This is a genomic window from Polymorphobacter multimanifer, from assembly GCF_014205635.1.
In the GTDB taxonomy this organism is placed as follows: Bacteria; Pseudomonadota; Alphaproteobacteria; order Sphingomonadales; family Sphingomonadaceae; genus Sandarakinorhabdus; species Sandarakinorhabdus multimanifer.
This window is the reverse complement of sequence record NZ_JACIIV010000019.1, coordinates 1-54,132: the sequence shown is the minus strand read 5'-3', so window position 1 is coordinate 54,132 and position 54,132 is coordinate 1. Positions and strand designations below refer to the sequence as shown.

The following is a 54,132-nucleotide window of genomic DNA, read 5'->3' as shown; positions in this document are numbered from 1 at the left end:
AGCCCCTGCCGCTTCAATTCGTCGAGCACGCGCCCCACGCCGCGATCGAGTGCACGCACCATCGCCGCATACACTCGCAGCCGATGATCCTTGATCTCCGACAGCGCATCATAATCCGCCTTCAGCGCCTGCAACGGCGTGTGCGGCGCATTATACGCCAGATACATGAAGAACGGCCGGTTGCGATTGGCGCGGATGCCCGCCAGCGCCTGCTCGGTCAGATAATCGGTCATGTAGCGGTCGGGCGCGAAGCGCGGCCCGCCATTATACTGCACCGAGAACGGCAGATTGGCCCAGAGGAACTTGTCGATCGGGTCGAAGTCCTGTCTGGAATTGACCACATTGGGGTCATTCTCGGGCAGGAACAGTTGCCCGCCGATGATGAAGCCGAGGCTTTCATCAAACCCCTGGTCCTCGGGCCGCATCCCCCTGGCTTCCCCCAGATGCCATTTGCCGAGGTGGATCGTATGGTAGCCGCGCCCCTGCAACTGCTCGGCAATGGTGATCTCGCTGGACGGCATCCCCTTGTCCCCCGGCGGTGCCGCCTTCGCGGCCTCCGCCTCGTTGAACACCGGCTTCTGGTCCCAGTCGCCATCGGCATGGGCAATGTTGCGCGCAAACATCGCATCGGGCCGGAACAAGCCGGTCGGAAACCAGTCGGGCAGCCGCGTGTCGGTCGGGGTGAACTCATAGCCGAAGCGCGTCGCATAGCGCCCGCTCAGCAAGGCCGCGCGTGATGGCGCACAGGTCGCGTTGCCGGCATAGCCATTGTCGAACTGCACCCCTTCCAGCCCCACCCGGTCGATGTTCGGCGTCGCCGTCCCCGCCACCCCCTCGCCGGTCAGGCTGATGTCGTTCCAGCCAAGGTCATCCGCCACGATCAGGATGATGTTCGCCGGCCGCGCAGCCGCAGGAGCGGCTTCCGGCCCCGCCGCCCACACCACCGGCCGGTTGGGCGCAATCGGCCCCGCCAGCAGCCCCGGCGCGTGCAGCTTGAGCCAGTCCGCCGAGGCCCAGAGCCCCACTCCGGCGACGAGCACCGCGGCGCCAAGCCCCTTCACCCACCCCTTCATTTGGCAAAGGCCCGCCGCGCCAGCAGCAACAGCCCCATCATCACCGCCTCCACCACCATCGGCTGCACCGCGGTCGGCGCCATCCCGTCCACACCCAGGCTCACGCACCGCCCGAGAAACGCAATGGCCAGCATCAGCAGCGGCACGTTCAGCGGCGCCGCCTCGGCGCGCCATGCCCCCAGCAGCGCAAACACCGCCGCCCCGATGAAGAAGCCCGGAAAATCCGCCCGGATCGTCGCCAGCCCCTGTACCCCGAACGGCTCGATGAAGAACGCCGCCGCCGGCGCCGCCGGCGCGAACATGAACGCCAACCCGATCGCCAGGTTGAACGCCCCCAGCAACCCGATGATGATCCGCATGGCCTGTCACATTCCACTCTCCCCTATTTTTAACAGGTCTGACACCATTTCGCGTGATGCGCAAGATTTGGCATTGATAATGCCATTACCTGGCCTATGGTTTCGCCGATGGGGAAAAGAGCCGCAATCGCCGTCGCCGCCGCATTCTTGCTGGCCGCCGGCACCGCATGGGCGCTGCAAGTGCCTCTCACCACCCTGCTGCTCGCCCGCATCGCGGCCGACCGTATCGGCCGTGATATCACCGCCACCCTGCCCGATGGTCTTCACGTCATCCTCTGCGGCACCGGATCGCCGCTCCCCGATCCGTCGCGCGCCGGCCCCTGCACCCTCGTCATCGCCGGCCGCCAGCAGATCCTCGTCGATGCCGGCGAAGGCAGTGCCCGCAGCCTCGCCACCCTCGGCGTCCCCGCCGGCGGAATCGACGCGCTGTTCCTCACCCATTTCCATTCGGACCATTTCGATGGCCTCGGCCCGCTCCTGCTGCAGCGCTGGGTCGGCCGTGCCGCTACCAGCCCGCTGCCGGTCCATGGCCCCGCCGGGGTCGAACGCATCGTCCAGGGCTTCAACTTCGCCTACACGGCCGACAATGGCTACCGGACCGCCCATCACGGCCCCAAAATCGCCCCTCCAGCGGGCGCCGGCGCCCTTGCGCGACCCTTCGCTGTCCCTTCAGCACCCCGAAATGTCCTTGAAAAAGATGGTCTGACCATCACCGCCTTCGCCGTCGACCACAGCCCCGTCCACCCCGCTATCGGCTATCGCTTCACCTACAAGGGCCGCAGCCTCGTTATCAGCGGCGACACCGCAAAGTCCGCCCGGGTCGCCACGGCCGCGCGCGGTGCAGACCTGCTCATCCACGAAGCCTTGCAGCCAAAGCTTGTCGCCATCCTCACCAACGCCCTCGCCGATCGCGGCCGGCCCAACACCGCGCAGATCATGCGCGATATCCTCGATTATCACAGCTCGCCCGAAGACGCCGCCGAGGTTGCCGCTGCCGCCGGCGTCCGCGCCCTCGTCCTCACCCATATCGTCCCGCCGATCCCGGCTCGCATTTTTCACAAGGCTTTTCTGGGGGATGCGGCAAGCCGCTTCAACGGCCCCATCACCGTCGGCACCGATGGACTCATGCTCAGCCTCCCGGCAGGATCGACGGCCATCGACGTGAGGGACCTTTCATGAGCAACCGCATTCTCGCCCACACCGGCGCCCGCTATCCCATCGTCCAGGCCCCCATGGGCTGGATCGCGCGCAGCCAGCTCGCCTCCGCCGTCTGCAACGCCGGCGGCCTCGGCATCATCGAAACCAGCTCGGGCGAGACCGCCAACTGCCAGGCCGAAATCCTCAGGATGAAGGATCTCACCTCCGCTCCCTTCGGCGTCAACCTGCCGATATTATTCCTGAAAGACGAAGCGATGCTGCGCTTCATCTGCGAAAGCGGCGTCAAGTTCGTCACCACCTCCGCCGGCAGCCCCGCCAAATTCCTGGCCCCCCTCAAGGCCGCCGGGATCATCGTCTATCACGCCGTTCCCACTGTCGATGCCGCACGCAAATCGGTCGAGGCCGGCGTCGACGGCCTTGTCGTCGAAGGTGCCGAAGGCGGCGGCTTCAAGAACCCCGAGGAAGTCTCCACCCTCGTCCTGCTCCAAGCCATCCGCCGCATCACCGATGTGCCGCTCATCGCCGCCGGCGGCATCGCCGATGGCAAGGGCATGGCTGCCGCCTTCGCGCTGGGGGCCGAAGCCGTGCAGATGGGTACCCGCTTCGTCTCGGCCGCCGAAAGCCCGGTCCACGCCAATTACAAGCAGGCGATCCTCGATGCGCGCGAGACCGGAACCTTCGTCCTCAACAAACGCGCAAGCCCCTGTATTCGGGCACTGAAAACCGCACGCACCACCGCCATCCACGAAGCCGGGCTGATGCCGCCCGATACCTTCGCACGCATCCTCGATCTCTATTTCGGCGGGGACATGGAAGCCGCGGTCGGCCTCGCCGGCCAGTCCGCCGGTCTCATCGACGAGGTGAAGCCTGTCGCGCAGATCATCGAGGAGACCATCGCCGAGTTCCACGCCATCACCGGCCGCCTCGGCGCACTTTCCGCCACCAAATCCTTCTGATGCGCGCGCTGCTGGCCGCCCTGCTCATCGCGACGCCAGCCGCGGCAGCCCCACCCAACATCGTCATCCTGCTCGCCGATGATTGGGGCTTCAGCGATGTCGGCGCCTATGGCAGCGAGATCGCCACCCCCAACATCGATGCGCTGGCAGCGCGCGGCGTGCGCTTCTCCAACTTCCACGTGGCCGGCTCATGCTCGCCCACCCGCGCCATGCTGCAGACCGGCGTACGCCACCACCGCGCCGGCCTCGGCAACATGCCCGAAACGATCCCGCCCCAGCACCGCGGCAAGCCGGGCTATGAAACGGTGCTGAACAGCCGCGTCACCACCATCGCCAGCCATCTCAAAGCAGCGGGTTACCGCACCTATTTCACTGGCAAATGGCATCTCGGCAAAACACCCGAAACCCTTCCCCGCGCGCACGGCTACGACCGCGCCTTCGCCCTCAGCCAATCGGGTGCCGACAATTTCGAGAACAAGCCCAACTTGCTGCTTTACGATGCAGCCGACTGGACCGAGGACGGCAAGCCCGCAAAACTCGGCGGCTATTCCTCCACCTTCCTTGTCGACAAGACCATCGCCTACATCGATTCCGGCAGCGGCAGCAGCCGTCCCTTCCTCGCCTCGGTCAACTTCCTCGCCAACCATATCCCGGTGCAGGCCCCCGCCGCCGACATTGCCCGCTACCAGCGCCGCTACACCGCCGGCTGGGGCGTGCTCCGCGAAGAACGCCGCCAGCGCACGATCGCGCAAGGCCTCGTCCCCCCCGGCATCGCCATGGTCACGATGGACACCACCGACGACTGGGCGTCCCTGACCCCCGCCCAACAGGCGCAACGCGCCGGTGCCATGGCAGCCTATGCCGGCATGGCCACCGCCATGGACCGCGAGATCGGCCGCCTCGTCACCCACCTGAAGACGAGCGGCCAGTACGAGAACACCATCTTCGTCTTCCTCTCCGACAACGGCCCCGAAGCCACCGACCCCCTCAACCTCGGGCCTCGCTTCAACCGCTGGATCGCCGACTATTACTACGACCTGGCAGCCGACCAGCAGGGCCGCCCCGGCAGCCTCACCGCCATCGGCACCAGCTTCGCCAGCGCCGCCGCAGCGCCCTTGCGCGGCTACAAGTTCAGCGCGTCGGAAGGCGGGCTCCGCGTGCCGCTCATCATCGCCTGGCCCGGCAATCCTGCCATCGCCGCCGGCCACATCGCGCACGGCTTCTCGATGGTCACCGACATCACCCCAACCCTGCTCGATCTCGCCGGTGTCGCACCCCAGCCGGTGCAGGAGGCCATCAATGGCCGCAGCCTGGCACCGCTGCTCACCGGCGCCAGCGACGCCGTGCATCCGGACGACCTGCCGATCGGCTATGAGCTTTCGGGAAATGCCGTGCTCTTCAAGGGCGCCTGGAAGCTGGTCCGCAACCTCCCCCCCTATGGCGATGGCGCCTGGCACCTCTACGACATCGTTGCCGACCCGGGCGAAACCACCGATCGCGCCGCTGACGAGCCGCAGCGCTTCACCGCCATGCAAGCCGATTACGCCCGCTACGCCGCCACCGACCGGGTGCTGCCGATGCCACCGGGCTACAGCGCCCCCGATCAGATCCAGGCCAACGCGCGTGCCGATCTCCTCATGCCCCGCCTCCGCGCTGCACTGCCCGCCATCGCCGCCGTGCTGGGCAGCCTGCTGGTCCTCGCAACCGTCGCATACCGCCGCTGGCGCCGCTGATCACCAGTTCGGTCGGCAGAAGGCCTTTGGCTTGTAGCCCGGCGCCGCTTCTGACATGCGGATTAGCAGGAGGACGGATCATGCGACATCCGGCGGGCGCCAGCCGATGACGCCGCGTGAACTCATCGACGTGGCCGATGTGCCGGGCGGCCCACCGTTGCGGCTGTTCCGGCGCGGCGGCGATTTCATGATCGTGCTCGAGCGCAACGAGCTGATGAGCACACGGATGCACGGCTCCGAGGTCGCGCTCGGCACCATGGCATGCGATCGGCTCGCGGGCCGACCGGCGGCGCATCTGCTCATCGGCGGCTATGGCATGGGCTTCACGCTGCGCGCCGTGCTCGGTCGGCTGGGGGCGGACGCGCGCGTGACCGTCGTCGAGCTGGTGCCGGGCATCATCGCCTGGGCGCGCGGGCCGATGGCGGCGGTCACCGACGGGTGTCTGGACGATCCGCGCGTGACGGTCGAAATGGGCGATGTCGCTGCCACGATCGGGCGGGCGACAGCGACGTTCGATGCGATCCTGCTCGACGTCGACAACGGGCCGGACGGTCTCACGCGCCCCGCCAACAACGGGCTCTATGGCAATCAGGGGCTGGCCGATGCGCGCAAGGCACTGCGCCCCGGCGGCGTGCTCGCTGTCTGGTCGGCGTCGTCCGACCCCGCGTTCGCGCGGCAGCTGCAACGCGCAGGCTTTGCGGTCGAGACGGTACGCGTCCGGGCGCGCGAGAATGGCAAGGGCGCCATGCACGTCATCTGGTTCGCCACGAAGCGCTGAGCCAGCGCCGGGTGGCAAGAAGCCGCCACTGCGGGAACCAGTCAGCCCGCCAGGCTTTGGCTTCAAGTGAAACACGCCGCCCCGCGCGGTCGGAAGGACCTTGACATGGACCATGAACCCGCAAAAGCCGACCGCAAGGCCGTTGAGGACGCCGCCGCGGCAGCGGCCGATCAGCGCGAGGTTGGCGCCAAAATGGGTCACAGCCTGACGCACGGGCAGAACGAAGCTCCGAGCCCGAGCATGGTGCCGCAATATGCAGGACCGTCGGCTGGTGAGGAGCCTGAAATGCCGGACGGCCCGGCGGAAGCGAACCCGGCGCGTGGCCGCACCGGCGACGCCCTCCCCGAAGCTGCGCCGGACTCCGGGCTGGAGCCCTATGAGCGCGAGCGATACGAAAGCAAGGATGGCTCCGCGACCTGAGACAATGGTGCTGCTCAGCGGCCGGATCAGGCGCGCAGGGCGCGAACCACCGGCATTGCGGCAAAGGCTTTGTAGCGATGACCGATCGAATTTCGATCACCCGGCAATGAACCTCGGGCGAAATTTCCCATAGCCGGCCAAATGGAACCCACACCCGCGTTGCGGCATGTTTGGCGGTGCAGGTGGATCGAATTGCCGGCGGCCCCGTTGTTCCCGAAGCAAGGGAGAGCCCGATGCCTCTGACGATAAACGGCCATGATCATGATTTCGCGGGAGACCCCCGCACCACTCTGCTCGATTTCCTGCGCCGCGATTGCAATCTCACGGGAACGAAGAAAGGCTGCGATCACGGCCAGTGCGGCGCCTGCACCGTGCTGGTGAATGGCCAGCGCATCAACGCATGTCTCACGCTCGCGATCATGCATGATGGCGAAAGCATTACCACAATCGAAGGGCTCGGCACCCCCGACAATCTCGATCCGATCCAGGCAGCATTCGTCAGGCACGACGGTTACCAGTGCGGCTATTGCACCCCGGGGCAGATCTGTTCGGCCAAGGCCATGCTCGCCGAAGCGGCCAGCAACTGGCCGAGCTTCGTGAGCGAGGACCTGTCCGGTGCGGTCCGGCTGACACGCGAGGAAATCCGCGAGCGGATGAGCGGTAACCTCTGCCGCTGCGGCGCCTATTCGAACATCGTGGATGCCATCGTCGACGTGATGGAGCGCGAGCAATGAGACCATTCGCATACAGCCGCGCCACCGATCTCGACCACGCCGCCCGGCTGGCCGGCGATGGCGCGCGCCCGATCGCAGGCGGGACAAATCTGCTCGACCTGATGAAGCTTGAAGTGGAAACGCCCGACGCTCTCGTCGATATCAACCGCCTGCCGCTCGGCGGCATCGAAACCCATGGCGATGGCCTGCGGATCGGAGCACTCGTCTCCAACAGCGCCTGCGCTGCCGACGAGCGGATCCGGCGCGATTACCCGGTCCTGGCGCGGGCGATCCTTGCCGGCGCCACCTTCCAGTTGCGCAACATGGCAACCACCGCCGGCAACCTGTGCCAGCGTACCCGCTGCTACTATTTCTACAATACTGACATGCCCTGCAACAAGCGCGCCCCCGGCAGCGGCTGCTCGGCCATCGGCGGCTTCAACCGCATCCACGCGATCCTCGGCGCCAGCGATGCCTGCATCGCGACCTATCCGGGTGACATGGCCGTTGCCCTTTGCGCGCTCGATGCCACCGTCGAGATCGCGGGTCGAGACGGACAGGCACGCAGCGTGCCCGTTCGCGCATTCCATCGGCTTCCGGGTGACGCCCCCGAACGCGACAACATCCTCGAACCGGGCGAAGTCATCACCGCGGTCATGCTGCCGGCGCCGCCGGGCGGAAAGCACATCTACCGCAAGGTGCGGGACCGATCGTCCTATGCCTTCGCGCTCGTCTCCATCGCGGCGGTGGTGCGGATGGACCGCGGTGCCATCGCATCGGCATCGCTGGCGTTCGGCGCGCTGGCACACAAGCCATGGCACGACACCCGCATAGATGACCTGCTCACCGGCCAGGCCCCGTCCGACGCGCTGTTCGATGCCGCGGCCGATCGCCTGTTGGAGGGTGCCACCGGCCAGGGTGCCAATGATTTCAAGATCCCGATGGCGCGGCGAATCCTGAAGGCCGTGCTGCGCGAAGCCACCGGAGACGCCACATGACCCGCACCCTCAGCATGGATCAGCCGGACGATCGCAACCGCCTCGATGCCATGGTGCAAGGCGTGATCGGCAAGCCGCTCGACCGGCTTGACGGACCGGCAAAGGTCACGGGGAGCGCGCTCTACGCGGCCGAGTACGCCATAGACAACTGTGCCGAAGGCGTGCTGGTGACCGCCACCATCGCCAAGGGGGAGGTCACCGCGATCGACGAAGCGTCGGTTTTGAACATGCCGGGCGTGATCGCGGTCATCTCGAACGACCGGATGACGGCGCGGGCGGCGCAAGGCGGTGCCGGCGAGTCGCCCGTTCGCAAGGTGCGGCAAGTCGCCTACCGGGGCCAGCCGATCGCATTGGTCGTCGCAGAAACATTCGAGCAGGCGCGGGAAGCGGCGAAGCGATTGCAGATCACATACCGGGAAGACGATGATGCCGTGATCGACCAGCATGCCCGCGCGCTGCCCACCGAGACCTCCGGCGAGCCGACGATCCAGGGCAATCTCGACCGGGCGATAAGCGAAGCCGCGCATGCAGTCGACGTGACCTACACGACCGAATGCCACAACAGCGCTCCGATGGAGCCGCACGCCAGCATCGCGCAATGGGACGGCACCACGCTGACGGTCCACGCCAGCCTGCAGATGCTCAAGTACAATGTGAAGGAGCTTGCCGATTCCATGGGGCTGGCGCCCGAGAATGTGCGCCTGCTCTCGCCCTATGTCGGCGGCGGCTTCGGCTCCAAGCTCGGCATCAGCGCCGATGTGGCCGCTGCCTCGGTCGCCGCCATCGAGCTGGGGCGGCCGGTTCGCGTCGTGCTCTCGCGCCAGCAAGTCTTCCAGTCCGTGATGCGGCGATCGGAAACCACGCAACGACTGCGCCTGGCGGCCGACTCCGAAGGCCGCCTCACCGGCTTCGGGCACGAAGGGCGCGTTTCGAACCTGCCGGGCGAGAGTTTCGCCGAGCCTGTCACCCAAGCGAGCGAATACCTCTATCCGGGCGAGAACCGCACCCTCCGGATCGACGTGGCGCGGTTGAACCTGTTGACCGCAGGATCGGTCCGGGCGCCCGGTGAAGCGGTCGGCATGCAGGCGCTCGAAGGTGCGATGGACGAACTTGCCGTCATCATCGGTATCGATCCGGTCGAATTGCGGCTGCGCAACATTCCCGATCGCCACCCCGCCAAGGACATCCCCTACAGCTCGCGCCCGCTCGCCGAGTGCCTGAAGACCGGCGCCGAGCGGTTCGGATGGGACGTCGGGCCGCGTCGGCCATGCCACACCCGCGAAGGCGAGTGGTGGATCGGCACAGGCATGGCGACAGCCACACGGGTCCACAATTTGAACGAAGCCGAAGCGCGCGTGACGCTCTACCCGGATGGCACTGCTGCCGTCGCAAGCGACATGACTGACATCGGCACCGGCACCTACACCATCCTCGGCCAGATCGCCGCCGAGATGCTCGGGCTGGACATCAAGGACGTCCTTGTGCGGCTCGGGGATTCATCCTTTCCGCCAGGGTCAGGCTCCGGCGGCAGCTGGGGTGCGCCGTCGACAGGCTCGGCCGTGTTCCTCGCCTGCGAGGGCATTCGCGAGCGCCTGGCGAAGCGGCTCGACTGCACCGACGAAGAGCTCACCCTGAAGGATGGCTTCGCCACCGTGCGCGGCCAAAGCATCGCCCTTCCCGATCTGCTCAAGGGCGACGAGATCGAGGAGGTCGGGCATTTCAAGGACGGCGCGATATCGGACTCGTTCTCGTCGGCGATGTACGGCGCCTTCTTCACCGAAGTCGCGGTCAACGCCTATAGCGGAGAGGTGCGCGTCCGGCGCTTCACCGGCGCGTTCGTTTGCGGCCGCGTTCTCAACGAGAAGACCGCCATCTCGCAGTGCATGGGCGGGATGGTATGGGGCATTGGCAGTGCGCTCACCGAAGAAAATATCTTCGACAAGCGCCACGGCCATATCGTCAATCCCGACCTGGCCGAATACCACATCCCCGTCAGCCTCGACGTGCCGCACCTCGACGTGGTGCTGGTGGACGAGCGCGATCCGGCCGCCAGTCCGCTGCAAGCCAAGGGGGTCGGCGAACTCGGCATTTGCGGCGCAGCCGGGGCGATCGGCAACGCTATCCATGATGCTTGCGGGGTTCGCCTTCGCAGCTTCCCGTTCACGCCCGACAAAATCATCGCCGAGCTGGAAGCACCATGACGTTCCGCCTGCACGATCTGCGACGCGGCACCCGTTGATCCCACGGGCAAGCGTTCGGCGGCAGCGCGCCCGTCAAGGCTACCCTGCCCTTGCCCGTGGCGATCGACAGTCTCCGGCATGGTAGTTGGCGCACCCGGCAGGACTTGAACCTGCGACCCCGAGCTTAGAAGGCACGTGCTCTATCCGGCTGAGCTACGGGTGCTGAACCCTATCTGAAATTGTCGGAATATGCCTGCAATTTCAAATGTCTGGGCCCTAGCGGCAAGATTTCTACCGTCAGGCCCTGCGCAACCGCATAGGCAAGGGCCGCCTCGCGGGACGGAAACCGAAGCTGGATCTGCGTCTCGGTGTCCCCCGATCCCGCCCAGCCCGTCAGCGGATCGGGGCGCTGCGGCTCGTCGCGCTCCCATTCCAGCAGCCATTCCCCCGTGCGCGCCCGGCCACTTTGCATGGCGCTCTTGGGGCGCTGGTAGAGGCGGGCGTCAGGCATGATCGGCTCAATACGCCCGCGCGATGGCAAATTCCACTGTTTCCGTCAGCGCCCGCCGCGCCGGCCCATTGGGGAAACCCGAAAGCGCATCCATGGCCCGCGCGCCATAATGGCGGGCGCGCGCCATCGTGTCGGAAATGGCATTGCTCGTGCCCAGCAGCCGCTGCGCCTCGATCAGATCTTCCGGCCCCACACGCTTGCCGCGCATCGCGTCGCGCCAGAACTGGCGTTCATCCTCCGAGCCGCGCGCATAGGCGAGGATGATCGGCAACGTCACCTTGCCATCGCGGAAATCATCGCCCACATCCTTGCCCATGGTGTCGGCGTCGGACACGAAATCGATCGCATCATCGACCAGCTGGAAGGCGATCCCGAGATTGCGGCCATAGGATTCGAGCGCATTTTCCACATCCGGCCCGCGCTCGGCGACCACGCCGGAAATCTGGCACGCTGCCGAGAACAACGCCGCCGTCTTGGCGGTGATGATCTCCAGATACCGATCCTCGCTGGTTTCCACCTCGCGCTGTGCGGTCAACTGCGCCACCTCGCCCTCGGCAATGATCGCCGACGCCGAACTCAGGATCTTCAGCACCCGCAGCGAGCCATCCTCCACCATCAGCTCGAACGCGCGGCTGAACAGGAAATCCCCCACCAGCACGCTCGCCGGGTTGCCCCAGAGCCGGTTGGCAGTCGCCTTGCCGCGCCGCAGCCCCGAGGCATCGACAACATCGTCGTGCAGCAGCGTCGCGGTATGGATGAACTCCACGGCCGCCGCGAGCTTGTGGTGGCGCGTGCCGCCATAATCGAGCAAGGCCGCACAACCAAGCGTCAGCATCGGCCGCAGCCGCTTGCCGCCACCGGCAATCAAATGCCCGGCAAGCTCGGGAATCAGCGCCACCGGCGATTGCATCCGGTCGATGATGACATGGTTGACCGCGGTCAGACCCGGGCCTGCCAGCACCATCAGGCCGGAAAGCGAGGGCGTGCCCCGCGGGCGAAGCGAAAGAACCTTGGCAGTCACGCGATCTTCCTTACCCCAAGGCGAGGCGCGTGCAAGTCTGCCGCTTGCGTCCGCGCGCATCCGCCGCAAAAGTGATGGCCAGCAACCAATCGGAGCACTGCGTGGCCGACGAAACCCTCAAAAGATACCGGGAAAGCATCGACAACATCGATGCTGCCCTCATTTTCATGCTCGCCGAGCGGTTCAAGATCACCCAGGCCGTCGGCCGCTACAAGGCCGAGACCGGTATGCCCCCGGCCGATCCGGGTCGCGAGGCCGAGCAGGTCGCAAGGTTGCGCGCCCTCGCCGAATCAGCGCGTCTCGACCCTGAATTCTCGGAGAAATTCCTGCGATTCGTCATCGACGAGGTGATCCGCCACCACCAAGCGAGCGCGGCAACAAGCTAGGCCAATCCGGCTGCCACCGCCGCAGGCAGCCTCAGCCGGACCAGCAGGCCACCAAGGTCCTCGCTTTCGTCGAGCATCACCTGCCCGCCATAGATCTCGGCCACATCGCGCACGATCGCCAGCCCGAGCCCGGTGCCCGGCTTGTCGGTATCCAGCCGCTCGCCACGCGCAAAAATGCGCTCGCGGTCCGCAGGCGCGATGCCGCGCCCGTCATCCTCGATCAGAATGTCCAGAAAGCCGTCACCGGCCTCCACCGTCACGAAAACCCGGCCACCACCGTGCAAGGCGGCATTGTCGATGAGGTTGCCGAGCATCTCCTCCAGGTCCTGCCGCTCACCCCGGAACACGGCCCCCTTGTCGCCGGCCATGTCGATCGTCACGCCGCGTATCGCATTGATCCGCCCCACCGTCCGCACGATTGCCTGCAAGCTCGGCCACACCGGCGTGCGCGCACTCGATTCGCCACGCCGCCCCATCGCTCGTGCCCGCGCCAGCTGGTGGTCGACATGCCGGCGCATGATGTTCACCTGCGCTTCGACCGTGTCCGCCAGCGGGTCCTGACGGCCATGCGCCGCGCCCACCAGCACGCTCATCGGCGTCTTCAACGCATGCGCCAAATTGCCGGCATGGCGCTGCGCTGCCTCCGCCTGTCGCTCGCCATGCTCCAGCAGTTCATTGATTTCGCTCACCAAAGGCGCAATCTCGACCGGAAAATTCTCCTGCACGCGGCTCGCCGTGCCGCTGCGGATCGCGACGATCGCCTGGCTCACCCGCCGCAGCGGCGAAAGCCCATAGGTCGATTGCAGCGCCGAAAGCGCCAGCAGCCCCAGGGCAAGCAACGCCAGAAACCAGAACAGGAACGCCCGCAGCTGGCCGATCTGCAGGTCGAGGTCGCGCGTCGATTGCGCCACCTGGAAGTAGAACACCGTCGAAGATCCCGGCAGCTTCAGATGCCGCCCCACCACGCGAAGCGACTCACCCGGAAAGCGCCGGCTCGCATAGCGGCACGGCTCGCGGCAATCATCGGCAGGTGCAGCCTCCAGGATCCGGTCCCACAACGACCTTGACCGGAACGGCTCGCGCACCGGCGCCGAAACCTGCCAGTAAAGCCCCGAATACGGTTCGAAGAACCTCTGGTCCCCCAGCGGTCGCAAAAACCGCACATCGCCCTGCTCATCGATGTCGGCTGCCGAGACCATGGCCGTCAGCGCAAAGTCCAGCTGCCCATCAAAATTCTGGGTGATGGCGTTCACCAGCACCCTGTCGAGCACAAAGCCGCCCAAGCCCAGAAGCGGAAGGATCCACGCCGCCGCCAGCGCAATCATCCGCAGTCGCAGTGATCCGGAAAGCCAGAAGCGTGCCGGCCTCAGCGGCGGCTCGGCTGTCACCCCCTCGGCGGCAGGCTCAGCTGTCGTTGAGGCTGTAGCCAAGGCCACGCGTCGTGCTGATCAGGTCTGCGCCCAGCTTCTTGCGAATCCTGGTGATGAACACTTCGATCGTGTTCGAATCGCGGTCGAAATCCTGGTCATAGATATGTTCGATCAGCTCGGTGCGGCTCACAACCTTGCCCTTGTGGTGCATCAGATAGGAGAGCAGCTTGAACTCCTGCGCCGTCATCTTCACGGGTTCGCCTTCCAGCGTCACCCGACCCGATCGCGCATCGAGCCGCACCGGGCCCGCGCTCAGCTCGGAGCTTGCCTGGCCAGCTGCCCGGCGGATCAGCGCCCGCAGCCGGGCGACCAGCTCTTCGGTCTGGAACGGCTTTGCCAGATAGTCATCGGCCCCGGCATCGAGCCCTGCCACCTTGTCGCTCCAGCGGTCGCGTGCCGTCAGCACCAGCACCGGCATCGCATGGCCTTCACCACGCCAGCGCTCGAGCACCGTCAGTCCGTCGATCTCCGGAAGCCCCAGGTCGAGCACCACGGCATCATAGCTTTCGGTCGCGCCCAGAAAATGCCCGTCCTCGCCATCGCTAGCCGCATCAACGGCATAGCCGGCACCCTCGAGCGCATCCCGCAGCTGCCGCTGCAAGTTCGGCTCGTCCTCGACAATCAGCACACGCATCGAAAATCCTCAATAACTGCGGGTTTGCCGCTTGCGCTGGCCGGTCCGCGCATCCACTTCGACGTTGACGACCTCGCCATCGACCAGAAACCTCAGCCGGTATGTCAAAGTCGGCTCATCGAATTCCACACCAACATAGGTCCCCCGCACCTGGCTGGCCACGCGCGCCTTCACCATGTCAAACGATACAATCTCGCCAGCCTCAACCAGATCCCGCACACGACGTTCCACACCGCCCGCCGCAGACGGCACGGCCGGAAGCAGCAGGAGCAATGAAAGTGCGAGCACCTTCAAACTGTGCTTTGCGATCATCAGACTATCAACCTCATCTCCTGACCGGGATGCCGCAAAGGCACTGAATAGTCCATGAACATTGCCGCATATCCGCTGCAATCGGTCACGACGCTTGCGAAGCGCCCGTCAAACCGCCACTTGGGCGCGCATGGCTGATCCGATCCTTACCCTAGAAAACGCCGGCTTGCGCACAGGCACCGGCTGGCTGTTCCGCGGCCTCGATCTCACCCTCGATGCCCGCGATGCCCTCGCCCTCATCGGCCGCAACGGTGCAGGCAAGACCACGCTGATGAAACTCATCGCCGGCGAGCTCGATCTCGACGAAGGCCGCCGTGCCGTATCCCCTGCCCTTTCCATCATCCGGCTGGAACAGGAACCGGCAATGACCGGCTTCACCACCCTCGGCGATTTTGCCCGCGCCGGCACGGACGCGCCCGAGGACCACAAGCTCGATGCCATTGCGTCGCGCCTCGGCGTCAACCTCGACATGGAAGCCGCCACCGCATCGGGCGGCGAACGCCGCCGCGCCGGGCTTGTGCGCGCCCTCGCCTCCGAGCCCGGCCTGCTGCTGCTCGACGAGCCGACCAACCATCTCGACATCAACGCCATCGAATGGCTCGAATCCTGGGTCGAGCGCTATCGCGGCGCCTTCGTCACCATCAGCCATGATCGCACCTTCCTCACCCGCCTCACCAGGAACTGCCTCTGGCTCGATCGCGGCGCGCTGCGGCGCGCCGAAGTCGGCTTCGGCGGCTTCGATGCCTGGTCGGACCGGGTGGCCGCCGAGGAAGCGAAAACCGCCTCGCGCCTCGATGCGCGGCTGCGCCAGGAGGAGCATTGGCTGCTCCGCGGCGTCACCGCGCGCCGCAGCCGCAACGAAGGCCGCCTCGCAAAACTCATCGAACTGCGCGCCGTCCGCCAGGCGATGACCACCGGCGATGCCGTCTCCAAGCTCGCCACCACCGCCGACGACACCAAGACCAAGGTGCTGATCGACGCCGCGCATGTGACCAAGACCTTCGGCACACGCACCATCATCAACGACCTCTCCTTGCGCGTCCGCCACAAGGACCGGATCGGCATCATCGGCCCCAATGGTGCGGGCAAATCGACTCTCATCAAGCTCCTCCTCGGCCAGCTCGAACCCGACAGTGGCCAGATCAAGCGCGCCAAGGTGCTCAACCCCACGATCATCGACCAGCGCCGTCAACGTCTCGACGCCGAGGACGGCACTCCCAAGACAGTGCGCGACGTTCTCGCCGATGGCGGCGAATGGATCGAAGTCAATGGCGTTCGCAAGCATGTGGCGGGCTATCTCAAGGACTTCCTGTTCGATCCCGGTGTTCTCGATGCACCCGTCGATGGCTTCTCGGGCGGCGAGCGCTCGCGGTTGCTGCTGGCGCGCGAATTCGCCACCCCCTCCAACCTGCTGGTGCTCGACGAGCCGACCAACGATCTCGACATGGAAACGCTCGACCTGCTCGAAGAAGTGCTCGACGATTACGCCGGCACCGTCCTCCTCGTCAGCCACGACCGCGCCTTTCTCGATCGCGTCGTCACCATGGTCGTCAGCCTCGACGGCGAAGGCAATTCCGAAACCGTCGTCGGCGGCTGGTCGGACTGGGCCGAAGCTCGCAAGGCCAAGGCCGCCGAATTGAAAGCTCTTGGCCGCGAAGCCCGCAAACCCGCCTCCAAAAACCCCAACACCGCCGTCACCGCAAAGCGCAGCCCCGCCAAGCTCAGCTACAACGATGCCCGCGCCCTGGCCGAACTCCCGAAAACGATCGAGACGCTCACGGCAGCCATCGCCCGCCACGAAGTCACCCTCGCCGACCCGGCACTCTACACCCGCGACCCCAAGCGCTTCGCCACCATCAACGCCGAGCTCGAAAAGGTTCGCGCCGATCTGGCCGCCGCCGAAGAACGCTGGCTGGAGCTCGCAGAGAAGGAAGCGGCGCTGGGCTGAACTGTCCCGGGCTGCCGGGGCACCGCGCCCCGAATTATTCCTGTTCGCTGTCTTTCCGTGCAGAACTCGATCGCGATCCCGCACTGCCGACCCGCGCCGTATACTTGCGCCTCGCCAGAACCTGCATGTCCGCAATCCGGTCGCTTTCGTCCATGATCTCTGCGCCGAGCAAGGTTTCGACAATATCCTCCATCGTCACGATACCGACGGTCGAACCATATTCGTCCAGCACATTTGCGATGTGCTCCCGCGATTTCATCAGATCATCAAACAGCGCCAGGATGCTCTTCGATTCCAGCACCGACATGATCGGTCGCAAGATGCTCGACAGCTGGCGCTGTTCTTCCCCGTCAACGATATGTTCCAGAACTTCATCTTTCAGAACATAGCCCAGCAATTCCGCCGTATCCGTGCCGCGAACCGGTATCCGCGAGAAGATCAGCTCGTCCTGCATGTCATACAACTCCCGGAACGTCGCGTGGCCGGGCGCGCTCACCACCACCGTGCGCGGCGTCATCACGTCGCGTGCCCGAACTTTCCTGAAGTTCATCAGGCTGTTGATGAACGCGGACTCGCGCTCGTCGAGCGCGCCTTCCTCGGTTCCGATCTGCGCCATCGCAAGGAAGTCGGACCGTGTGAAGATGTTGTTCTTCTTGCCCTTGTTGAACACGCGCGTCACCAGCTGGCAAAGCCATATCAGCGGGGCAAGCAGCTTCACCAGCACATCGAGACACCGTACCGTGAACGGTGCCAGGGCCCGCCAATTGTTGGCACCCATCGTCTTGGGCAGAATCTCCGACACCAGCAAAATCGCCAATGTCATCAGGATCGGCACGATCGCCCCGGTGATCACCGGGTTGGTATCGCCCCAGATCTTCGTCGCCTGTGCCCCGACGCCGATGGCACCCGCCGTGTGCGCGATGGTATTGAGCGACAATATCGCTGCCAGCGGCTTGTCGATATTGTCCTTGAACTCTGCCATGCGCTTCCCGATCCGGGTGCCTTCGTTCAGCTGCAGCTGCATGTAGGATGGCGAAATGCTCAGCAGCACCGCCTCCCACAACGAACACATGAACGATGCGACGATGGAGAGCACCAGAAAGCCGAGCAATAGCTCTATCACTGAAACAGATACCTTCATGCAAACAGGAGCGATGACCTCACAACGGCGTTATGCCGAATCGGTCGCATCGCTATTATTCGCCACGAAGCCCGCTGCATTTCGAGCATCCGGAATTGCAGATCGAAATGCCTGTTCGCATGTCCTTTTAAACCCGTGCCGATGGCCACATTTCCGGGACGCATTTTCAGTCCAGTTCATCCTGACAGCTTGCCACAAAGCCGCAACCCAGCCTCGGGCGGCCACCCCCGGCGACAGCACCGCCGCCGAAGGTGGACAGCCTTGCCCGCACAACTGGCGCGCGGTATCCTCCGCTCGCGGCGGGGGAGAATGCGCATGGCGACACTGGCCTCACACCAAAGCATCGCTGTCGCCACCGACAACCGCTTCTTCCGCTGGTCGGCCTATGTGATGACCGCGCTCATCATCCTCGGCTTCTCGACCCAGGTGGCACTGGGCCGGTCGAGCTTCGCATCGCCGCCGCTCGTCCATGCCCATGCCATTGTCTTCATGGGCTGGGTCGGCCTTTATCTCGCCCAGTCCGTGCTCGCCACCACCGGCAGCATCGCCCTCCATCGCCGACTCGGCTGGCTCGCTGCCCTGTGGATCCCCGCCATGCTCGTGCTCGGCTGCATGGTCACCGTGGCGATCGTCCAGCGCGGCCAGGTGCCCTTCTTCTTCACGCCGCTGCAGTTCCTCGTCTTCGATCCCCTTACCCTCTTCACCTTCGCTGCCCTCTCCACCGCCGCAATCGTGCTGCGGCGTCACACCGGCTGGCACCGCCGCCTGCACTTCAGCGGCATGGCAATCCTCATGGGCCCGGCGATCGGCCGGCTCATTCCCCTGCCGCTGCTCTCGCCCCTCGCCTTCGAGGCAACCTTGCTCGGTGTCCTTGCCTTTCCCGTCGCCGGCATCATCGCCGACCAGCGCCGCTCCGGCAGCATCCATCCCGCCTGGACCTGGGGCCTCGTCGCCATCCTCGGCTCGACCATCATCATCGAAGCGATCACCTACAGCCCGCTCGGCACCAGCCTCTACACTGCGATCACCGATGGCACGCCCGGCGCCGCGGTGGCCCCACACGGTTTCCCGGCGCCACCGGGCATGCCGATCACGAAGTGAGCGCCCCTGGACCGAAGGCGCGTCCGGACCGAGGCAGCACCATTGTCCGCTCGATCTGGGCAGCCTGCCTGCTCACAGGCGGAGCAAACCACGCCCGCACGCTCCTCCAGCATGGCCTCCTGTGGGATTATGGCGGCGTTGCCTGGCCAAGCGCTGCCTATTGGACAAGCCTCACCATTCTCGATCCACTCGTCGCCGCACTCCTGTTCCTTCGTCCGAAGATCGGGATACCAGCCACGATCCTCCTCATCGTCACAAACGTGATCCACAATCTCGCCAAGACGGCACATGACGCACCACCGGGCGAGTTCCTCACCCGCGCCACCAATTCCTACTTGCTCAGCCAGATCGGTTTCATGCTCTTCGTGCTGGCCACAGCCCGCATCGCCTGGAAAAGCGCGGACGAACGCCGGCCCGGCCAGCGACCAAGGCTTGGCTGATGTCCGCATTTCACGTTGAAGAGCATGCGAATGGATGACGCACCATCCTTCACTGTTGTTTCGATCGACAGGCATTTTCGATGGGGCAGCGTGTGTCGGCTGGAGATCGACGGCAACTATTCTGCCGAGGAAAACAAGCTTGGCTGGGATGAATTCCAGGCCCCGAAACTCATGCGGCGTGCCATATCGCTGAAGGCGAGAGACACCATCACAGCGACGTTGATGATCCCCGAACTCAAGCCCGGCGACAGGTTTTCAGCCATCCAGCTCATCACAGATCTCTATCTCTGGAGCGAATGGCAATGACGGGCACGATAGAACCGCCGGCGATCACCTGGCCTCAGGCCACCTCGACCCCCGGCACCACATCCAGCTCCACATGCTCGGGCACATCGACATGCGCCGGCAGCGCCGTCAACTCGGCCGGATCATGCGCGCGAATGAACCGCTCCACCACCGGCGCAATGCTGTCGCGCCAGCGCCGGCCATTGAAGATGCCGTAATGCCCCGCCCCCTCGGCCAGATGATAGGCCTTCTTCGCCTCGTCGAGCCCGGTCGCCAGCGTCAGCGCTGCCCTCGTCTGCCCGATCCCCGAGATATCGTCGCGCTCGCCTTCGATCGCCAGCAGCGCCGTGCGGTCGATAGCGGCCGGGTCCACCAGCTCGCCACGGTGCCAGAACTGCCCCGTCGCCAGCGCCTGCCGCTGGAACACATAGTCGATCGTCTGCAGGTAGAATTCGGCCGTCATGTCGCACACCGAGCGATACTCGTCGTAGAACGCCTTGGTCCCGTCCGCACTTTCCTGGTCGCCCGCCACCAGATGCTTGAACATCTCCCAGTGCGATTTCATGTGGTTGGCCAGGTTCATCGACAGGAACCCCGAAAGCTGCAGAAAGCCCGGATAGACCTTGCGCCCCGCACCCGGATAGCCTTGCGGCACGGTCGCGATCACATTCTGCTCGAACCAGGCAAACGGCCGCTCGGTCGCCAGATCATCGACCGACGTCGGCGCCTTGCGCGTGTCGATCGGCCCGCCCATCATCGTCAGCGTCAGCGGCACCGCCGGATTGGCATGGCGGCTCATATGCGCCACCGCGGCAAAGCACGGCACCGCCGGCTGGCACACCGCGAGCATGTGCGCCCCCGGCCCCAGATGCTCGAGATAACCGATCACATAATCCACATAATCATTGAGATCGAAGCGCCCGTCCGACACCGGCACCGACCGGGCATCGCGCCAATCGGTGATATAGACCTCATGGTCGGGCAGCATCCGCTCCACCGTGCCGCGCAGCAGCGTCGCATAATGGCCGCTCATCGGCGCCACGATCAGCAGCTTGGGGTCGCGCCGCCCCGCCATCGCCGGATGGCCGGAATCGCGCACGAAATGCTTCAGCTGCCCGAACGGCTTGCGCAGCACGATCTCCTCGGTCACCGGCACCGAAACGCCGCCGACCAGCGTCTCGTTCAGCCCGAAGTCCGGCTTGCCACGCGGCGCAGCCGCATGCGCAAAGACCTCAAGCCCACGCGCGATGATCGGGCTCGATGCGATGTACGACATGGGGTTGGCCGGGCTCAGCAACCATCTGGAACTCGTCTGGGCCATCTGCCCGACGCCGGCCAGCCAGGCACGCTGCATCTCATAGGCGGTATAAAGCATGATGTTCGTCCACCAGCGCCGGTCGCTTCGCCGGCTCGTCAGTTTCTTGCCACAAAGCCGATGCCGCTCAAACCACTTTTCGCAGTGCAGCATGGCCTGATACGCCACATTGAGACAAGCCCTCCCGCCTGCTATCAGCGCACATGACCAAGCCCGACCTGCCACCGCCCTCGGAGCGCAAGCTCTCCCGCCTTCGCCTCATCTGGCGCTTCGTGCAGGCCTATCCGGTGCAACTGGCGTGCGCGCTCGTCGCCCTCATCGTCGCCGCCGGCGCCACCCTCGCCATCCCCCAGGGCCTCAAGACGATCGTCGACAAGGGCTTCAGCCAGGGCTCCGATCCCGCCAGCATCACCCCCTTCTTCTTCGCCATGCTCGCCATCGTCAGCGTGCTCGGGTTCGCCACGGCCGTGCGCTTCTACTTCGTCAGCTGGATCGGCGAGCGCGTCGTCGCCGACATGCGCCGCGCCGTCCACGCCCATCTCCTGACCCTCGATCCGGTGTTCTTCGAAGAAAACCGCCCCGCCGAAATCGCCTCGCGCCTTACCTCGGACACCGCGGTCATCGAGCAGGTCGTCGGCACCTCGGCCTCGCTGGCGCTCCGCAACACCTTCATGGGCTTCGGCGGCCTCGTCTACATGGCGGTACAAAGCCCCAAGCTCACCGGGCTGATGCTCCTCGTCATCCCCATCACCATCCTCCCCATCGTCTTCGTCGGCCGCCGTGTGCGCGCCATGTCCAAGGCCAGCCAGGACCGGATTGCCGGCATCGGCACCATGATCTCGGAGATCCTCGGCGCCATCCGCATCGTCCAGGCCTTCACCCAGGAGAAGCGCGAAAGCACCCGCTTCGGCGCCTCGGTGGAAAGCGCCTTCGACACCGCCCGCCGCCGCATCATGCTCCGCTCAGGCATGACCGCACTCGTCATCTTCCTCATCTTCGGCGCCATCACGCTGGTGCTCTGGCAGGGTGCCCTTGATGTCATCTCGGGCACCCTCTCGGGCGGCACCATCACCGCCTTCGTGTTCGCCGCCATCATCGTCGCCTCGGCGTTTGGCACCCTAACCGAAGTCTATGGCGATTTCATGCGCGCTGCCGGCGCCTCGTCGCGGATGGAGGAGCTACTCGCCGCCCGCCCGAGCATCCGCGCCCCCGCCAACCCCATGGCGCTGCCCGTCCCCGCGCGGGGTGCCCTAGAATTCAACGGCGTCGGTTTCCACTACGCCTCGAGGCCGGATACCAACGCTCTCTCCAGCTTCAATCTGCACGTCGCTGCCGGCGAGAATGTCGCCATCGTCGGCCCGTCGGGCGCCGGCAAGTCGACGCTTTTCCAGCTCGTCCAGCGCTTCTACGATCCCACCAGCGGCGAAATCCGCCTCGATGGCGTGCCCCTCACCGCCGCCGACCCGGAGGCGATCCGCAGCCGCATCGCTGTGGTGCCGCAGGATACCGTCATCTTTGCCGCCAGTGCGCTCGAAAACATCCGATACGGCCGCCCCGAAGCCTCGGAGGCCGAAGTCTGGGCTGCTGCCGAAGCCGCCCATGCCGATCTGTTCCTGAAAGACCTCCCCGATGGCCTGAACACCTATCTCGGCGAGGCCGGGGTGCGCCTCTCGGGCGGCCAGCGCCAGCGCATCGCCATCGCCCGCGCCATCCTCCGCGATGCCCCGATCCTCCTCCTCGACGAAGCAACCAGCGCGCTCGACAGCGAGTCCGAGCGCCTCGTCCAGCACGCGCTCGAAAGCCTGATGCAGGGCCGCACCACGCTCGTCATCGCCCACCGTCTCGCCACCGTGCGGGGGGCAGACCGCATCATCGTCATGGACAAGGGCCTCATCGTCGCCGAGGGCACGCATGAAGCGCTCATCAATGCCGGCGGCCTCTATGCCAAGCTCGCCCGCCTCCAGTTCGACGCCGCCGCCGCGGCAGCCTGAAGGATGGCCTTCGGCGGCCGGGGCCTCAGGCCGCAGCCGCCGAAGGCCACCGCTGCACCTGCGCTCGTTGGGGCGGAAGATCAAAGCTCCAGACCGAATGTGCGCCAGCATCGTACGCTGCCGGTTCATGCCGGAGAGCCACTTCTTGCCACACCAACTCAGGACCAATGGCCTGACCACACAAAAAAGCGGCGCCCCGAAGGACGCCGCTCGATTGTCCAGCCCGGAGGCTGTTCTCAGTTCGCGTAGGCCTCGTTGCCCACAAAGCCCATCTTGGTGATACCGGCCTGCTGGGCCTCGGCCATCACGGAATCGACCACTTCATACTTGGCCAGCGCTTCCGGACGAAGCCGCAGCTCCGGCTCGGTCGGCAACGCAGCGGCCTGGCGCATGTAGGTGCGCAGCGTCGCAAGATCGACTTCCTGCTTGTTCCAGTAAATGTTCGAGAGGAAGTCGATGTCCACCTGATTGAACACCGGGTCGACATTGCTCGGCTCATTGTTCGGCGCCGGCAGATCGAGCTTCACCGCGTGCGTCTGGATCGGGATGGTGATGATGAACATGATGAGAAGCACGAGCATCACGTCGATAAGCGGCGTGGTATTCATGTCCACCATGGCGCCGTCGTGGCCGCCATCACCCACTGCCATTGACATCGAAACGTCTCCTGTAATCGTGCAATTCGGCATCGGGAGCGGCACCGGCCGCTCCCGAAACCATCAGTCTAGCGCGTCGGCACGAAACCCGCGGAGGGCTCTGAAACGAACGCGATCTTCAGGAAGCCGGCACGCTGCATGGTGAACACCACGCCGCCAACGCACCGATACTCCATGTTGCTGTCACCGCGGATATGCACCTCGGGCAGTTCGATCTTGCCGCCAAGCGCTTCCTGGCGGGCAATATCGTCCTTGAGCGCCTTCACGCCCCGGTCGAGCAGTTCCTGCTTCGATTCCACCAGGGTCTGCCCCCAATAGGTGTCGCAGTTTGCATCGACCGAGATGTTCACATTCTCCGGCTTTGTCGACGTCGGAATGTTGGACACCTTGGGGAGCGTGAGCGGGACGACCTGGATCGCCACCGGCACCGTGATGAGGAAGATGATGAGCAGAACCAGCATGACGTCGACGAGCGGCGTCGTGTTGATCTCGGTCATCGGACCGTCTTCGGCGTCCGCCGATGGATCGCCAACACTCATGGACATGGGCTGACCCTTTCTCTACCGACCGGCGCTTACTTGACCACCGGCTTGGGGGCAACCACGGGGGCAGCCGACACCGCTGGGGCCACGCGTGCACCGGAAACCAGGGCACCATGCACGTCCGACATGAAGTTGTTGAGCTTCTCGGTTACGGTCTTGTTACGCTTGATCAGCCAGTTGTAGCCGAGCACGGCCGGCACGGCGACCGCGAGGCCGAGTGCGGTCATAATCAGTGCTTCACCCACCGGGCCTGCAACCTTGTCGATCGACGCCTGGCCGGCGAGGCCGATGTTGATCAGTGCGCGATAGATGCCGACCACGGTGCCGAACAGACCGATGAACGGCGAGGTCGAACCGACCGAGGCGAGGAACGACAGGCCGCTCTGCAGCTTGCCCGAAATGCCGGCATTCGAACGGTTGAGCGCCATCGTCACCCACTCGTGCTGGTCGATCTTATCGGTCAGGCGACCTTCATGGTGATCGGCAGCGCGCAGGCCGTCATCGACGATCTGGCGAAACGGCGAACTCTTGTCGAGCTTGGAGGCGCCGGTCTTGAGGTCGGGCGCGGTCCAGAACTTCTTCTCGAGGTCGTTGGCTTCGGTCAGCACCTTCCGCTGGTCGAGATACTTGGTGATGATGATGAACCAGCTGGCCAGCGACATGAACACGAGAATGCCGAACACCGATTGGGCGATGATGCCGCCCTGCTCGAGCGCTGCTGCCAGGCCATATGGGTTTTCTACTGCGACGGTTTCCATGCTGAATTTCCCTCGAACTGGATGTTTTTGTTGTTCAACTCTGCGAGGACGGCGATTGCCGCCGCCCTCAACCCCTTAACGCCTGTCCCGGATCTGCCAACGGATTGGAACGGTTTTCGTTTCCGTCACCGGCGCCCCATTGCTGGTTGCCGGGTTGTAACGGAACCGCCGGATGATGATCTTGCACGTCGCATCATCCAGTCGCGCCGAGCCGCTCGAAGCGACCACTTCGCAACTTCCAACCTTGCCATCGGTCCCGACGACGAACCGCACACGGGTCACGCCCTCTTCACCCGCACGCAGCGAAGCATCCGGATAATCATCCTCGCCGATGGTATTGCCGCGGCCACGATCCGTAGCCCGTGTCGGCGCCACTGTCGGCGCAGGAGCCGGCGGCGCGGGCGGAGCCGGCGGTGCGAACACCGGCGGTGCCACCTGCTGGACCGTGCTCTGCGTCTGGATTGTCACAGGCGGCGGCGAATCCGACTGGATCGTCACCTCCGGAGGCGGCACGAACGGCGGAATCTCGAGCTCGACCGGTGGTGGTGGCGGCGGCTCATCCGGTGGTGGTGCCTCTTCCTTGACGTTCACTGTTTCGAGCGGCTGGACGATCGCCTTGACCGCCTTTAGCGCAAGCCCCGTGATGAACGCATATCCCAAAAACACGTGTAGCAAGGCGACAGCCCCGAAGGCCATCATGCGGTTCTTGCTCATTCCCTGGTCAGCATATGCCATGACTGATGCCGATCTCCCTGACCCATGATATGATCAATGCCGGAAGCTGTGGCTTCCCGTCCCTCCCCGGCATCCCTCAGCGCAGTCTTAACTCCATCGCTGCGCAGCCCGCAACCGCTTTATCGCGGCAATTATGTTTCAAGATCGACACAAGCGATGAAGCCTTTTGGTTCCCGGCCGTTCATCAGGCCCGCAATCACCCGAGGTTGCGGCACGCGCCGGCCACGCCTAGAACCGGGCTCATGTCCTGTGTGTCCCCCGTTTTTCGTGCAGCTTCCGTGGCTCTCGCCCTGCTCGGTGCGACAAGCGCCACCGCCCAGCCAGCGCCGGGCGCCGCGCCGCCGACCTACGTCACGCTCGCCGATCTCACGCTGGCTGCACCCGTGATCGTGCGCGCCACCATCACCCGCAGCCAGCGCATCAACCCGAGTGACGCCGCCGGCCTGGCGCCCGGCATGGCCCGGCAATTGCTCACCGCGCGCGTCGATGGCGCGCTCACTGCAACCGCCGCCGTGCCGCCCGAGCTCGTCTGGCTCCACGATGTCCCGCAGCCTGAGCGCGGCCGCGCACCCGATCAGCGCGGCCAGCAGGTGCTGGCCTGGTTGCAGCCCCCCGACGCCGAGGGCAAGACTGTCCTGATGCCCGGCCCGTCGATGCAACCCTGGAGCGCGCCGCTCGAAGCCACTGTCCGTGCCATCGCCACCCAGGCAGTGAGCGGCACCGTGCCCATCGTCACCGGAGTCTCCAACGGCTTCCGCGTCCCCGGCACCGTGCCGGGCGAAGCCGAGAGCCAGTTCTTCCTCACCACAAAGGGAGGAAAGCCGCTCACCATGGTGGTGCTCGATCGCCCCGGCCAGCGCCGCCAGATCCAGGTCGCAAGTTCGGACATCATCGATGAATCAGCAACTTCGGTCGCGCCGGAGACGCTGCTCTGGTATCGCCTCGCCTGCGCGCTGCCCGGCCGCCTGCCCGCTAGCGCCGGCGGCAGCGATCCCGCGCTTGCCGCCGCCTGGGCCAGCGCCATCGCCAGCCTCGGGCCATGCACCCGGCCCTGAAACAGCGCTTGCGCCGCGATCAGCCGCGCGTCGGCACCGTGGCAAAACTGGCGATCTCCACCCCGGCCGCTTCACAATCCGGGTACACATCGGGCTTGCGCGTGCTCACCCGCAGCGCCAGCACGCCCTGCCGCGCTGCCACCAGATCGTAGATCGCCTGCGCCAGCGTCTCCTGCAGGTTGAACCGCCGTGCATGGGCCAGCGCCGTCACCGCATCGCGCAGCACATGATAGTCCCAGGCGTCGCTCACAACGTCATGGCTGGCAAAAGCGCTCGCCGTCACCCACACCTCGATGGTGATCAAAAGCCGCTGCGGCACCCCGATCTCGGCCGCATGAAACCCGATGTCGAGCTCGAGTTCGAGCCCCTCGATCATGATCTTGCGGCTCCGCGGCCGCAGCGCCTCGGGCACCAGCCCGTCGATGGCGGCAAGCGCCACCAGCGGCATCTCGTCGATCATCATCGTCATCGGTTCACCATGAAGGACACATCGCGTTGCAGGCCGAGAAACCTCTGCCCGCCGTCGAGCACGATCGTCTGGGCATTGTAGGTCGGCGTGGCAATGATGAACCGCAGCGCCGCCACCAGTTCCTCCACCGCGACACCGCGCCGCAGCGGGTTCATGCCATGCACCGCCTCGAAATCCTCGCGGCTGTGCGGCCCCCACACCAAAGTCACCGCCGGCGCAATGGCACAAGCGCGAATCGCCGGCGCCAGGCTGCGCGCCACCATCTCGGTCATCCCCTCCAGTCCGATCTTCGCCAGCGTGTAGGTGAAATGGTCGGGGTTGAGGCTCGCCAGCTTGGCATCGAGCAGGTTCACCACCAGCGCCGCGTCCGGCCCGCCCTCCTGCCCGCGCGCCGGGTCGAGCGCCCGCGCAAAGGCCTGCACCAGAAGGGCCGGTGCCCGCAGGTTGATCGCCATGTGCGTGTCGAAATCGTCGGCCGAAAAGTCCTCCAACCGGTCATAGACAAAGCGCGACGCACAATTCACCAGCAGCCCGAGCGGCGCCAGCCCCGCCGCCGCCGCCACGATCGCTGCCGCCGCCGCCGGGTCGGCGAGATCGGCCGCCACCACCGCCACGCCGGTCCCCTGCCCGCGAAGCTCGTCCGCCAACGCATCCGCGTCGTCGCGCGAGCTGTTGCAATGGATCACCACATCCCAGCCGTCTTCGGCCAGCGCCCGTACAAAGGCCTCGCCGATCCGCTTGGCGCCGCCGGTGATGATCGCGGTCTCGCCGCGTCGTTCAGGTTCGCTCATTCAGGCGCGTTAGCGGCTCCGCCTCCCCCGCGCAACGCCGCCCCCAGCGTTTCAAGGCTGCCGTCAGTGTCGCGCTGCGGCAATCCGAGCAGGCCCAGCAGCAAAGGATGCACATCGACATTGTCGAACGCCGGCAGCCGCACCCCGCTCTCGATGCCCGGCCCCGCTGCCACGAACATCGCCGCCATCGCCGGGTCGGCCGGGTCATAACCATGCATCCCGCCCAGCCTGCGGTCGGTCCGCGGCGCCTCGGTGCCGATCATCCAGCCGCTCTCCGCCGCACACACATAGGGCGGCACGCGCGGGTTGCGGCCATAATGCAGCGCCGCCGGAATCGCCTCGCGCCGCCAGCAGCGCATATGCGGATGCGGCCGCAGCAATGCCGCCTCCAGTGCGGCCGCCCGGCCTTCCACCGCATGCAGCCCCGCCACCGCACCCCCCGTCACCAGTCGAAAACTGCCCGCCGGCAGCAGCGTATCGAGCCGGATCGTCCGCTCGGGCGTCACCGCCGCCATGCCATGGTCCGCCACCACCACGAGGTTGGCGGCGATGCCCCGCACCCGCAGCCCCTCGATCACCCGGCCGATCTGCGCATCCACCGCCGCCACTGCCTTCGCCGTCTCGGCTGCGGCCGGGCCGAATTCATGCCCGTCATGGTCCACCGAGTCGAAATACAGCGTCAGGAACGCCGGCCGCGCCGGCTGGTCGAGCCACGCCAGCAGCTGGTCCACCCGCTTCGCCTCGGGCATCGCGCCATCGAAGCGCATCCACTGCCGCGGCCGCACGCCGCGCACCGCGGTCTCCGATCCCGGCCAGAACATCGTCGCCGTCGCCAGCCCGGCCTTCTCGGCGGTCACCCAGATCGGCTCGGCCTGGTCCCACCAGCGGCTGTCCTCCACCGCATCGCGGTTGGACATGCCGAAGCGCACGCCGCGAATCGCCGGGTCCTCCATCGTGTTGTTCACAATGCCATGGCGATCGGGCCGCAACCCGGTCACGATCGTATAATGGTTGAGAAAGGTGAGCGACGGAAAGCTCGGCCGCATCGAAGCACTCGCTCCCCGCGCCGCCAGCGCATCGAGCACCGGCGTGTTGCCCCGCCCCAGATAATCGGGCCGCATGCCATCGACCGACACCAGGATCACCGGCGCCCTGCTGACAACCGCCACCGAAGCCGGCACCACTGCCACCGGCGGCGACGTGGCGCAGCCGGCCAATGCGAGCAACGCCGCAACAGCAAGGCTGCTCAAGCTCCACACGATCTTGGGCAGCATCATGTACACCTCTTTCTGGATCGACAGGACGCGCCTAAACCCCCGATATGACAGTCGATCGATTCTCGGAAGACAGCGCCACCTTCGCCGTCAAGGGCATCGACACGCCCGATCTCGATCGCGGCGTGGAGGCGATCCGCAACGTCCTGCGCACCCTGCCCGCCCGCCCCGGCGTCTATCGCATGATCGATGCCGCCGGCAGCGTGCTCTATGTCGGCAAGGCGCGCGCGCTGAAAAACCGCGTCGGCAACTACACCCAGGTCGCCCGCCTGCCGCGCCGCCTCCAGCGCATGGTCAGCCAGACCCGCGACATGGTGATCGTCACCACCAACACCGAATCCGAAGCGCTGCTGCTCGAAGCCCAGCTCATCAAGCGCTGGCGGCCGCCCTATAATGTCCTCCTCCGCGACGACAAGAGCTTCCCCTTCATCTACCTCCGCGAGGATCACACCTACCCGCGCATCTCCAAGCATCGCGGTGCGCGCGTCGGCAAGGGCGTCTTCTACGGCCCCTTTGCCAGCGCCGGCGCCGTGGGCGCCACCCTCAACGCGCTGCAGAAGGTGTTCCTGCTGCGCTCGTGCAACGACAGCTTCTTCAACAATCGCAGTCGCCCCTGCCTGCTCCACCAGATCCGCCGATGCTCGGCTCCCTGCGTCGATCGCATCAGCCCCGAAAGCTATGCCGAGCAGGTGTCCGACGCCAAGGCCTTCCTCGCCGGCAAGACCGTGGAAGCACAGGCCAAGCTCGCCGCCGCCATGCAGGCCGCCGCAGCCAGCAAGGATTTCGAAATCGCCGCCGTGCTGCGGGATCGGCTCAAGGCGCTCACCTTCATCCAGGGGTCGCAGTCGATCAACGCCGAGGGCAGCCTCACCGATGCCGACATCGTCGCCATCGCCGCCCAGGACGGCATCATGTGCATCCAGGTTTTCTTCATCCGCGGCGGCCAGAACTGGGGCCACCGCGCCTGGTTCCCCGCCCACACCCAGGAGCTGGACGAAGCCGAGGTGCTGCAAAGCTTCCTCCCGCAGCTCTACGCCGAAATCCCGCCGGCGCGCGAAATCCTGCTCGATCGCGCGCTGCCCGAGGCCGAGCTGCTGGCCGAGGCGCTGTGCGAATCCGCCGGCCACCGCGTCAGCCTCAAGGTCCCGCAGCGCGGCCCCAACCGCAAGCTCGTCGAGCAGGCCAGCCGCAACGCCCGCGAAGCCCTGCAGCGCCGCGCCGCCGAAGCCACCACCCAGGGCCGCCTCCTCGCCGAGCTTGCCGAGCTGTTCGAGCTCGACGCCCCGCCGCGCCGCATCGAGATCTACGACAACAGCCACATCATGGGCACCAACGCGCTCGGCGCCATGGTCGTCGCCGGCCCCGAAGGCTTTATGAAGAGCCAGTATCGCAAGTTCAACATGAAGGCGCCCGACATCACCCCCGGCGATGATTTCGGCATGATGCGCGCCATGCTCCACCGCCGCTTCGCCCGGCTGCAGAGCGAAAACCCCGACGATCGCGAGAACTGGCCCGATCTCCTGCTCATCGATGGCGGCAAGGGCCAGCTTTCCAGCGTCATCGAAAGCCTCGCCGATCTCGGCATCGACGATGTCGCCATCGTCGGCGTCGCCAAGGGTCCGGACCGCAACGCCGGCCGCGAGACCTTCCACCTCCCCTCGGGCCGCGAGCTCACCCTGCCACCGAACAACCCGGTGCTGTTCTTCCTCCAGCGCCTGCGCGACGAAGCCCACCGATTCGCCATCGGCGCCCACCGCGACAAGCGCAGCAAGGCGCTCACCGCCAGCCCGCTCGATGATGTTCCCGGCATCGGCCCGGCGCGAAAAAAGGCGCTTCTCATGCACTTTGGCACCGCCCGCGCCGTCCGCGGCGCCAGCCTGTCCGATCTCGAGCGCACGCCCGGCATCAACAAGGCCATGGCGCAGGCCATCCACCAGCACTTCCACCCACCGGCCTGAAAGGCTACCGTGGCCCGGTCATGAGCCTCATCCTCCACACTGCGGCGACGCCCAACTGCTACAAGGTGTCGGTGGCGCTCGAAGAGCTCGCCCTTCCCTATGAGGTGGTCAAGGTCGATCTCCTCAAGGGCGAGCAAAAGGCCCCCGAGTTCGTCGCCCTCAACCCCAATGGCCGGGTGCCGCTGCTCATCGACGACGGGTTCGCGATCTTCGAATCGGGCGCCATCCTCATCCATCTCGCCGAAAAGACCGGCAAGCTGATGCCGCTCGACACGCATGGGCGCAGCCGCGTGCTGCAATGGCTGATGTTCCAGATGAGCGGCATCGGCCCGATCATGGGCCAGGCCAATGTCTTCTACCGGCATTTCCCCGAAAAAATCCCCGCCGCCATCGCGCGCTACCAGGGCGAAGGCCGCCGGCTTTTCGAAGTCCTCGATGCCCGCCTCGGCGAATCCGAATTTCTCGCCGGCGACTACAGCATCGCCGATATCGCCAGCTGGTGCTGGGTCCGCACCGCCAAATGGTCGGGAATCCCCACCGAAGGCCTCACCAACCTGCTGCGCTGGAAGGCCAGCATCGCCGCCCGCCCCGCCGCCCAGCGCGGGATCGATGCCCTCGAAACCACCCGCCTCACCGCCGAAGACGATGCCGCCCGCGCCGATCTCGTGCTGCGCGGCCGTCCGGAAGGCGTGAAGCGCGAGGCCTGATATCCTTCTCTTTCAATTTTCCCGCGTTTGGGAAATAATTCCCGGCATGAGCAGGCCAAAATGCAGTCCTGATGCCAAAGATCTGCTTTTTCCGCGCAGACAGTGAATGGTCTTCACCCGCCTTCTGATACTGTTCCTGCTGTGGCACGGCACGGATACTGCCGGAGCAAATGCCCTGGAGCCGCCGGCACTCGAGATCATGCTCGATGAGCCATTGCAGGTCACGATCGCCGGTCAGCCTGCAAGCCTCGCATTTGTAGTCGGCACCGTCGACCACCTCATTCTGAACGACCCGCTCGTGCAGCGCCTTGGACCGCTGCTTGGCAGCAGTCGCAAGGCTGACATGTTTCTCGACAGCAAGTCCAAAGTTGACGGCAAACGCAGCGGCGCGATGCTCGAGATCGCCGGCTTGCGACGCGAACAGCAATTGTACTGGTTTCCGGGGCAATCGGTTCGGCCGCTCGACGGCAGCATCGGCATCATGGCGGTACCGCATCAGCTCGTCAGGCTTCAGACCGGAAGCCCCGGCGCGCCGCTGGCACTGCGCATGCCACTGGCCGGCGATGTCGACAGCACTGCCTATGGCCTCGTCAACGTGGCGGACGCACAGCTTGCTGTCACGTTGAACCCATCGATCAGGACATCGGTGCCCCTCATCGCATCCACTACGGGCTTCGACCTCGCGTCAGTCATGCAGGGACGCTTCGAAGGCGAACCCTGGGACGTGGTGGTCATGCCCGGCGTGCGCCACACCGTGCGTCGCCTGGTGCTGGATACGCCATTGCAACTCGGCCGCCTGTCGTTCGGCGCGCTCGCCGCGCGTTTCGACGCCGCCCAGGCTCGACGCTCCGGGCCCAAGCCCCGGGGCAAGCCGCTCGTCGTGCTGACCTTGTCGCGCACCCAGTTCGATGAGCAGGGTTGCAGCTCCCTCGTTGTCGACAAGCAGCAGATGTCCATGGCACTTCACTGCACAGGACCCGGATCGCTCTCACACGCCAAGGTCGCGGGCGCGGCGAGCGCCCCTGCGGAGGCCAGTCCGAGCAACTCGTCGCAAACGCTTGTCGCCACCCACCAACTTGAAGGGCTTGCTGCGGTCCCCCTGCCTGGGGTCCCCGGGCCGGCAATGGCGCCCGATGGCTTCATTAATCTGCAAGTCGATCAGTCAGTGCATGTCACAATCGCTGGGATACCTGTCGAGCTGGCGCTGAACACTGGCGATCTTCCGGGCATTCTGTTGAACGAGGTTGCGGCTATGCGCCTCGAGCTGGGAGGACGAGCGCAGCAGTCGGCAATCACCTATGGAGGCCGCAAGATTACCGAAACGAACGTTGCCCGCGAAACGGTCGTTGCAATGGAGCGCGCTGCAGCCACAAACATCATATGGCTCGGGGGATATAATCAGGAACAGTTCAGCGGCAGTATCGAGCTGAGCTCGCTCCCGCACGACCGGCTGCGCCTTCGCCTGTCGCCAGAGGAACCCGACGCGCGACCGGTGCGACTGAAGCTGTCCTTGCCTCGTCCCAAGTCGGCGCGAGGCACCACTGAACTGCCTGGCATTGCACGCTTCGAAGTCAACGCCGGGCTGCAGAAGCGGTGGCAGCTGCCTCTGGTGTCCAAATCGCTGGCAGCCGATCTGGCAAGGGTCCTGGGCGGGCGCCTTGAAGGGCGGCCATGGCTGGAGACACTCGGCTATCGACTGCGGAGACCCGTTCGCCGCCTCGTATTGGCAAAGCCTCTCGTCATCGGGCCGCTATCGTTCAAGGTCGTTGCAGTCCAGACCGGCGGCACCCCTGACGCATCCAATCGTTTGGGCCGCGGCCAGGACGTGCTGCCTGATGCCGATTCCGATCCCGACGAACTGGTCGTCACCGGGAAAATCGCGGGGGGCTCGACCGGCCGATGGCTGAACCTGTCGAGGATACAGCTTGCCGAACAGCGCTGCACGAGCCTCGCAATCGACAAACCCGCCATGATCTGGGAGTTGATGTGTCGCGGTCCCGCCTGACTGGTTGACTACAGCCCGGCAGGTCAGACCTTGTCCGAATAAAGCAGCCGCCCGGCCCCCAGCCGCGTCATCACCTGCGGCAGGTCTTCCGCCGTCACCGTGAAGCACCCCAGGCTCCGCCCCAATTTGCCGGTGTCGCGCACCATCGCGCGCGTCACATAGCTCGCCGAATGCACCACGATCGCGCGCGGCCGCGCCGCATCGTTGCACGGCTCGAGACCCTCCAGCCGCATCGAGCGGCCATGCGCCCCCACATAAGCCTCGGCGGTCAGAAACGCGCCGGACGACGAGGCATTCGAGCCTTCATTGTTGGAAAACCGTGCCAGCCAGCCGGTGTGCGCCGGGTCGGAGCCCTTGCCATGCGCCACCAGCAGCGTCGTCACCGCGCCCGACTCCAGGTCGAGCAGATGGAAGCGCGGCTCGCGCGATGCCCGGGCATAATCGACAATGCCCATCACATCGGCATGCGCAACATGCCGGCGGTGCTTCTGCAGCGCCGCCAGCGCCCGCGCCCGCAACGGCGGATTGACCCCATCGGGAAGTGCGGCGCGCGCCGGCACTGCCGCCAACCCGATCAACCCGCCAAGAAACAATCTTCGGTGCATCACAATCCCTGGAACCGCGCCCAATCCTGCAAGGGCGCGCGCGCCGGCTCCGCCGCATTGGCGGGGTCGGTTGCATCCTTGTAGCCGATCGCCATGCCGCAAAACAGCATCCGCTCCTCAGGTATCCCGATAAAGCCACGGATCGTCTCGGGATAAATCGCCCAACACTCCTGCGCGCACGAATCGAGCCCTTCTTCGCGCAGCAGCAGCATCAGCGTCGCCAGATACATGCCGAGGTCGCTCCACTGCGGCGGCCCCATCCGCTTGTCCACCGAGCAGAACAGCGCCACCGGCGCGCCGAAGAACTGGAAGTTGCGGGCAAACCACATCATCCGCCCCATCTTGTCCTCGCGCGGAATGCCGATCCGCCCATAAAGCTCCTCCCCCACCGCAAACCGGTAGCTCCGGTGCGGCTCGGGCAGCTCCCTGGGGTAGATGTCATACTCGGTCGGCTCGCCCTTGGGTGCCGCCATCATCCGCTCGCGCATTATCGCCTTCAGCCGCTCCAACGGCTCGCCCGCCAGCACATCGATGCTCCACGGCTGCAGATTGCCCCCCGAAGCCGCGCGCCCCGCCGCTTCCACCACCCGCCGGATCACCGCCCCATCGACCACGTCAGGCAGGAAACCCCGCACGCTTCGCCGCGACAATACCGCTTCGCTCACCTGCACCCTGCATCTCCCGCTTTCCTATCCACCCCGGATTGCCTAGGAGTAGCCGGGTGTCCAGCCTGCCAAATCTGCTCACGCTCAGCCGCATCCTCGCGGTGCCGCTGCTCGTCCTGCTCATGTGGGGCCGCAACCCATGGGAGTGGCTTGCCGCCTTCGCGCTCTACAGCGTTGCCGGCCTCACCGATTATCTCGATGGCTATCTCGCCCGCGCCCAGGGCACCGTCTCCAAGCTCGGCCAGTTTCTCGATCCGATCGCCGACAAGATCATGGTCGCCGCGGTCATCATCATGCTCATCCACTCGGGCGCCATCCACGGCATCGCCACCATCGCCGCCCTCATCATCCTGCTCCGCGAGATCATCGTCTCGGGCCTGCGCGAGTTCCTCGCCACGCTGCAAGTCTCGGTCCCCGTCAGCCAGCTCGCCAAATGGAAGACCGCCGCACAGATGGTGGCGCTCGGCGCGCTGGTGCTCGATGGCGCCGCCGATCGCCTGCTCCCCTGGCTCCCCGCCCTCGAAATCGGCCTAGTTTCCCTCTGGCTCGCCGCCGCCCTCACGCTGGTGACAGGCTATGATTATCTCCGCGCCGGCATGAAGCACATGAACTGATGATGCTTTATTTCGCCTGGGTTCGCGAGGCGATCGGCGCCGACCAGGAGACGCTCACCCCGCCGCCAACGGTCGAAACCGTTGCCGACCTGCTCGATTGGCTCGCCGCCCGCAGCCCGAACCACGCCGCCGCCCTGGCAGACCGCACCGCCATCCGCGTCGCCCTCGATCAGGATTTCGCGCAAGCCGACACCCCCATCGGCACCGCGCAGGAAGTCGCGATCTTCCCCCCCATCACCGGCGGCTGACGCCGTGCAGGTTCGCGTCCAGCCCGAGCCGTTCGACACCGCCGCCGAGCTCGCCGCCCTGTCCGCAAACCGCAGCGACGTCGGCGCCATCGCCAGCTTCACCGGCCTCGTCCGCGCCGACGATGGCCTGACAGCCCTCACCCTCGAACATTATCCGGGCATGACCGAACGCCAGCTCGCCGCCATCGCCGCAAAGGCCGAAGCCCGCTGGCCCGTCCTCGCCGGCACCGTCATCCATCGCCACGGCCGCCTCGTGCCTGGGGACGCCATCGTCCTCGTCGCCATCGCCAGCCCCCACCGCGCCGCCGCCTTCGAAGCCTGCAGCTTCCTCATGGACTGGCTCAAGACCAAAGCCCCCTTCTGGAAAGCCGAAGAGGGCCCCTGGGGCACCCGTTGGGTCCGGGCCAAAGCGACCGACGACCAAGCCGCACAACGCTGGTAAACCCCCTCTCCCGCATCGCGGGAGAGGGAGGGGCCCACGCGCTTCTTCAGCGCGTGGGAGGGTGAGGGCACCTACCCCGCCAGCACCCGCTCCACCTCGTCCATCCGGTCCTTCCCGAAATACAGTTCCCCATCGAGCAGAAACGAAGGCACCCCGAACGCCCCCGCCGCCGCCGCCCCTTCCGTATTCGCCACCAGCTCGGCCTTCACGTCAGGCTCACCCACCAGCGCCGCAATCTCCGCCGCCGGCAGCCCAGCCGCCACCATCGCCGCCTCCCACACCGCGGCATCACCCAACGCCAGCCCCTGCTCCCACATGCCCCGCATCATCGCCGCCACATAATCATCCATCACCCCCAGCCGGCCCGCCGCCACCGCCCCGCGCATCACCAGCATCGAATTCACCGGAAAATGCGGGTTCATCCGGAACGCCTCGAGCCCGTGCCGCGCCATGAACCGCTTCGTCTCCAGTTCCGCATAAGCCAGCTTCGCCGGCACCCCGGCAAAGGCCATCATCGGCGACTGGTTGCCGGTCAGCTTGAAAAGTCCGCCAAGCAGCACCGGCACCTGGGCGAAGCGCACCCCCGTCCGCGCCTCCAGCGCCGGCAGCACGGCCCAGGCGAAATAGGCATTCGGCCCACCCACATCGAACAGAAACTGCGCGTCCATCAAAAGCTCTCCCCGAAAGGCCGCAGGTCCATCTCGTGCGTCCAGGCATCGCGCGGTTGCGCATGGAGCTGCCAATAGGCCTCGGCAATCGACGCCGGGTTCATCAGCGCGCCCTCGCCCGGCACCACGCCGCGCTCGGCCATCCGCGCCCGCACCCATTCGGTGTCCACCCCGGCATCGATCACCAGATGCGCCACATGCAGCCCCTGCGGCCCCAGCTCGCGTGCCATCGATTGCGCCACCGCGCGCAAGCCGGCCTTGGCCGAAGCGAACGCCGCAAAGCCCGCCCCGCCGCGCATCGACGCCGTCGCACCCGTGAAGAAGATCGACCCTGCCCCGCGCGGCAGCATCCGCCGCGCCGCCTCGCGCCCGGTCAGGAAGCCGCCATAGCACGCCATTTCCCACACCTTGCGAAACACCCGCTCGCTCGTCTCGGTCAGCGGAAACTGCACATTGGCGCCAACATTGAAGATCACGACCGCCAGCGGCGCCTCGGCCTCGGCGGCATCCAGAAACCCCGCCACCGACTCCTCGCTGCGCGCATCGAGGCTGTGCCCGGTAAAACGCCCCCCCGCCGCCGCAATCCCGGCCGCCAGCGGCGCCAGCTTCTCGCCCCCGCGTCGCCCGCCATGCACGGCATAACCACCCGCCGCAAAGCGCCGCGCAATGGCCGCCCCGATGAAGTCCCCTGCCCCCACGATCGCCACGCTCTGCACCAGCGCAAACCTCTCAAAAGTCCGGATCAGTCTTGTATCCGAACTTGAGCGCGGCTCAAACGACTTTCACTGCCCTTCAGCCAGCGCCGCCAGTGTCATCGGCCGCCCAAGCAGCCAGCCCTGCACCTTGGCGAAGCCCAGCAGCGCGATCGCCGCCAGTTCCGCCTCGGTCTCCACGCCTTCCGCCACCAGTTCCGCCCCCATCACCCCGGCAAAGTCGGCAAGCGCCGCTGCCAGCGCCCGCCGAGACGGATCGGCATCGATCCCGGTCACGAAAAACCGGTCGAGCTTGATGATGTCGGGCCGCAGTTCGAGGATCTTCTGCAACCCGCTATACCCCACGCCGGCATCATCGATCGCCAGCCGCAACCCGGCCGCCCGCAACGGCGCCAGCATCACCAGCAACGTTGCCACATCCGCCGTCGCCTGCTGCTCGGTGATCTCCAGCACCAGCCGACGCAGGTCTGTCCCCGCCAGCAGCCCCGCCAGCGCCGGGGAACACGCCGTGGCCGGAGACACATTCACCGCCAGATAGCAGTCCGTCGGCAGCATCGGGAGCCCAGCCAGCGCCTGCGCCACCGCGGCGAGTTCGAGCGGCTCCGCCAGGCCGACGTCAAGGGCATCGGCAAACCACAGGTCCGGCCCGCGCAGCACCAATGCGATAGATCGGCTGGTACACCATGTCCGGCCCACCACCGTCGATCATCCGCGCCACCGGCGCCCGCTTCGCCGCCAGCGCCACGGCCGTTGCCTGCCGCCGCTGCAGCTCCGCCGCGGCCATCTGGGCAAAAACCCGGACAATCCCGAGGTCGCGCATCGTCAGGCTCGTGTCCGCCGCCGGCCCCAGGCAGCAGAACATCCCGAACAGCTCGCCCCCCTCCAGCCGCAACGGCACGCTCACATGCGCGCCGATCGGCACCGCACTGGTGATCGGCATCGCCACCGCCAGCGGTTCCGCCGCCGTATCGGGAATCAGCTCGGGCAGCGCCCCCGAAAGAATATGCCGGCAATACACATCATCGAGCGATCGGCGGTCCCCCGGCTTGATCAGCGCCTCCAGCCCCGGCGCATCGACATGCCGGTAGAGCGCATCATTGCCGCAGAATTCCGAAACATAGGCCACCTGCAGTCCCAGATGCGTCCGTGCCGCCCGCAGGAAGCTGTCGATGATGTCCTCGGACGGCCCCACATCGCGCTGCTCCGGCGCTGCCAGCACACCCGCCAGCACACCCGCCAGCAAACCATCGGCGAGCGGTTTTGCACCGGCAAACTGGCTCACATCAGGCTGGTCCATGCAAAACGTCCCCGAAACAGGACCATTATTGACGGCACGTCCAAGGCAAAGTTGCGCCCCCTGGAACGCAGGCATCAACAATCTTCGAACAATTCCTTCACTTTGCCGTTGATGGTTCCGTCGCGGTCAAGCGATGCAATTCGCGCCGCCCGGCAAAACCCGTGCTGGATCAGAGCTTTGCCGACAGCTCCTTGATCTCCTTGTTCAGGATTCGATCATTGTCGCAATAATCCACCGGGCAATCGATCAGATGCACCCCCGGCGTGTCGAGACAGTGCTTGAACAGCCCCGGCAGCATCTCGGCGCTCGTCACCCGGTGCCCATGCGCGCCATAGCTCTCGGCATAGGCCACGAAATCGGGGTTGCCATAGGTCAGCCCCCAATCCTTGAAGCCCATGTTCGCCTGCTTCCAGCGGATCATGCCATAGCTGTTGTCGTTGAGGATCAGCACGGTGATGTTGAGCCCGAGCCGCACTGCGGTCTCCATCTCCTGGCTGTTCATCATGAAGCCGCCATCGCCGCACACCGCCATCACCTTCCGGTCCGGGTACACCATGTTCGAGGCCATGGCGCTCGGCAGCCCGGCGCCCATCGTCGCCAGCGCATTGTCGAGCAGCACCGTGTTGGGACGATAGGCTGTATAGTTGCGCGCGAACCAGATCTTGTACACGCCATTGTCGAGCGCGATGATCCCGTCCTCGGGCATCACCTTGCGCACCTGGTCGACAAGATGCTGCGGGTAGATGGGAAAGCGCATGTCACCGATCGCGGCATCGCGGTGCAGCACCTCCTGCGCGCGCGCCGCCAGCATCCCGTCGAACGCCCAGTGCGGCTGCACCCTGATCGCTTCCTTCAGCTGCCACACGGCATTGGCAATATCGCCCACCACCTCGATCTGCGGAAAATACACAGGATCGACCTCCGCCGAGCGGAAGCTCATATGGATCACCGTCGTCCCATCATGGCCCATGAAGAACGGTGGCTTTTCAATTACATCATGGCCAATATTGACGATCACATCGGCCTTGCGCACCGCGGCATGGACAAAATCCCCCGCCGAAAGAGCCGCACAGCCGAGGAACTTCGGGTGCCGCTCATCGATCACACCCTTGCCGAGCTGCGTCGTCAAAAACGGAATTCCTGTCTTTTCAACGAGTTCGAGCAACATCTTCGATGTCATCGTGCGGTTGGCACCGGCGCCCACCACCAGGATCGGCGCCTTGGCCGCCTCGATCGCGCGCACCGCCGCCAGAATGGCCTTGCCATCTGCCAGCGGCCGCCGCGCATAGCTCGGCGGGATCGGCGTCGCATCGGTCGGGTCATGGGCAATATCCTCGGGCAGCTCGAGGTGCGTTGCACCCGGCTTCTCCTCCTGCGCCAGCCGGAACGCCTCGCGCGTACGCGCCGGAATATTGTCGGCACTTGCCAGCTGATGGGTATATTTGGTGATCGGCCGCATCATGTCGACCACGTCGAGAATCTGGAAGCGCCCCTGCTTGGATTTCTTGATCGGCTTCTGCCCAGTGATCATCAGCATCGGCATCCCGCCCAGAAACGCATAGGCCGCCGCGGTCACGAGGTTGGTGGCACCCGGCCCCAGCGTCGCCACGCAAACCCCCGCCTTGCCGGTATGCCGGCCATAGGTGGACGCCATGAACCCCGCCCCCTGCTCATGCCGCGTCAGGATCAGCCGGATCTTCGTCGAGCGCGAAAGCGAATCCAGAAAATCCAAATTCTCCTCCCCCGGCACCCCGAACACATACTCGACGCCCTCGCCCTCAAGGCATTGCACCAGCAGATCGGATGCCTTGGTCATGCGCTTTTCCCCCCGGATATACTTGAACCTGGTGCATACTGACGCGGGCCACCAGTGATGGAAAGCTATTATCGGCCGCTGCCCTCACCATGAGAAACCACGAAGTTGTCGATCTCGCCATCCACCACCGTGATCCGGTTGTAGGAGGGCATCGTTTCGCGCACCCGCTCCGAGAGCGTGCCCGCTCCGATCAGCCGCACCGCGCCATCACCATGCGGCCACATCCGGTCGAACGGATCATGCGTATGGCCGCTCACCACTGCCGTCACCCCGGCCTCAGCCAGCGCCGCCAACGCGGCTGCCCCGCCCCGCGTCGACCCCTTGGTGCGCGTGCCCATGTCCACCAGCGGATGGTGGCAGGCGGCAATGATCGGGCGCGATGCCGGCGCTGCCCGCACCTCGGCCAAGGTGCGCGCCAGCGCCGATCGCCCGACATGGCCGAGCGACCAGTTGGTGCGCCATTGCGCGCGTGCCGTCGTCTTCAGCGACACCAGGCTCACATCGTCGAGCACCGCCGGCCGTCCGACCCGCGCAACCAGCCGCGCCAGCCGCGCATAGGGTCGCGTCAACCGCAGCACGGGGTTGTACACCGGCAAATCATGGTTCCCGGGTTCGATCCGCACCGGCGCTGCCAGCCCCGCCAGCCAATCGCCCGCCGCCGCAAACTCGCTGGTCCGCGCCGCGGCGGTCAGGTCGCCCGTCACCAGCACCAGGTCGGGCGATGCTGCCTTCACTTCGGCCGCAAACCAAGCCAGCGCATCGCGGTCCTCGGTCCCGAAATGCACGTCGGACACATGGAAGATCCGCGTCATGCAGCACCTGCCGTCGCCACGAAGTGCAGCGACGTCATGCTGTGCCGCACCGTCACCGGGCTCGCCAGCATGGCCGGCTCGCCATCGAACAACGCCCGCACCCGTCGCCGTCCGGCAAGCGTCACCTCGGCGGCACGGCCGGCCTCCACCAGCTGGCTGTCCCGCCAGTCCCCGCTCAGCCAGCTCCAGCCGATCCGCATCGCATCCCCCACCCCGGCCGCGTCGATCATCGCCACTTCGAGGCCGTCTGCATCGGGGGTCACCACCACCGCACGGTGGCGGCCGGGCGTGCCGACCACCGAAATCCCGCCGCCGAAGCTCCGCGCCAGCGCCACCTGTGCTGCCCGCACCGCGCGCCAGAAGCGCCGCTTGCGCACCCCCTCGCGGGCATGAACCCAAGCAGCCGCAGGCCCCAGAATAATACCCACCAGCGCCCTGTGCCCCCCGGCGTCGGCAGCCGGCAGCCGCACCAGCCGCGCAGTGGCGATCCGTCCCAGAATAGTCTCGCGCGCCGTCTCGCCGTGCAGCGCAAGAGCAAGCTTGTTCATCGTGCCACCGGGCAGCACCAGGCATTGCCCGGCCCAGTCACCCACCGCCGCCACCACGGCGTTGATCGTGCCATCGCCACCGAAGATGATCAGCGTGTCGATCGCACCGGCCTCCAGCGCCGCGGCCAGCGGCAGGTCTTCGTCCGAAAATCGCGTCTCGCCCAGGATATCCGCCCCAGCCGCGCCAAGCTGCGCACGCACCGCCGCCACCTGCCCCGCATCGGTCGAACCCGACGCCGGATTGGCCACCAGCCAAACGCGCGCCGGGCGCCTGGCCGCCTCGACCATCCCGGACATCATCTCAGACCTTTTTCAGCGCTTCGGGCCGATGGATCGCCTCGCCGCCCGTCTCGGATTTCACCTTGAACTGCGGCTCGTCGGGGGAAGCCTTGGCAACATGACCCTTCAGCTTCGTCTCGCGGATGATCTTCTTGACGACCTTGCCAGTCGAATGGCCGCCCGAAGACTCCCATTCCACCGCATCGCCGGCCTTCAGATCCTTTGCCTTGCCCTTCGCCACATCACTCTCCCGGCCCCTTCACCGATCAACGGCGACCAGGCCCGCGCGTTCCCGCGCAGCGACATGCAGGCAAGCCTCAGACCACCCCATAGGCCAGCATGGAATCGGCCACCTTCTTGAAGCCGGCGATGTTCGCCCCCTTCACATAATCGGTATAGCCCTTCCCGTCGGATCCATATTCGAGGCACCGCGAATGGATGCCTTCCATGATGTCGAGCAGTTGCTGCTGCAGATCGGCTTCCTTCCAGCTGATCCGCGCCGAATTCTGGCTCATCTCCAGCCCCGACACCGCAACCCCGCCGGCATTCGAAGCCTTGCCCGGCGCATAGAGGATCTTCGCCGCCTTGAAGATGTGCACGCCATCGAGATCGGTCGGCATGTTCGCCCCTTCCGATACCGCGATGCAGCCGTTCTTGAGCAGCGTCTTCGCCTCTTCGCCATTCAGTTCGTTCTGCGTGGCGCAGGGCAGCGCCACGTCGCACGCCACCCCCCAGGGCCGCGCCCCGCCACCATGGAAAGACGCACCCTTGAACTCCTTGGCATAGTCCGAAATCCGGCCGCGCCGATGGGTCTTGTGCTCCTTCACCCAGTCGATCTTCTCCTGGGTGATGCCATCGGGATCATGCACAAAGCCTTCGGAATCGGAGAGCGTCAGCACCTTGCCGCCCAGCGCCACGATCTTCTCGGCCGCATGCGTCGCCACATTGCCCGATCCCGAGATCACCGCAGTCTTGCCCTCAAGCGAATCGCCCTTGGTTTTCAGCATGTTCTGCAGGAAATATACGGCACCATATCCGGTCGCCTCGGTGCGGATCAGCGAGCCGCCCCATTCCAGCCCCTTGCCGGTCAGCACGCCGGTGAAATTGTTGGTGATCCGCTTGTACTGGCCGAACATGAAACCGATCTCGCGGCCGCCCACGCCGATATCACCCGCCGGCACATCCACATCGGCGCCGATGTGGCGATAAAGCTCGGTCATGAAACTCTGGCAGAAGCGCATGATTTCGTTCACGCTCTTGCCCTTGGGGTTGAAGTTCGATCCGCCCTTGCCGCCGCCCATCGGAAGCCCGGTCAGCGCGTTCTTGAAGGTCTGCTCGAACGCCAGGAACTTCAGCACGCTCTCGGTCACGCTCGGGTGGAAGCGGATGCCACCCTTGTACGGCCCGATCGAATTGTTGTTCTGCACCCGCCAGCCGCGCTGCACGCGAATATTGCCCTTGTCGTCCTCCCAGCACACGCGAAAGCTGATCACCCGGTCGGGCTCGGCGATGCGCCGCAGGATCTGCGCCTCGTGGTATTTCACCTTGTCGGCCATGAAGCCGAAAATGTCCTCGGCCACCTCGGTGACCGCCTGCACGAATTCATCCTGTCCCGGATTGCGCTTCTTCACTCCCTCGATGAAGCGCGGCAGATCGACATGCTCGGATACGGCCATAAGTTCCCCCTGAATGTGCCCGCAGCGCCTCATGTCCCCGAGGCCGTCCGCGGCGAATCGCCACCACTCGAAAGAGTGTCGGCGCGTTCATTCGGAGTGACAAGCCCTTCTCCCAGCGCGCGGGAGAGGGAGGGTGACGGGCTCAAGCCGCCGACCAACCCCCGTCCATGACAAGGTTGGCCCCGGTAATCGGCGCCGAAGCATCCGAGCACAAATGCAGCGCCATCGCCGCCACCTGTTCCACCGTCACGAACGCCTTGGTCGGCTGTGCCTTCAGCAGCACATCGTCGATCACCTGCTCGCGCGTCAGCCCCCGCGCCTTCATCGTGTCGGGAATCTGCTTCTCCACCAGCGGCGTCCACACATAGCCCGGCGAAATCGTGTTGACGGTGATGCCATGCTCGGCCGTTTCCAGCGCCACCGTCTTGCTCAGGCCGAGCAGGCCGTGCTTGGCCGCCACATAGGCACTCTTGAACGGGCTCGCGACCAGCGAGTGCGCACTCGCCGTCGAGATGATCCGCCCCCATCCGCGCGCCTTCATCCCCGGAACCACCGCTGCCATGCCATGAAAGGCCGCCGACAGGTTGAGCGCCATGATCAGGTCCCAGCGCTCGGGCGGAAATTCCTCCACCGGCGCCACATGCTGCATGCCGGCATTGTTCACCAGCACATCCACCCGCCCGAAATCGGATTCAACCCTGGCCACCATCGCCCGCACCGCCGCCCCATCGGTCAGGTCCGAGCCATCATGCGCCACCCGCACCCCATGACGGTCGGCGAGATCCTTCACCGTCGCCGCAACCGCATCGGCCTCGCCGAAGCCGCCGATCACCAGGTCTGCACCCGCAGCCCCCAGGGCATCCGCCACCGCCAGCCCGATGCCGCTCGTGGCCCCGGTCACCAGCGCCACCTTGCCGCTCAGAAACTTGCTCATACGCCACTCCTGAAATGTGTTGCGGAAAAGCGGAACCCGGTTTTCCGACAGAGAACCCTCGACAACAAAACGAAATTCACTCGGCCGCCATCGCCATGCCGATGTTGCCGGGGGCCGTCAGGTCATGGCTCGAAACGCCCTCGGGCATGTCGTGCGCCAGCCGGACGGCACAGCCCAGCCCCGCGGTCATGTCGTGCAGCCCCGATGCCCAATGCGCGCGCATCGTCACCCGGCTGAACTCGCGGCCCCGCGCCGCCCCGCGCACCGGCTGCTCCTTGTACACCAGCTGCCCGATCGCCACCCGCCCGCCGGCCTGGGACTGGCGCGCAAGCGACCGCCCCTCGCGGCTGTCGCGCAGCTCCGCCGGCAGCATTGCCAGCAGCTTGCGCGCACTCGCTCGTACCGCTTCGAGCTTCACCCCGGCATCGGTCACCAGCCGGGTGCGGCTGGAAAAGCGGATGTCCGCCACCCGCTCCTCGGCCTCGGCAACAGAGTCGGGCAGCGGCCCCCGCGACGGGAACAGATCGACCTGGACCACCACCGCATCGCGCGCGCCGCAATGCTCGAGCACATGTTCGAGCGGGGTGTTCGACACCAGCCCGCCGTCCCACCACCAGCAATCGTCGATCTGCACCGGCGCAAACCCCGGCGGCAACGCGCCCGAGGCCATGATGTGCCGCGCATCGAGCCGCTCGGTCTCGGTGTCGAAGTAACGGAAGTTGCCGGTCTCCACATTCACCGCCCCCACACTCAGCCGCACCGCGCCCGAGTTGAGCAGGTCCCAGTCCACCAGCCGGTCGAGCGTCTCCAGCAGCGGCCGCGTGTCATACATCCCCAGCGGTCCCGCCAGCCACGGCACCACCGGCGGCCATTGCGGGCGAAAAAACCCCGGCGCGCCATTGAACATCGCCCAGCTGCTCGCCCACTGGTGCCAGGCTGCGGTCAATCCACGCCCCAGCCCCTCACCCTCGATCGGAAGCCCCCCGGTCACCGTCTCCCAGAAGCCGCGCAGCGCCGCCAGCCGGTCGTCCGGCCGGTTGCCGGCAATGATCGCACCATTGATCGCGCCGATCGATGTTCCCGCCACCCAATCGGGCAGGAAGCACGCCCCATCGAGCGCCTCGAAAACGCCTGCCTGATAACTTCCGAGCGCGCCCCCGCCCTGCAGCACGAGCACGCGCGTCGGCGCCCCCGCTTCCTTGATTTCACACCAGCTCATTAAGCCTTCGTCCTCTTCTTCGCACTTGCAGCATAATCGGCTAGCGGACGCCAAGCAACTCCACCTCGAACAGCAGTGTCGCACCCGGCGGAATATCCGGCCCTGCCCCGGCATCGCCATAAGCGGCCCCGGCAGGCACGATCAACGTCCGCTTTCCGCCCACGCGCATCCCCGCCACACCCTCGTCCCACCCCAGGATGACCTCGCCGATGCCCAGCGTGAACACGAACGGCGGCCCGCCCTTCGAGCTGTCGAACTGCTTGCCCTTCAGCCCCTGGCTCCACGTCCAGCCGGTGTAATGCACCGCCACCTGCTGCCCCGGCTCGGCCACCTGCCCGGTGCCCTCCTTGGTGTCAGTCGCCCGCGTGCCGCCAGGCAGCACCACCGGCACCCCGACCGCCGCCACCAGCATCACCGCCGCCACACCCAATCCCAACACGCGCATCACGCCAATCCCAACCTTTTCCTGAAGAAGCCGATCGTCCGCACCTCGGCATCCTTCCCAGGCCCGCTCGTCGGCAGGTGGATCGTCAGCACGCTGTGCGGCGTCATCCCCGTATCGGGCTTTGCGTCCTCGGGCTCAAGCGCCACCGCTTCGAACCTGTCCTCCAGCTCCGCCGACAATCGCGCAAACCGCGCATCGGGCACAAACGGATCACCCTTGTAGCGCAGCCCGAGCACGGTCAGATCCTCATCGACCAGCCGCCGCTTCGCACACGCCATCTCGGCCGGCGACACATCGATCGATCCAGCTTTTGCACCCCGAATGGGCATCGAAGGCTGCGCCAGCACAGGTGCCACCACCGCCGGCTCGGTCATCATCGCCAGCGCAAAGCCGCCGGTGAAGCACATCCCCACCGCCCCCACCCCCGGCCCGCCGCACGTCCCATGCGCATGCCGCGCCAGCGCCCGCAGCCAGTCGACAATCGGGCTCGACCGCCCATCCTTCCACACGCTGAACTCGCGGCGAATGCAGATATTCCCCAGCATCGAGCGGATCGCATAGCCCTTGGTCACCGCCTTGCCCGGCGTCCCGAACAGGCTCGGCATGAACACGCTCATCCCCGCATCCACTAGCCGCTCGCCGAAGTCGATCACCTGCGGATGCAGCCCCGGAATCTCATGGATCACGATCACCGCCGGCCCCTGCCCGCGCCGATAGACAGGCCGCGTGAAGCCGCCGCCGGTGAAGTCGCTCAGCGCCCAGTCCGATAATGCCATGATGTGCCCCCCTGCGCTCCCTTAACACCCTCTCCCGCAACGCGGGAGAGGGAGGGGCCCGCGCGCTTCTTCAGCGCGTGGGAGGGTGAGGGCCTTTGCGGGGCGGTCGGTGCGGCGGCGCGGCGAAGCCGCCGCCGAGGGGAGGCCGGCGAACGCTGCGAGGGGCGCAGAAAGGCAGGAAGAAAGAAAGCGCGTGGCCAAGCCACGCCGTCGGACGAGTTCGGCTGGCAGGGCCAGCCGCCTCGCCGGCCGCGCTGGCGCGAGTCGCGATTTTGCTTCGCAAAATCTTGCCGCGCTGCGCGTTGGTGGGCCCTGCGGGATTTGAACCCGCGACCTAACGCTTAAAAGGCGTCCGCTCTACCGATTGAGCTAAGGGCCCACACGCAACGGCGCGCGTTTAGGACGCAACGCCCGCACATGCAACTGCCGAGCCGTCAACCCCAGCACCGGATGCCGCCATCCCGGCGCCACCTCCACCAGCGGCGCCAACACAAATCGCCGCACCGCCAGCCCCGCATGCGGCACCACAAGACCAGCCTCGCGGACCACAACATCCCCCAGCGCCAGCACATCCAGATCGAGCACCCGGTCCCCCCAGCGCTGCGCCCCCCGCCGCCCGAAATCGCGCTCCACCGCCTTCACCAGCGCCAGCAGCCCATGCGCATCGCCGCCCCAGCGTGCCGCCAGCACCGCATTGGCAAAGCGCCGCCCCCCCGGCCCCATCGGCGCCGTCGCATGAACTTTGGAAACCCGCTCCACCCGCAGCCCCGCCGCCAACAATGCCGCCACTGCCGCCCGCAGCACGCCCTCGGGCCGGCCATACAGCCCATGCCGGCGGTTGCTCCCCAGCCCGATCAACGCCAAAGCCTCACCCATGCACGCGCCCGAACCTCCAGCCGACTGCCCGCTCTGCCCGCGGCTCGTCACCTATCGGCACGCGAACCGCCTCGGCAACCCCGAGTGGCACAATGCCCCCGTCCAGGGCTTCGGCGATCCCGCCGCCTGGCTCCTCATCCTCGGCCTCGCCCCCGGCCGCACCGGCGCCAACCGCACCGGCCGCCCCTTCACCGGAGACAGCGCCGGCAGCCTCCTCGAAGCCACCCTGATCGCCGCCGGACTCGCCACACCGCAGGAGAACGGCACGCTTCACCTCCACCGCACCTTCATCACCAATGCCGTCCGCTGCGCTCCGCCGGGCAACAAGCCGACCCCTGCCGAAGTCCACGCCTGCCGCCCCTTCCTGCTCGGCACCCTCGAAGCCCTGCCCGCAGCCCGCACCATCGTGGCGCTCGGCCAGATCGCCCACCAGTCCGCCATCAAGGCTTGCGGCGGCAAGCTCCCCAAGCACCCGTTCGCGCATGGCGCCGTCCACCGCCTCTACACCGGCTACACGGTGCTGGACAGCTTCCACCCCTCGCAACTCAACACCAACACCGGCCGGTTGACCCCCGAGATGCTGACGGCGGTGTTTGCCCAGGCGCTCAGCGCGCAGCCTTGAGCCAGCGGTCGAACCACACGAAGAATAACAGACTGCCAGTCAGATCGACGACCCCGGTCCGATGTCCACCGACCAACAGAATTCAGCAAAAATGAACAGCCACGACATTTGGCTGGAACCAATTCCGTCGAAACAAGTTTCCTTACCGCAGTGCGTCATTCAGACGCTGGGAGCCAACATGATCAACCTTCTCATCACTCTCGTCGTCGTCGGCATCATCCTCTGGCTGATCAACACCTACATTCCGATGGACGGCAAGATCAAATCCATCGTCAACATCGTGGTCGTGATTGCGGTCATCATCTATCTCCTGCGCTTCGCCGGCATCGCGTAACGCCCCCAAGGCGAATACAGCGGCCCCTATTGCGGCCAGAAGTGCGACCCTCACGCCGCTTGCTCCCCGCGCCCCCGCGCGGCTAGGGCTTGCAGCGTGATCGGCGCTCCCACCATCCTCCTCGGCATCCTCGGCATGGTGGCCATCGTCACCATCCGCTATCTCGCCGTCTCGGGCGGCTTCGCCTGGCTCACCGCGCGCCGCGGCATCACCGCCGGCCCCGCCAACCCCGCCAAGCGCAAGAAGCAGATCGCCTCCGAAATCCGCTGGTCGCTGCTTTCCGCCGTCATCTACGCCGTCCCCGCCGGCCTAAACCTCGAGCTCTGGCGAACCCGCGGCTGGACACAGCTGCAAACCAGCCTCAGCACCCCGCTCGAATGGCTCTGGTTTCCGCTCTCGGTCGCCCTCTACCTCTTCCTCCACGACAGCTGGTTCTACTGGACCCACCGCTGGATGCACGGCCCCAAGCTCTTCAAAGCCGTCCACGCCGTCCACCACGCTTCGAAACCCCCAACAGCCTGGGCCGCGATGAGCTTCCACCCCTGGGAGGCCATCTCCGGCGCTGTCCTGCTTCCCGCCCTCGCCTTCATCATCCCCATCCATGTCGGCGCCATGGCCATCGTCCTCACCATCGCCACCATCATGGGCGTCACCAACCACATGGGCTGGGAGATGTTCCCCAAATCCTGGGTCAACGGCTGGTTCGGCCGCCACTTCATCTCCGCGTCGCACCACGAGGCGCACCACCGCCATTACAACTGCAACTACGGCCTCTACTTCCGCTTCTGGGACCAGAGCTGCGGCACCGATCGCGGCATCGTCACCGATTTCCGAGGTTGACGCACAGCGCCATCAAGCGCACCAATGTCGCACCCCGGGGAGCCGCAATCGAGTGGCTGAGAGGTGGCGTTTTCGCCGCGACCCGCTGAACCTGATCCGGTTGAACCCGGCGTAGGGAGGGCGCGGCCAACACCCGCACTCCCGAACAAGGAGCGCGTACCATGGCCGACATCAACTCCCCCCTCGAGAACTTCCTGGGCGAAATGCCCGTCACCAGCGGCCCCCTCCCGGGCAGCCGCAAGGTCCATGTCGCGGGCACCCTCCACCCCCACATCCGCGTCGCCATGCGCGAAGTCGTCCTCGATCCTTCCGCCAAGGAAGAGCCCGTCCGCCTCTACGACGCCTCGGGCCCCTACACCGATGCCAAAACCCTCATCGACATTGCCGCTGGCCTGCCGCCGCTCCGCACCCCCTGGGTCGAAGCCCGCGGCGACGTCGAGCGCTACCCCGGCCGAGCCGTAAAGCCCGAGGATAACGGCGGCGCCAAATCCGAAATCACCGAATTCCCGAACGTCGTCCGCAATCCCCTCCGCGCCAAACCCGGCGGTGCAGGCAATGGGGCCGTCACCCAAATCGCCTACGCCCGCCGCGGCATCATCACGCCGGAAATGGAGTATGTCGCCATCCGCGAAAACATCGGCCGCGCCGAACGCACGGATCAGCCCCGCGACGGCGAATCCTTCGGCGCCGAAATCCCCGATTACGTCACCGCCGAATTCGTCCGCTCCGAAATCGCCCGCGGCCGCGCCATCATCCCCGCCAACATCAATCACCCCGAGGCCGAGCCGATGATCATCGGCCGCAATTTCCTGGTAAAAATCAACGCCAACATCGGCAACTCCGCCGTCGCCAGCAGCGTGGCGCAAGAAGTCGAAAAGATGGTCTGGGCCGCCCGCTGGGGTGCCGACAACGTCATGGATCTCAGCACCGGCAAGAACATTCACAACACCCGCGAATGGATTCTCCGCAACAGCCCCGTCCCCATCGGCACCGTCCCCATCTACCAGGCGCTCGAAAAGGTCGGCGGCATCGCCGAAGACCTCAATTGGGACGTCTACCGCGACACCCTCATCGAGCAGGCCGAACAGGGCGTCGACTATTTCACCATCCACGCCGGCGTGCGCCTCGCCTATGTCCCCCTCACCGCCAACCGCGTCACCGGCATCGTCAGCCGCGGCGGCTCCATCCTCGCCAAATGGTGCCTCAGCCACCACAAGGAGAATTTCCTCTACACCCACTTCGAGGAAATCTGCGAGATCATGCGCGCCTATGACGTGAGCTTCAGCCTCGGAGACGGCCTCCGACCCGGCAGCATCGCCGACGCCAACGACCGCGCCCAGTTCGCCGAACTCGAAACCTTGGGGGAACTCACCCAGATCGCCTGGAAGCATGATTGCCAGGTCATGGTCGAAGGCCCCGGCCACGTCCCCATGCACAAGATCAAGATCAACATGGAAAAGCAGCTCGCCGAATGCGGCGAAGCCCCCTTCTACACCCTCGGGCCCCTCACCACCGACATCGCGCCGGGCTACGATCACATCACCAGCGGCATAGGTGCGGCCATGATCGGCTGGTTCGGCTGCGCCATGCTCTGCTACGTCACCCCCAAGGAGCACCTCGGCCTCCCCGACCGCGACGATGTAAAAACCGGCGTCATCACCTACAAACTCGCCGCCCACGCCGCCGACCTCGCCAAAGGCCACCCCGCCGCCCAGCTCCGCGACGATGCCCTGAGCCGCGCCCGCTTCGATTTCCGCTGGCGGGACCAGTTCCACCTCAGCCTCGATCCCGAAACCGCCCTCAAATACCACGACGAAACCCTCCCCGCCGAAGGTGCGAAAGTCGCCCACTTCTGCAGCATGTGCGGCCCCAAATTCTGCAGCATGAAAATCACCCAGGACGTCCGCGACTACGCCGCCAAGCAGAACAGCCCAGACATGCTTGAGGGCAGCATGCTCGAAGCCGGCATGGCCGAAAAAAGCGCCGAGTTCCGCGCCAAGGGCAGCCAGATCTACCTCCCCACCGCAGACTGAACCCAACGCCCTCCCCCTTGCGGGGAGGGACAGCCGCGAAGCGGCAGGGTGGGGGCACCGCCCGCGCCCCCGACTCGCCTGCCCCGCCGTAGCCCCGGGCTTGTCCCGGGGCCTAAGGACCAACGTCTCAACCGCGATAAAAGCCTCCGGCGGCTTGGGTCTCGACCCCAGACCCCTTCTTTGCCATGGTGCACCGAGATCGGGGGCCAAATGATTAGTGAGGGCATCTAATGGTTAGTTTGAAAGAAGTTTTTGGCATTTCGGCATCGGTGCCAACATACACATACGTCGATCGGCAGGGATTAGACGGTAAGTTTCGATACCTACTCGAATCTGATCGCCATATAGTTATTTACGGCTCATCGAAACAGGGAAAGACAAGTCTTCGAAGGAAACAGCTTCCAGAAAGCCAGTCTATCATAGTGCCGTGCAATCCTGATTTTACCATTGAAAGTATCTATAACGAGATCCGTCGTCAGTTAGGTGCGCGCGATCCACTTGAGCACACTGCAACGCGAACAATAGAGGGATCGACTCAAGTTGAGGCAAAGGGGAAAGTAGGTATACCATTACTTTCTCAAGCTGAGGCGGGAGGTAGTTTGGACGCCAGTATTAGTCACGAATGGGAAACCAAAGTTGGCCTTAGTTCAAATTCAGACTCTTTGGTTTATTTATCAGATATTATCAAGGCGTCTGGAAAGAGAGTGGTGATAGAAGATTTCCATTATCTTTCTGAAGATGAGCGTAGACGCTTGGCTTTCGATATGAAAGCGTTTTGGGACATGTCCGTGTTCCTTATAGTAATAGGCGTTTGGGCCGAGCACAATCTTCTTACGCTTTATAATAACGACTTGGACGGAAGGGTTGAAGAGATCGATATTCAATGGAATAAAGATGACTTAGCGCTGGTTGTTAAACGCGGATAAGAAGTATTAAATATTAAATTTGGTGAGCCTTTGAAGGAAGCGCTTTTAGGTGACGCAAGTGGTAGTGTTGGCCTTCTGCAACGGATGCTTGAGGAAGCTTGTTTGATATCGGCTGTTTACAAAACGCAATTGAATACGATTCAGATTGAGGATTTAGATATCGTAGAACAGTCGAGGAACAAGATTTGTACCGGACAGGAAAATCGGTACCATGGCTTTGTTGAGATCGTGGGCAAAGGATTTAAGGATCCTGAGCGGACAAAGCTGAAAATGTATTACCATTTAGTACGTGTTTGCGTTGAGGCTTCCGATGAAGAGTTACTTAAGGGATTAGATCGGCAAGTTCTGCTTTTAAGAATTCAAGATTACGAGCAAGATGCTAACTTATCCGTGCTGTCTGCTGCCTTGAGCCGCCTAAATAGGCTTCAATCGGAACGAAAAATTTCTCCCCCTGTGCTTGTCTACAATAGCATTGCAAGAAAAGTGGCACTAGTTGATCGTGAGCTGTTATTCTTTCGCAAATATACTAGAAGTGATTGGCCTTGGCAGCGACCGGAGTATGCCGAAGACATGGCCGAGCTCCAGTTTGAGGAGCCGGCTGTAAACCTCGACGGGATATAAGTTTGATTTCCGTTATCTCAGGAGAATCTGCCCGACCAAGCCGCGATTAATTCCGGCTGTCGGCATGCTAAGCCCTTATCAATCGGTTGGCTGCGCAAGCGCGGACTTAACAACGTTATTTTTCGCGAATTCTTAGGACAGAGTTCTGCGACCTTGTGGCTGATATCGTGTCTGCCGCGTATGGGAGATCGAAGACGTAATTACCCACCCCCTGCGTTGAGCTATCCGGCGGAGACAGCGCCGAGGATGGTGTTGTAGGGATTGGCCCCGGACAGTCGCGCAGTATCGAC

General features: G+C 65.3%; 59 protein-coding genes, 2 tRNA genes and 1 riboswitch (1 of these 62 only partly in view). Of the genes, 27 read left to right on the top strand and 34 right to left on the bottom strand.

Going from position 1 to position 54,132, the window contains the following annotated elements; genetic code table 11:
- Both FHS79_RS13100 and FHS79_RS13095 read right to left on the bottom strand, forming a co-directional pair.
- Positions 1-1,073: the 5' portion of a sulfatase-like hydrolase/transferase gene (locus FHS79_RS13100; RefSeq protein WP_184200814.1), read on the bottom strand. The gene continues 610 nt to the left of window position 1, outside the view; 1,073 of the gene's 1,683 nt are visible here — the first part of the coding sequence; the start codon lies at positions 1,071-1,073; its stop codon lies off the left edge, out of view.
- Positions 1,070-1,432, bottom strand: a complete 363-nt coding sequence (locus FHS79_RS13095; protein ID WP_243452875.1) for a DUF4345 family protein — start codon at positions 1,430-1,432, stop codon at positions 1,070-1,072. The genes FHS79_RS13100 and FHS79_RS13095 overlap by 4 nt, the downstream gene beginning before the upstream one ends.
- A gap of 108 nt (positions 1,433-1,540) precedes the next feature.
- Here FHS79_RS13095 and FHS79_RS13090 point away from each other — a divergent pair, with 108 nt between their 5' ends.
- From FHS79_RS13090 to FHS79_RS13055, 8 genes are all read left to right on the top strand, one after another.
- Positions 1,541-2,611 (top strand): MBL fold metallo-hydrolase, encoded by a 1,071-nt coding sequence (locus FHS79_RS13090; protein ID WP_184200811.1) that lies wholly within the window; start codon positions 1,541-1,543, stop codon positions 2,609-2,611.
- A complete protein-coding gene (locus FHS79_RS13085; RefSeq protein ID WP_184200808.1) occupies positions 2,608-3,546 on the top strand; it encodes an NAD(P)H-dependent flavin oxidoreductase in 939 nt (312 codons plus the stop codon). Before FHS79_RS13090 ends, FHS79_RS13085 begins: the two co-directional genes overlap by 4 nt.
- Positions 3,546-5,279: an arylsulfatase gene (locus tag FHS79_RS13080; RefSeq protein ID WP_184200805.1), complete on the top strand. Its 1,734-nt coding sequence runs from the start codon at positions 3,546-3,548 to the stop codon at positions 5,277-5,279. Before FHS79_RS13085 ends, FHS79_RS13080 begins: the two co-directional genes overlap by 1 nt.
- 106 nt (positions 5,280-5,385) lie before the next feature.
- Positions 5,386-6,057 carry a spermidine synthase gene (locus FHS79_RS13075; RefSeq protein WP_184200803.1) on the top strand — a complete coding sequence of 224 codons (672 nt, stop codon included), beginning with the start codon at positions 5,386-5,388 and terminating at the stop codon, positions 6,055-6,057.
- Between the two features lie 105 nt (positions 6,058-6,162).
- Entirely contained in the window at positions 6,163-6,477 is a 315-nt protein-coding gene (locus tag FHS79_RS13070) for a hypothetical protein (RefSeq protein ID WP_184200800.1), read from the top strand.
- Positions 6,478-6,710: 233 nt separating this feature from the next.
- Positions 6,711-7,211: a 2Fe-2S iron-sulfur cluster-binding protein gene (locus FHS79_RS13065; RefSeq protein WP_184200797.1), complete on the top strand. Its 501-nt coding sequence runs from the start codon at positions 6,711-6,713 to the stop codon at positions 7,209-7,211.
- Positions 7,208-8,188 carry an FAD binding domain-containing protein gene (locus FHS79_RS13060; RefSeq protein ID WP_184200795.1) on the top strand — a complete coding sequence of 327 codons (981 nt, stop codon included), beginning with the start codon at positions 7,208-7,210 and terminating at the stop codon, positions 8,186-8,188. Before FHS79_RS13065 ends, FHS79_RS13060 begins: the two co-directional genes overlap by 4 nt.
- The gene (locus FHS79_RS13055; RefSeq protein WP_184200792.1) at positions 8,185-10,389 is read left to right on the top strand and encodes a xanthine dehydrogenase family protein molybdopterin-binding subunit; all 2,205 of its coding nucleotides are present in this window, start codon (positions 8,185-8,187) and stop codon (positions 10,387-10,389) included. The genes FHS79_RS13060 and FHS79_RS13055 overlap by 4 nt, the downstream gene beginning before the upstream one ends.
- A gap of 125 nt (positions 10,390-10,514) precedes the next feature.
- Here the strand turns inward: FHS79_RS13055 and FHS79_RS13050 are convergent.
- The 3 genes from FHS79_RS13050 to FHS79_RS13040 form a co-directional block, all read right to left on the bottom strand.
- A tRNA-Arg gene (locus tag FHS79_RS13050) sits at positions 10,515-10,591 on the bottom strand.
- A gap of 6 nt (positions 10,592-10,597) precedes the next feature.
- Positions 10,598-10,879 carry an ETC complex I subunit gene (locus FHS79_RS13045; RefSeq protein WP_184200789.1) on the bottom strand — a complete coding sequence of 94 codons (282 nt, stop codon included), beginning with the start codon at positions 10,877-10,879 and terminating at the stop codon, positions 10,598-10,600.
- Positions 10,880-10,886: 7 nt separating this feature from the next.
- The gene (locus tag FHS79_RS13040; RefSeq protein WP_184200902.1) at positions 10,887-11,843 is read right to left on the bottom strand and encodes a polyprenyl synthetase family protein; all 957 of its coding nucleotides are present in this window, start codon (positions 11,841-11,843) and stop codon (positions 10,887-10,889) included.
- 158 nt (positions 11,844-12,001) lie between these two features.
- On the opposite strand from FHS79_RS13040, the gene FHS79_RS13035 reads away from it, so the two are divergent.
- On the top strand, positions 12,002-12,286 hold the full coding sequence (locus FHS79_RS13035) for a chorismate mutase (RefSeq protein WP_184200786.1): 285 nt from the start codon (positions 12,002-12,004) through the stop codon (positions 12,284-12,286).
- Here the strand turns inward: FHS79_RS13035 and FHS79_RS13030 are convergent.
- From FHS79_RS13030 to FHS79_RS13020, 3 genes are all read right to left on the bottom strand, one after another.
- A complete protein-coding gene (locus FHS79_RS13030; RefSeq protein WP_184200899.1) occupies positions 12,283-13,611 on the bottom strand; it encodes a sensor histidine kinase in 1,329 nt (442 codons plus the stop codon). The genes FHS79_RS13035 and FHS79_RS13030 overlap by 4 nt on opposite strands.
- A 79-nt stretch (positions 13,612-13,690) precedes the next feature.
- A complete protein-coding gene (locus FHS79_RS13025) occupies positions 13,691-14,350 on the bottom strand; it encodes a response regulator transcription factor (protein WP_184200783.1) in 660 nt (219 codons plus the stop codon).
- A 9-nt stretch (positions 14,351-14,359) separates the two neighbouring features.
- The gene (locus FHS79_RS13020) at positions 14,360-14,662 is read right to left on the bottom strand and encodes a PepSY domain-containing protein (protein WP_184200780.1); all 303 of its coding nucleotides are present in this window, start codon (positions 14,660-14,662) and stop codon (positions 14,360-14,362) included.
- 130 nt (positions 14,663-14,792) lie between these two features.
- Here FHS79_RS13020 and FHS79_RS13015 point away from each other — a divergent pair, with 130 nt between their 5' ends.
- Positions 14,793-16,610 (top strand): ATP-binding cassette domain-containing protein, encoded by a 1,818-nt coding sequence (locus FHS79_RS13015; protein WP_184200777.1) that lies wholly within the window; start codon positions 14,793-14,795, stop codon positions 16,608-16,610.
- Between the two features lie 34 nt (positions 16,611-16,644).
- Here FHS79_RS13015 and FHS79_RS13010 read toward each other — a convergent pair whose 3' ends face one another.
- Entirely contained in the window at positions 16,645-17,733 is a 1,089-nt protein-coding gene (locus FHS79_RS13010; protein WP_184200774.1) for a CNNM domain-containing protein, read from the bottom strand.
- A 333-nt stretch (positions 17,734-18,066) separates the two neighbouring features.
- Between FHS79_RS13010 and FHS79_RS13005 the strand changes: the two genes are divergently transcribed.
- The 3 genes from FHS79_RS13005 to FHS79_RS12995 are packed head-to-tail and all read left to right on the top strand — an operon-like array spanning position 18,067 to position 19,598.
- Positions 18,067-18,852 (top strand): hypothetical protein, encoded by a 786-nt coding sequence (locus FHS79_RS13005; protein ID WP_243452874.1) that lies wholly within the window; start codon positions 18,067-18,069, stop codon positions 18,850-18,852.
- Positions 18,849-19,292, top strand: coding sequence for a hypothetical protein (locus FHS79_RS13000; protein WP_184200770.1), 444 nt, complete (start codon positions 18,849-18,851; stop codon positions 19,290-19,292). The genes FHS79_RS13005 and FHS79_RS13000 overlap by 4 nt, the downstream gene beginning before the upstream one ends.
- 30 nt (positions 19,293-19,322) lie before the next feature.
- Positions 19,323-19,598 (top strand): hypothetical protein, encoded by a 276-nt coding sequence (locus tag FHS79_RS12995; protein WP_184200767.1) that lies wholly within the window; start codon positions 19,323-19,325, stop codon positions 19,596-19,598.
- Between the two features lie 34 nt (positions 19,599-19,632).
- Here the strand turns inward: FHS79_RS12995 and FHS79_RS12990 are convergent, their stop codons facing one another.
- Positions 19,633-20,952: a polyhydroxyalkanoate depolymerase gene (locus FHS79_RS12990; protein ID WP_184200763.1), complete on the bottom strand. Its 1,320-nt coding sequence runs from the start codon at positions 20,950-20,952 to the stop codon at positions 19,633-19,635.
- Positions 20,953-21,095: 143 nt separating this feature from the next.
- On the opposite strand from FHS79_RS12990, the gene FHS79_RS12985 reads away from it, so the two are divergent.
- A complete protein-coding gene (locus FHS79_RS12985; RefSeq protein ID WP_184200760.1) occupies positions 21,096-22,883 on the top strand; it encodes an ABC transporter transmembrane domain-containing protein in 1,788 nt (595 codons plus the stop codon).
- Between the two features lie 236 nt (positions 22,884-23,119).
- Here FHS79_RS12985 and FHS79_RS12980 read toward each other — a convergent pair whose 3' ends face one another.
- From FHS79_RS12980 to FHS79_RS12965, 4 genes are all read right to left on the bottom strand, one after another.
- The gene (locus FHS79_RS12980; RefSeq protein WP_184200893.1) at positions 23,120-23,533 is read right to left on the bottom strand and encodes an ExbD/TolR family protein; all 414 of its coding nucleotides are present in this window, start codon (positions 23,531-23,533) and stop codon (positions 23,120-23,122) included.
- Between the two features lie 74 nt (positions 23,534-23,607).
- The gene (locus tag FHS79_RS12975) at positions 23,608-24,084 is read right to left on the bottom strand and encodes an ExbD/TolR family protein (RefSeq protein ID WP_184200757.1); all 477 of its coding nucleotides are present in this window, start codon (positions 24,082-24,084) and stop codon (positions 23,608-23,610) included.
- Between the two features lie 29 nt (positions 24,085-24,113).
- The gene (locus FHS79_RS12970; RefSeq protein ID WP_184200754.1) at positions 24,114-24,839 is read right to left on the bottom strand and encodes a MotA/TolQ/ExbB proton channel family protein; all 726 of its coding nucleotides are present in this window, start codon (positions 24,837-24,839) and stop codon (positions 24,114-24,116) included.
- Between the two features lie 75 nt (positions 24,840-24,914).
- A complete protein-coding gene (locus FHS79_RS12965) occupies positions 24,915-25,574 on the bottom strand; it encodes an energy transducer TonB (protein ID WP_184200752.1) in 660 nt (219 codons plus the stop codon).
- 278 nt (positions 25,575-25,852) lie between these two features.
- On the opposite strand from FHS79_RS12965, the gene FHS79_RS12960 reads away from it, so the two are divergent.
- A complete protein-coding gene (locus tag FHS79_RS12960) occupies positions 25,853-26,629 on the top strand; it encodes a hypothetical protein (RefSeq protein WP_184200749.1) in 777 nt (258 codons plus the stop codon).
- Between the two features lie 19 nt (positions 26,630-26,648).
- On the opposite strand, the gene FHS79_RS12955 is transcribed toward FHS79_RS12960, so the two are convergent.
- Genes FHS79_RS12955 through FHS79_RS12945 form a run of 3 tightly spaced genes read right to left on the bottom strand, consistent with a single transcriptional unit; the run spans position 26,649 to position 29,166 of the window.
- Positions 26,649-27,098 carry a dihydroneopterin aldolase gene (locus tag FHS79_RS12955; protein ID WP_243452873.1) on the bottom strand — a complete coding sequence of 150 codons (450 nt, stop codon included), beginning with the start codon at positions 27,096-27,098 and terminating at the stop codon, positions 26,649-26,651.
- A complete protein-coding gene (locus FHS79_RS12950) occupies positions 27,095-27,889 on the bottom strand; it encodes an SDR family NAD(P)-dependent oxidoreductase (RefSeq protein ID WP_184200746.1) in 795 nt (264 codons plus the stop codon). Before FHS79_RS12950 ends, FHS79_RS12955 begins: the two co-directional genes overlap by 4 nt.
- Positions 27,886-29,166 (bottom strand): alkaline phosphatase family protein, encoded by a 1,281-nt coding sequence (locus FHS79_RS12945; RefSeq protein WP_207792345.1) that lies wholly within the window; start codon positions 29,164-29,166, stop codon positions 27,886-27,888. The genes FHS79_RS12950 and FHS79_RS12945 overlap by 4 nt, the downstream gene beginning before the upstream one ends.
- A 44-nt stretch (positions 29,167-29,210) precedes the next feature.
- Here FHS79_RS12945 and uvrC point away from each other — a divergent pair, with 44 nt between their 5' ends.
- The 3 genes from uvrC (at position 29,211) to FHS79_RS12930 (ending at position 33,833) form a co-directional block, all read left to right on the top strand.
- Positions 29,211-31,121, top strand: coding sequence for an excinuclease ABC subunit UvrC (gene uvrC / locus FHS79_RS12940; protein WP_184200743.1), 1,911 nt, complete (start codon positions 29,211-29,213; stop codon positions 31,119-31,121).
- 20 nt (positions 31,122-31,141) lie between these two features.
- Positions 31,142-31,828 (top strand): glutathione S-transferase family protein, encoded by a 687-nt coding sequence (locus tag FHS79_RS12935; protein WP_184200740.1) that lies wholly within the window; start codon positions 31,142-31,144, stop codon positions 31,826-31,828.
- A 106-nt stretch (positions 31,829-31,934) separates the two neighbouring features.
- A complete protein-coding gene (locus tag FHS79_RS12930; RefSeq protein ID WP_184200737.1) occupies positions 31,935-33,833 on the top strand; it encodes a hypothetical protein in 1,899 nt (632 codons plus the stop codon).
- A 23-nt stretch (positions 33,834-33,856) separates the two neighbouring features.
- Here FHS79_RS12930 and FHS79_RS12925 read toward each other — a convergent pair whose 3' ends face one another.
- A complete protein-coding gene (locus FHS79_RS12925) occupies positions 33,857-34,438 on the bottom strand; it encodes a murein L,D-transpeptidase catalytic domain family protein (protein ID WP_184200734.1) in 582 nt (193 codons plus the stop codon).
- Positions 34,438-35,109: a nitroreductase gene (locus tag FHS79_RS12920; RefSeq protein WP_184200731.1), complete on the bottom strand. Its 672-nt coding sequence runs from the start codon at positions 35,107-35,109 to the stop codon at positions 34,438-34,440. Before FHS79_RS12920 ends, FHS79_RS12925 begins: the two co-directional genes overlap by 1 nt.
- 50 nt (positions 35,110-35,159) lie before the next feature.
- Here FHS79_RS12920 and pgsA point away from each other — a divergent pair, with 50 nt between their 5' ends.
- From pgsA to FHS79_RS12905, 3 genes are read left to right on the top strand one after another with little or no spacing between them, the layout of a single operon-like run.
- Complete coding sequence (gene pgsA, locus FHS79_RS12915; RefSeq protein WP_184200728.1) at positions 35,160-35,717, top strand: CDP-diacylglycerol--glycerol-3-phosphate 3-phosphatidyltransferase; 558 nt, start codon at positions 35,160-35,162, stop codon at positions 35,715-35,717.
- 2 nt (positions 35,718-35,719) lie between these two features.
- On the top strand, positions 35,720-35,965 hold the full coding sequence (gene moaD / locus FHS79_RS12910; RefSeq protein WP_184200884.1) for a molybdopterin converting factor subunit 1: 246 nt from the start codon (positions 35,720-35,722) through the stop codon (positions 35,963-35,965).
- 4 nt (positions 35,966-35,969) lie between these two features.
- Complete coding sequence (locus tag FHS79_RS12905; protein WP_184200725.1) at positions 35,970-36,407, top strand: molybdenum cofactor biosynthesis protein MoaE; 438 nt, start codon at positions 35,970-35,972, stop codon at positions 36,405-36,407.
- Positions 36,408-36,478: 71 nt separating this feature from the next.
- Here FHS79_RS12905 and FHS79_RS12900 read toward each other — a convergent pair whose 3' ends face one another.
- The 15 genes from FHS79_RS12900 to folK form a co-directional block, all read right to left on the bottom strand.
- The gene (locus tag FHS79_RS12900; protein WP_184200722.1) at positions 36,479-37,075 is read right to left on the bottom strand and encodes a 2-hydroxychromene-2-carboxylate isomerase; all 597 of its coding nucleotides are present in this window, start codon (positions 37,073-37,075) and stop codon (positions 36,479-36,481) included.
- Positions 37,075-37,791: an SDR family NAD(P)-dependent oxidoreductase gene (locus FHS79_RS12895; protein WP_341534460.1), complete on the bottom strand. Its 717-nt coding sequence runs from the start codon at positions 37,789-37,791 to the stop codon at positions 37,075-37,077. Before FHS79_RS12895 ends, FHS79_RS12900 begins: the two co-directional genes overlap by 1 nt.
- A 66-nt stretch (positions 37,792-37,857) precedes the next feature.
- A complete protein-coding gene (locus FHS79_RS12890) occupies positions 37,858-38,445 on the bottom strand; it encodes an EAL domain-containing protein (protein WP_184200719.1) in 588 nt (195 codons plus the stop codon).
- The gene (locus FHS79_RS12885) at positions 38,405-39,085 is read right to left on the bottom strand and encodes a GAF domain-containing protein (RefSeq protein WP_184200717.1); all 681 of its coding nucleotides are present in this window, start codon (positions 39,083-39,085) and stop codon (positions 38,405-38,407) included. Before FHS79_RS12885 ends, FHS79_RS12890 begins: the two co-directional genes overlap by 41 nt.
- Positions 39,086-39,254: 169 nt before the next feature.
- Positions 39,255-40,901: an acetolactate synthase large subunit gene (locus FHS79_RS12880; RefSeq protein ID WP_184200714.1), complete on the bottom strand. Its 1,647-nt coding sequence runs from the start codon at positions 40,899-40,901 to the stop codon at positions 39,255-39,257.
- 68 nt (positions 40,902-40,969) lie between these two features.
- Positions 40,970-41,713, bottom strand: coding sequence for a metallophosphoesterase family protein (locus FHS79_RS12875; RefSeq protein WP_184200711.1), 744 nt, complete (start codon positions 41,711-41,713; stop codon positions 40,970-40,972).
- Positions 41,710-42,558: a diacylglycerol/lipid kinase family protein gene (locus FHS79_RS12870; protein WP_207792343.1), complete on the bottom strand. Its 849-nt coding sequence runs from the start codon at positions 42,556-42,558 to the stop codon at positions 41,710-41,712. The genes FHS79_RS12875 and FHS79_RS12870 overlap by 4 nt, the downstream gene beginning before the upstream one ends.
- A 4-nt stretch (positions 42,559-42,562) precedes the next feature.
- A complete protein-coding gene (locus FHS79_RS12865; protein WP_184200705.1) occupies positions 42,563-42,781 on the bottom strand; it encodes a hypervirulence associated TUDOR domain-containing protein in 219 nt (72 codons plus the stop codon).
- Between the two features lie 76 nt (positions 42,782-42,857).
- Entirely contained in the window at positions 42,858-44,216 is a 1,359-nt protein-coding gene (gene gdhA, locus FHS79_RS12860) for an NADP-specific glutamate dehydrogenase (RefSeq protein WP_184200702.1), read from the bottom strand.
- Positions 44,217-44,358: 142 nt separating this feature from the next.
- Entirely contained in the window at positions 44,359-45,150 is a 792-nt protein-coding gene (locus tag FHS79_RS12855) for a 3-hydroxybutyrate dehydrogenase (protein WP_184200699.1), read from the bottom strand.
- Between the two features lie 76 nt (positions 45,151-45,226).
- Complete coding sequence (locus FHS79_RS12850; RefSeq protein WP_184200696.1) at positions 45,227-46,369, bottom strand: patatin-like phospholipase family protein; 1,143 nt, start codon at positions 46,367-46,369, stop codon at positions 45,227-45,229.
- 40 nt (positions 46,370-46,409) lie between these two features.
- Complete coding sequence (locus FHS79_RS12845) at positions 46,410-46,814, bottom strand: FKBP-type peptidyl-prolyl cis-trans isomerase (protein WP_184200693.1); 405 nt, start codon at positions 46,812-46,814, stop codon at positions 46,410-46,412.
- Positions 46,814-47,590 (bottom strand): dienelactone hydrolase family protein, encoded by a 777-nt coding sequence (locus FHS79_RS12840; RefSeq protein WP_184200690.1) that lies wholly within the window; start codon positions 47,588-47,590, stop codon positions 46,814-46,816. The genes FHS79_RS12845 and FHS79_RS12840 overlap by 1 nt, the downstream gene beginning before the upstream one ends.
- A 303-nt stretch (positions 47,591-47,893) precedes the next feature.
- Positions 47,894-47,969, bottom strand: a tRNA-Lys gene (locus FHS79_RS12835).
- Positions 47,960-48,466 carry a 2-amino-4-hydroxy-6-hydroxymethyldihydropteridine diphosphokinase gene (gene folK, locus FHS79_RS12830; protein ID WP_184200687.1) on the bottom strand — a complete coding sequence of 169 codons (507 nt, stop codon included), beginning with the start codon at positions 48,464-48,466 and terminating at the stop codon, positions 47,960-47,962. Before folK ends, FHS79_RS12835 begins: the two co-directional genes overlap by 10 nt.
- Between folK and FHS79_RS12825 the strand changes: the two genes are divergently transcribed.
- The 6 genes from FHS79_RS12825 to FHS79_RS12800 all read left to right on the top strand — a co-directional run bounded on the left by FHS79_RS12825 (position 48,465) and on the right by FHS79_RS12800 (position 53,842).
- Positions 48,465-49,088 (top strand): uracil-DNA glycosylase, encoded by a 624-nt coding sequence (locus FHS79_RS12825; RefSeq protein ID WP_184200684.1) that lies wholly within the window; start codon positions 48,465-48,467, stop codon positions 49,086-49,088. The genes folK and FHS79_RS12825 overlap by 2 nt on opposite strands.
- Before the next feature lie 178 nt (positions 49,089-49,266).
- Positions 49,267-49,422: a Thivi_2564 family membrane protein gene (locus FHS79_RS12820; protein ID WP_184200681.1), complete on the top strand. Its 156-nt coding sequence runs from the start codon at positions 49,267-49,269 to the stop codon at positions 49,420-49,422.
- Between the two features lie 135 nt (positions 49,423-49,557).
- A complete protein-coding gene (locus FHS79_RS12815; RefSeq protein ID WP_184200878.1) occupies positions 49,558-50,262 on the top strand; it encodes a sterol desaturase family protein in 705 nt (234 codons plus the stop codon).
- A gap of 25 nt (positions 50,263-50,287) precedes the next feature.
- Positions 50,288-50,397: riboswitch (TPP riboswitch) on the top strand.
- A 26-nt stretch (positions 50,398-50,423) separates the two neighbouring features.
- Complete coding sequence (gene thiC / locus FHS79_RS12810) at positions 50,424-52,295, top strand: phosphomethylpyrimidine synthase ThiC (RefSeq protein ID WP_274603731.1); 1,872 nt, start codon at positions 50,424-50,426, stop codon at positions 52,293-52,295.
- Between the two features lie 230 nt (positions 52,296-52,525).
- Positions 52,526-53,221 (top strand): hypothetical protein, encoded by a 696-nt coding sequence (locus FHS79_RS12805; protein ID WP_184200678.1) that lies wholly within the window; start codon positions 52,526-52,528, stop codon positions 53,219-53,221.
- Between the two features lie 30 nt (positions 53,222-53,251).
- Positions 53,252-53,842 (top strand): hypothetical protein, encoded by a 591-nt coding sequence (locus FHS79_RS12800; protein ID WP_184200675.1) that lies wholly within the window; start codon positions 53,252-53,254, stop codon positions 53,840-53,842.
- The last annotated feature ends 290 nt before the right edge of the window (positions 53,843-54,132 follow it).

What these genes read in the sequence shown, in the direction of transcription:
- FHS79_RS12955 (WP_243452873.1), bottom strand. Translation starts at nt 27,098, where the DNA reads ATGACGATGATGATCGACGAGATGCCGCTGGTGGCGCTTGCCGCCATC.
- FHS79_RS12850 (WP_184200696.1), bottom strand. Translation starts at nt 46,369, where the DNA reads ATGAGCTGGTGTGAAATCAAGGAAGCGGGGGCGCCGACGCGCGTGCTC.
- FHS79_RS13065 (WP_184200797.1), top strand. Translation starts at nt 6,711, where the DNA reads ATGCCTCTGACGATAAACGGCCATGATCATGATTTCGCGGGAGACCCC.
- FHS79_RS12975 (WP_184200757.1), bottom strand. Translation starts at nt 24,084, where the DNA reads ATGTCCATGAGTGTTGGCGATCCATCGGCGGACGCCGAAGACGGTCCG.
- FHS79_RS12995 (WP_184200767.1), top strand. Translation starts at nt 19,323, where the DNA reads ATGGATGACGCACCATCCTTCACTGTTGTTTCGATCGACAGGCATTTT.
- FHS79_RS13020 (WP_184200780.1), bottom strand. Translation starts at nt 14,662, where the DNA reads ATGATCGCAAAGCACAGTTTGAAGGTGCTCGCACTTTCATTGCTCCTG.
- FHS79_RS13045 (WP_184200789.1), bottom strand. Translation starts at nt 10,879, where the DNA reads ATGCCTGACGCCCGCCTCTACCAGCGCCCCAAGAGCGCCATGCAAAGT.
- FHS79_RS13080 (WP_184200805.1), top strand. Translation starts at nt 3,546, where the DNA reads ATGCGCGCGCTGCTGGCCGCCCTGCTCATCGCGACGCCAGCCGCGGCA.
- moaD (WP_184200884.1), top strand. Translation starts at nt 35,720, where the DNA reads ATGCTTTATTTCGCCTGGGTTCGCGAGGCGATCGGCGCCGACCAGGAG.
- FHS79_RS12875 (WP_184200711.1), bottom strand. Translation starts at nt 41,713, where the DNA reads ATGACGCGGATCTTCCATGTGTCCGACGTGCATTTCGGGACCGAGGAC.
- FHS79_RS13085 (WP_184200808.1), top strand. Translation starts at nt 2,608, where the DNA reads ATGAGCAACCGCATTCTCGCCCACACCGGCGCCCGCTATCCCATCGTC.
- FHS79_RS12825 (WP_184200684.1), top strand. Translation starts at nt 48,465, where the DNA reads ATGCACGCGCCCGAACCTCCAGCCGACTGCCCGCTCTGCCCGCGGCTC.
- FHS79_RS13075 (WP_184200803.1), top strand. Translation starts at nt 5,386, where the DNA reads ATGACGCCGCGTGAACTCATCGACGTGGCCGATGTGCCGGGCGGCCCA.
- FHS79_RS12845 (WP_184200693.1), bottom strand. Translation starts at nt 46,814, where the DNA reads ATGCGCGTGTTGGGATTGGGTGTGGCGGCGGTGATGCTGGTGGCGGCG.
- FHS79_RS12985 (WP_184200760.1), top strand. Translation starts at nt 21,096, where the DNA reads ATGACCAAGCCCGACCTGCCACCGCCCTCGGAGCGCAAGCTCTCCCGC.
- FHS79_RS12970 (WP_184200754.1), bottom strand. Translation starts at nt 24,839, where the DNA reads ATGGAAACCGTCGCAGTAGAAAACCCATATGGCCTGGCAGCAGCGCTC.
- FHS79_RS12870 (WP_207792343.1), bottom strand. Translation starts at nt 42,558, where the DNA reads ATGTCCGGGATGGTCGAGGCGGCCAGGCGCCCGGCGCGCGTTTGGCTG.
- FHS79_RS12980 (WP_184200893.1), bottom strand. Translation starts at nt 23,533, where the DNA reads ATGGCAGTGGGTGATGGCGGCCACGACGGCGCCATGGTGGACATGAAT.
- folK (WP_184200687.1), bottom strand. Translation starts at nt 48,466, where the DNA reads ATGGGTGAGGCTTTGGCGTTGATCGGGCTGGGGAGCAACCGCCGGCAT.
- FHS79_RS12815 (WP_184200878.1), top strand. Translation starts at nt 49,558, where the DNA reads ATGGTGGCCATCGTCACCATCCGCTATCTCGCCGTCTCGGGCGGCTTC.
- FHS79_RS12935 (WP_184200740.1), top strand. Translation starts at nt 31,142, where the DNA reads ATGAGCCTCATCCTCCACACTGCGGCGACGCCCAACTGCTACAAGGTG.
- thiC (WP_274603731.1), top strand. Translation starts at nt 50,424, where the DNA reads ATGGCCGACATCAACTCCCCCCTCGAGAACTTCCTGGGCGAAATGCCC.
- FHS79_RS12930 (WP_184200737.1), top strand. Translation starts at nt 31,935, where the DNA reads ATGGTCTTCACCCGCCTTCTGATACTGTTCCTGCTGTGGCACGGCACG.
- FHS79_RS12885 (WP_184200717.1), bottom strand. Translation starts at nt 39,085, where the DNA reads ATGGACCAGCCTGATGTGAGCCAGTTTGCCGGTGCAAAACCGCTCGCC.
- FHS79_RS13030 (WP_184200899.1), bottom strand. Translation starts at nt 13,611, where the DNA reads ATGATTGCGCTGGCGGCGGCGTGGATCCTTCCGCTTCTGGGCTTGGGC.
- FHS79_RS13095 (WP_243452875.1), bottom strand. Translation starts at nt 1,432, where the DNA reads ATGCGGATCATCATCGGGTTGCTGGGGGCGTTCAACCTGGCGATCGGG.
- FHS79_RS12945 (WP_207792345.1), bottom strand. Translation starts at nt 29,166, where the DNA reads ATGATGCTGCCCAAGATCGTGTGGAGCTTGAGCAGCCTTGCTGTTGCG.
- FHS79_RS12805 (WP_184200678.1), top strand. Translation starts at nt 52,526, where the DNA reads ATGGTTAGTTTGAAAGAAGTTTTTGGCATTTCGGCATCGGTGCCAACA.
- FHS79_RS13060 (WP_184200795.1), top strand. Translation starts at nt 7,208, where the DNA reads ATGAGACCATTCGCATACAGCCGCGCCACCGATCTCGACCACGCCGCC.
- uvrC (WP_184200743.1), top strand. Translation starts at nt 29,211, where the DNA reads ATGACAGTCGATCGATTCTCGGAAGACAGCGCCACCTTCGCCGTCAAG.
- FHS79_RS13055 (WP_184200792.1), top strand. Translation starts at nt 8,185, where the DNA reads ATGACCCGCACCCTCAGCATGGATCAGCCGGACGATCGCAACCGCCTC.
- FHS79_RS13015 (WP_184200777.1), top strand. Translation starts at nt 14,793, where the DNA reads ATGGCTGATCCGATCCTTACCCTAGAAAACGCCGGCTTGCGCACAGGC.
- gdhA (WP_184200702.1), bottom strand. Translation starts at nt 44,216, where the DNA reads ATGGCCGTATCCGAGCATGTCGATCTGCCGCGCTTCATCGAGGGAGTG.
- FHS79_RS13040 (WP_184200902.1), bottom strand. Translation starts at nt 11,843, where the DNA reads ATGGTGCTGGCAGGCCCGGGTCTGACCGCGGTCAACCATGTCATCATC.
- FHS79_RS13025 (WP_184200783.1), bottom strand. Translation starts at nt 14,350, where the DNA reads ATGCGTGTGCTGATTGTCGAGGACGAGCCGAACTTGCAGCGGCAGCTG.
- FHS79_RS12925 (WP_184200734.1), bottom strand. Translation starts at nt 34,438, where the DNA reads ATGCACCGAAGATTGTTTCTTGGCGGGTTGATCGGGTTGGCGGCAGTG.
- FHS79_RS12855 (WP_184200699.1), bottom strand. Translation starts at nt 45,150, where the DNA reads ATGAGCAAGTTTCTGAGCGGCAAGGTGGCGCTGGTGACCGGGGCCACG.
- FHS79_RS12965 (WP_184200752.1), bottom strand. Translation starts at nt 25,574, where the DNA reads ATGGCATATGCTGACCAGGGAATGAGCAAGAACCGCATGATGGCCTTC.
- FHS79_RS12820 (WP_184200681.1), top strand. Translation starts at nt 49,267, where the DNA reads ATGATCAACCTTCTCATCACTCTCGTCGTCGTCGGCATCATCCTCTGG.
- FHS79_RS12880 (WP_184200714.1), bottom strand. Translation starts at nt 40,901, where the DNA reads ATGACCAAGGCATCCGATCTGCTGGTGCAATGCCTTGAGGGCGAGGGC.
- FHS79_RS12900 (WP_184200722.1), bottom strand. Translation starts at nt 37,075, where the DNA reads ATGGACGCGCAGTTTCTGTTCGATGTGGGTGGGCCGAATGCCTATTTC.
- FHS79_RS13070 (WP_184200800.1), top strand. Translation starts at nt 6,163, where the DNA reads ATGGACCATGAACCCGCAAAAGCCGACCGCAAGGCCGTTGAGGACGCC.
- FHS79_RS13090 (WP_184200811.1), top strand. Translation starts at nt 1,541, where the DNA reads ATGGGGAAAAGAGCCGCAATCGCCGTCGCCGCCGCATTCTTGCTGGCC.
- FHS79_RS13005 (WP_243452874.1), top strand. Translation starts at nt 18,067, where the DNA reads ATGGCGACACTGGCCTCACACCAAAGCATCGCTGTCGCCACCGACAAC.
- FHS79_RS12990 (WP_184200763.1), bottom strand. Translation starts at nt 20,952, where the DNA reads ATGCTTTATACCGCCTATGAGATGCAGCGTGCCTGGCTGGCCGGCGTC.
- FHS79_RS12950 (WP_184200746.1), bottom strand. Translation starts at nt 27,889, where the DNA reads ATGAGCGAACCTGAACGACGCGGCGAGACCGCGATCATCACCGGCGGC.
- FHS79_RS12840 (WP_184200690.1), bottom strand. Translation starts at nt 47,590, where the DNA reads ATGGCATTATCGGACTGGGCGCTGAGCGACTTCACCGGCGGCGGCTTC.